The organism is Desulfovibrio desulfopostgatei, assembly GCF_053570645.1.
This window is the reverse complement of record NZ_JBRBQS010000002.1, coordinates 1,627,682-1,682,279: the sequence shown is the minus strand read 5'-3', so window position 1 is coordinate 1,682,279 and position 54,598 is coordinate 1,627,682. Positions and strand designations below refer to the sequence as shown.

57 protein-coding genes, 1 tRNA gene and 1 other RNA gene (2 of these 59 cut by a window edge) are annotated in these 54,598 nt (G+C 56.1%); 31 read left to right on the top strand and 28 right to left on the bottom strand.

The genetic code is table 11. The features are described from left to right. Window positions 1-865, top strand: partial view of an NADH-quinone oxidoreductase subunit N gene (locus tag ACUZ9Q_RS07425; protein WP_449247632.1) — the 3' portion only. 560 nt of this gene lie to the left of the window's left edge; 865 of the gene's 1,425 nt are visible here — the last part of the coding sequence; its start codon lies beyond the left edge, outside the window; its stop codon occupies window positions 863-865. A gap of 84 nt (window positions 866-949) precedes the next feature. On the opposite strand, the gene ACUZ9Q_RS07420 is transcribed toward ACUZ9Q_RS07425, so the two are convergent. Beyond that, on the bottom strand, window positions 950-1,777 hold the full coding sequence (locus ACUZ9Q_RS07420; protein WP_192111817.1) for a nitroreductase family protein: 828 nt from the start codon (window positions 1,775-1,777) through the stop codon (window positions 950-952). 20 nt (window positions 1,778-1,797) lie between these two features. Next, window positions 1,798-2,136, bottom strand: coding sequence for a nuclear transport factor 2 family protein (locus ACUZ9Q_RS07415; RefSeq protein ID WP_192111816.1), 339 nt, complete (start codon window positions 2,134-2,136; stop codon window positions 1,798-1,800). Between the two features lie 46 nt (window positions 2,137-2,182). Here ACUZ9Q_RS07415 and ACUZ9Q_RS07410 point away from each other — a divergent pair, with 46 nt between their 5' ends. Further along, window positions 2,183-3,157 (top strand): helix-turn-helix transcriptional regulator, encoded by a 975-nt coding sequence (locus tag ACUZ9Q_RS07410; RefSeq protein ID WP_215647600.1) that lies wholly within the window; start codon window positions 2,183-2,185, stop codon window positions 3,155-3,157. A 43-nt stretch (window positions 3,158-3,200) separates the two neighbouring features. Here ACUZ9Q_RS07410 and ACUZ9Q_RS07405 read toward each other — a convergent pair whose 3' ends face one another. From ACUZ9Q_RS07405 to ACUZ9Q_RS07380, 6 genes are all read right to left on the bottom strand, one after another. Beyond that, complete coding sequence (locus tag ACUZ9Q_RS07405; protein ID WP_215647601.1) at window positions 3,201-4,490, bottom strand: type II toxin-antitoxin system HipA family toxin; 1,290 nt, start codon at window positions 4,488-4,490, stop codon at window positions 3,201-3,203. Window positions 4,491-4,502: 12 nt separating this feature from the next. Further along, window positions 4,503-4,844: a helix-turn-helix domain-containing protein gene (locus tag ACUZ9Q_RS07400; RefSeq protein WP_215647602.1), complete on the bottom strand. Its 342-nt coding sequence runs from the start codon at window positions 4,842-4,844 to the stop codon at window positions 4,503-4,505. An 84-nt stretch (window positions 4,845-4,928) separates the two neighbouring features. After that, window positions 4,929-5,579: a type A chloramphenicol O-acetyltransferase gene (gene catA / locus ACUZ9Q_RS07395; RefSeq protein WP_215647603.1), complete on the bottom strand. Its 651-nt coding sequence runs from the start codon at window positions 5,577-5,579 to the stop codon at window positions 4,929-4,931. Between the two features lie 67 nt (window positions 5,580-5,646). Then, window positions 5,647-7,710 (bottom strand): DUF2207 domain-containing protein, encoded by a 2,064-nt coding sequence (locus ACUZ9Q_RS07390; RefSeq protein WP_449247631.1) that lies wholly within the window; start codon window positions 7,708-7,710, stop codon window positions 5,647-5,649. A 54-nt stretch (window positions 7,711-7,764) separates the two neighbouring features. Further along, window positions 7,765-8,061 carry a hypothetical protein gene (locus tag ACUZ9Q_RS07385; RefSeq protein WP_308584218.1) on the bottom strand — a complete coding sequence of 99 codons (297 nt, stop codon included), beginning with the start codon at window positions 8,059-8,061 and terminating at the stop codon, window positions 7,765-7,767. Beyond that, a complete protein-coding gene (locus ACUZ9Q_RS07380; protein WP_215647605.1) occupies window positions 8,045-8,608 on the bottom strand; it encodes a LemA family protein in 564 nt (187 codons plus the stop codon). The genes ACUZ9Q_RS07385 and ACUZ9Q_RS07380 overlap by 17 nt, the downstream gene beginning before the upstream one ends. Before the next feature lie 386 nt (window positions 8,609-8,994). Between ACUZ9Q_RS07380 and ACUZ9Q_RS07375 the strand changes: the two genes are divergently transcribed. Beyond that, window positions 8,995-9,945 (top strand): hypothetical protein, encoded by a 951-nt coding sequence (locus ACUZ9Q_RS07375; RefSeq protein ID WP_449247630.1) that lies wholly within the window; start codon window positions 8,995-8,997, stop codon window positions 9,943-9,945. A gap of 63 nt (window positions 9,946-10,008) precedes the next feature. Next, window positions 10,009-10,941: a hypothetical protein gene (locus tag ACUZ9Q_RS07370; protein ID WP_449247629.1), complete on the top strand. Its 933-nt coding sequence runs from the start codon at window positions 10,009-10,011 to the stop codon at window positions 10,939-10,941. 242 nt (window positions 10,942-11,183) lie between these two features. On the opposite strand, the gene ACUZ9Q_RS07365 is transcribed toward ACUZ9Q_RS07370, so the two are convergent. Then, window positions 11,184-11,351 (bottom strand): hypothetical protein, encoded by a 168-nt coding sequence (locus ACUZ9Q_RS07365; protein ID WP_192111807.1) that lies wholly within the window; start codon window positions 11,349-11,351, stop codon window positions 11,184-11,186. Window positions 11,352-11,470: 119 nt separating this feature from the next. Between ACUZ9Q_RS07365 and fabG the strand changes: the two genes are divergently transcribed. The 19 genes from fabG (at window position 11,471) to ACUZ9Q_RS07270 (ending at window position 28,072) form a co-directional block, all read left to right on the top strand. After that, window positions 11,471-12,199, top strand: a complete 729-nt coding sequence (gene fabG, locus ACUZ9Q_RS07360) for a 3-oxoacyl-ACP reductase FabG (protein ID WP_225529807.1) — start codon at window positions 11,471-11,473, stop codon at window positions 12,197-12,199. Window positions 12,200-12,205: 6 nt separating this feature from the next. Further along, window positions 12,206-13,420, top strand: a complete 1,215-nt coding sequence (locus ACUZ9Q_RS07355; protein ID WP_449247628.1) for a beta-ketoacyl-[acyl-carrier-protein] synthase family protein — start codon at window positions 12,206-12,208, stop codon at window positions 13,418-13,420. Beyond that, the gene (locus ACUZ9Q_RS07350) at window positions 13,420-14,877 is read left to right on the top strand and encodes a phytoene desaturase family protein (RefSeq protein ID WP_449247627.1); all 1,458 of its coding nucleotides are present in this window, start codon (window positions 13,420-13,422) and stop codon (window positions 14,875-14,877) included. The genes ACUZ9Q_RS07355 and ACUZ9Q_RS07350 overlap by 1 nt, the downstream gene beginning before the upstream one ends. Beyond that, a complete protein-coding gene (locus tag ACUZ9Q_RS07345; RefSeq protein WP_308584234.1) occupies window positions 14,859-16,100 on the top strand; it encodes a beta-ketoacyl-[acyl-carrier-protein] synthase family protein in 1,242 nt (413 codons plus the stop codon). Before ACUZ9Q_RS07350 ends, ACUZ9Q_RS07345 begins: the two co-directional genes overlap by 19 nt. Then, a complete protein-coding gene (locus ACUZ9Q_RS07340; protein ID WP_022658786.1) occupies window positions 16,097-16,366 on the top strand; it encodes an acyl carrier protein in 270 nt (89 codons plus the stop codon). The genes ACUZ9Q_RS07345 and ACUZ9Q_RS07340 overlap by 4 nt, the downstream gene beginning before the upstream one ends. Further along, entirely contained in the window at window positions 16,314-17,102 is a 789-nt protein-coding gene (locus ACUZ9Q_RS07335) for a lysophospholipid acyltransferase family protein (protein WP_449247626.1), read from the top strand. The genes ACUZ9Q_RS07340 and ACUZ9Q_RS07335 overlap by 53 nt, the downstream gene beginning before the upstream one ends. A 5-nt stretch (window positions 17,103-17,107) precedes the next feature. Further along, a complete protein-coding gene (locus ACUZ9Q_RS07330) occupies window positions 17,108-17,524 on the top strand; it encodes a hypothetical protein (RefSeq protein WP_192111801.1) in 417 nt (138 codons plus the stop codon). Then, entirely contained in the window at window positions 17,514-17,951 is a 438-nt protein-coding gene (locus tag ACUZ9Q_RS07325) for a 3-hydroxyacyl-ACP dehydratase (protein ID WP_449247625.1), read from the top strand. The genes ACUZ9Q_RS07330 and ACUZ9Q_RS07325 overlap by 11 nt, the downstream gene beginning before the upstream one ends. Continuing rightward, a complete protein-coding gene (locus tag ACUZ9Q_RS07320; protein ID WP_227118364.1) occupies window positions 17,951-18,679 on the top strand; it encodes an outer membrane lipoprotein carrier protein LolA in 729 nt (242 codons plus the stop codon). The genes ACUZ9Q_RS07325 and ACUZ9Q_RS07320 overlap by 1 nt, the downstream gene beginning before the upstream one ends. Window positions 18,680-18,794: 115 nt before the next feature. Next, on the top strand, window positions 18,795-21,038 hold the full coding sequence (locus ACUZ9Q_RS07315) for a hypothetical protein (protein WP_449247624.1): 2,244 nt from the start codon (window positions 18,795-18,797) through the stop codon (window positions 21,036-21,038). Continuing rightward, window positions 21,035-21,586, top strand: coding sequence for a hypothetical protein (locus tag ACUZ9Q_RS07310; RefSeq protein WP_449247623.1), 552 nt, complete (start codon window positions 21,035-21,037; stop codon window positions 21,584-21,586). The genes ACUZ9Q_RS07315 and ACUZ9Q_RS07310 overlap by 4 nt, the downstream gene beginning before the upstream one ends. Continuing rightward, window positions 21,583-21,948 (top strand): hypothetical protein, encoded by a 366-nt coding sequence (locus ACUZ9Q_RS07305; protein ID WP_449247622.1) that lies wholly within the window; start codon window positions 21,583-21,585, stop codon window positions 21,946-21,948. Before ACUZ9Q_RS07310 ends, ACUZ9Q_RS07305 begins: the two co-directional genes overlap by 4 nt. Then, a complete protein-coding gene (locus ACUZ9Q_RS07300; RefSeq protein WP_449247621.1) occupies window positions 21,945-22,427 on the top strand; it encodes an acyl-CoA thioesterase in 483 nt (160 codons plus the stop codon). The genes ACUZ9Q_RS07305 and ACUZ9Q_RS07300 overlap by 4 nt, the downstream gene beginning before the upstream one ends. Further along, the gene (locus tag ACUZ9Q_RS07295; RefSeq protein ID WP_449247620.1) at window positions 22,415-23,602 is read left to right on the top strand and encodes a DUF2062 domain-containing protein; all 1,188 of its coding nucleotides are present in this window, start codon (window positions 22,415-22,417) and stop codon (window positions 23,600-23,602) included. Before ACUZ9Q_RS07300 ends, ACUZ9Q_RS07295 begins: the two co-directional genes overlap by 13 nt. Beyond that, window positions 23,592-24,494, top strand: a complete 903-nt coding sequence (locus tag ACUZ9Q_RS07290; RefSeq protein WP_449247619.1) for an LpxL/LpxP family acyltransferase — start codon at window positions 23,592-23,594, stop codon at window positions 24,492-24,494. The genes ACUZ9Q_RS07295 and ACUZ9Q_RS07290 overlap by 11 nt, the downstream gene beginning before the upstream one ends. Next, the gene (locus tag ACUZ9Q_RS07285) at window positions 24,491-24,763 is read left to right on the top strand and encodes a phosphopantetheine-binding protein (RefSeq protein ID WP_371740758.1); all 273 of its coding nucleotides are present in this window, start codon (window positions 24,491-24,493) and stop codon (window positions 24,761-24,763) included. Before ACUZ9Q_RS07290 ends, ACUZ9Q_RS07285 begins: the two co-directional genes overlap by 4 nt. An 8-nt stretch (window positions 24,764-24,771) precedes the next feature. After that, a complete protein-coding gene (locus ACUZ9Q_RS07280) occupies window positions 24,772-25,989 on the top strand; it encodes a beta-ketoacyl-[acyl-carrier-protein] synthase family protein (RefSeq protein WP_449247618.1) in 1,218 nt (405 codons plus the stop codon). Next, window positions 25,986-26,861 carry a beta-ketoacyl synthase chain length factor gene (locus ACUZ9Q_RS07275; protein ID WP_449247617.1) on the top strand — a complete coding sequence of 292 codons (876 nt, stop codon included), beginning with the start codon at window positions 25,986-25,988 and terminating at the stop codon, window positions 26,859-26,861. Before ACUZ9Q_RS07280 ends, ACUZ9Q_RS07275 begins: the two co-directional genes overlap by 4 nt. Continuing rightward, window positions 26,861-28,072 carry an AMP-binding protein gene (locus ACUZ9Q_RS07270; RefSeq protein WP_449247616.1) on the top strand — a complete coding sequence of 404 codons (1,212 nt, stop codon included), beginning with the start codon at window positions 26,861-26,863 and terminating at the stop codon, window positions 28,070-28,072. Before ACUZ9Q_RS07275 ends, ACUZ9Q_RS07270 begins: the two co-directional genes overlap by 1 nt. Window positions 28,073-28,150: 78 nt before the next feature. Here the strand turns inward: ACUZ9Q_RS07270 and ACUZ9Q_RS07265 are convergent, their stop codons facing one another. The 8 genes from ACUZ9Q_RS07265 to rdgC all read right to left on the bottom strand — a co-directional run bounded on the left by ACUZ9Q_RS07265 (window position 28,151) and on the right by rdgC (window position 35,238). Beyond that, complete coding sequence (locus tag ACUZ9Q_RS07265) at window positions 28,151-29,137, bottom strand: hypothetical protein (protein ID WP_298997494.1); 987 nt, start codon at window positions 29,135-29,137, stop codon at window positions 28,151-28,153. 181 nt (window positions 29,138-29,318) lie between these two features. Beyond that, window positions 29,319-29,698: a transfer-messenger RNA gene (gene ssrA, locus ACUZ9Q_RS07260) on the bottom strand. A 47-nt stretch (window positions 29,699-29,745) separates the two neighbouring features. Then, window positions 29,746-30,282 (bottom strand): hypothetical protein, encoded by a 537-nt coding sequence (locus tag ACUZ9Q_RS07255; protein WP_449247615.1) that lies wholly within the window; start codon window positions 30,280-30,282, stop codon window positions 29,746-29,748. A gap of 227 nt (window positions 30,283-30,509) precedes the next feature. Beyond that, window positions 30,510-32,114: an AAA family ATPase gene (locus ACUZ9Q_RS07250; protein ID WP_449247614.1), complete on the bottom strand. Its 1,605-nt coding sequence runs from the start codon at window positions 32,112-32,114 to the stop codon at window positions 30,510-30,512. A 77-nt stretch (window positions 32,115-32,191) separates the two neighbouring features. Further along, window positions 32,192-33,028, bottom strand: a complete 837-nt coding sequence (locus ACUZ9Q_RS07245; protein WP_215647627.1) for an ABC transporter permease — start codon at window positions 33,026-33,028, stop codon at window positions 32,192-32,194. Continuing rightward, on the bottom strand, window positions 33,028-34,059 hold the full coding sequence (locus ACUZ9Q_RS07240) for an ABC transporter permease (RefSeq protein WP_449247613.1): 1,032 nt from the start codon (window positions 34,057-34,059) through the stop codon (window positions 33,028-33,030). The genes ACUZ9Q_RS07245 and ACUZ9Q_RS07240 overlap by 1 nt, the downstream gene beginning before the upstream one ends. A 9-nt stretch (window positions 34,060-34,068) precedes the next feature. Continuing rightward, window positions 34,069-34,596: a hypothetical protein gene (locus ACUZ9Q_RS07235; protein WP_209817391.1), complete on the bottom strand. Its 528-nt coding sequence runs from the start codon at window positions 34,594-34,596 to the stop codon at window positions 34,069-34,071. 18 nt (window positions 34,597-34,614) lie between these two features. Next, window positions 34,615-35,238 carry a recombination-associated protein RdgC gene (rdgC, locus tag ACUZ9Q_RS07230; RefSeq protein ID WP_215647629.1) on the bottom strand — a complete coding sequence of 208 codons (624 nt, stop codon included), beginning with the start codon at window positions 35,236-35,238 and terminating at the stop codon, window positions 34,615-34,617. 220 nt (window positions 35,239-35,458) lie between these two features. Here rdgC and ACUZ9Q_RS07225 point away from each other — a divergent pair, with 220 nt between their 5' ends. Beyond that, window positions 35,459-35,626: a hypothetical protein gene (locus ACUZ9Q_RS07225; protein WP_449247612.1), complete on the top strand. Its 168-nt coding sequence runs from the start codon at window positions 35,459-35,461 to the stop codon at window positions 35,624-35,626. A gap of 177 nt (window positions 35,627-35,803) precedes the next feature. Continuing rightward, complete coding sequence (locus ACUZ9Q_RS07220; protein WP_449247611.1) at window positions 35,804-36,871, top strand: pseudouridine synthase; 1,068 nt, start codon at window positions 35,804-35,806, stop codon at window positions 36,869-36,871. A gap of 221 nt (window positions 36,872-37,092) precedes the next feature. Here ACUZ9Q_RS07220 and pgm read toward each other — a convergent pair whose 3' ends face one another. The 4 genes from pgm to ACUZ9Q_RS07200 form a co-directional block, all read right to left on the bottom strand. Beyond that, on the bottom strand, window positions 37,093-38,742 hold the full coding sequence (gene pgm, locus ACUZ9Q_RS07215; RefSeq protein ID WP_449247610.1) for a phosphoglucomutase (alpha-D-glucose-1,6-bisphosphate-dependent): 1,650 nt from the start codon (window positions 38,740-38,742) through the stop codon (window positions 37,093-37,095). A 102-nt stretch (window positions 38,743-38,844) separates the two neighbouring features. Continuing rightward, entirely contained in the window at window positions 38,845-39,870 is a 1,026-nt protein-coding gene (locus ACUZ9Q_RS07210; protein WP_227118349.1) for a glycosyltransferase family protein, read from the bottom strand. A gap of 52 nt (window positions 39,871-39,922) precedes the next feature. Beyond that, a complete protein-coding gene (locus tag ACUZ9Q_RS07205) occupies window positions 39,923-41,350 on the bottom strand; it encodes a DegQ family serine endoprotease (protein ID WP_215647632.1) in 1,428 nt (475 codons plus the stop codon). A gap of 14 nt (window positions 41,351-41,364) precedes the next feature. Continuing rightward, complete coding sequence (locus ACUZ9Q_RS07200; protein ID WP_215647633.1) at window positions 41,365-42,834, bottom strand: 30S ribosomal protein S1; 1,470 nt, start codon at window positions 42,832-42,834, stop codon at window positions 41,365-41,367. 674 nt (window positions 42,835-43,508) lie between these two features. Between ACUZ9Q_RS07200 and ACUZ9Q_RS07195 the strand changes: the two genes are divergently transcribed. Together ACUZ9Q_RS07195 and ACUZ9Q_RS07190 are read left to right on the top strand one after the other, a co-directional pair. Further along, a complete protein-coding gene (locus ACUZ9Q_RS07195; protein WP_449247609.1) occupies window positions 43,509-44,795 on the top strand; it encodes a dicarboxylate/amino acid:cation symporter in 1,287 nt (428 codons plus the stop codon). 213 nt (window positions 44,796-45,008) lie between these two features. Next, window positions 45,009-45,836, top strand: a complete 828-nt coding sequence (locus ACUZ9Q_RS07190) for a class I SAM-dependent methyltransferase (protein WP_449247608.1) — start codon at window positions 45,009-45,011, stop codon at window positions 45,834-45,836. Between the two features lie 49 nt (window positions 45,837-45,885). Here the strand turns inward: ACUZ9Q_RS07190 and ACUZ9Q_RS07185 are convergent, their stop codons facing one another. The 5 genes from ACUZ9Q_RS07185 to ACUZ9Q_RS07165 all read right to left on the bottom strand — a co-directional run bounded on the left by ACUZ9Q_RS07185 (window position 45,886) and on the right by ACUZ9Q_RS07165 (window position 48,966). Next, complete coding sequence (locus tag ACUZ9Q_RS07185; RefSeq protein WP_323390453.1) at window positions 45,886-46,887, bottom strand: GNAT family N-acetyltransferase; 1,002 nt, start codon at window positions 46,885-46,887, stop codon at window positions 45,886-45,888. A 146-nt stretch (window positions 46,888-47,033) separates the two neighbouring features. Then, entirely contained in the window at window positions 47,034-47,234 is a 201-nt protein-coding gene (locus tag ACUZ9Q_RS07180; protein WP_215647636.1) for a hypothetical protein, read from the bottom strand. 139 nt (window positions 47,235-47,373) lie between these two features. Next, the gene (locus ACUZ9Q_RS07175; RefSeq protein WP_449247607.1) at window positions 47,374-47,775 is read right to left on the bottom strand and encodes a RidA family protein; all 402 of its coding nucleotides are present in this window, start codon (window positions 47,773-47,775) and stop codon (window positions 47,374-47,376) included. A 250-nt stretch (window positions 47,776-48,025) separates the two neighbouring features. Continuing rightward, window positions 48,026-48,102 (bottom strand) — tRNA-Met (locus tag ACUZ9Q_RS07170). Between the two features lie 66 nt (window positions 48,103-48,168). Next, window positions 48,169-48,966, bottom strand: a complete 798-nt coding sequence (locus tag ACUZ9Q_RS07165) for an undecaprenyl-diphosphate phosphatase (protein ID WP_192111774.1) — start codon at window positions 48,964-48,966, stop codon at window positions 48,169-48,171. A gap of 113 nt (window positions 48,967-49,079) precedes the next feature. On the opposite strand from ACUZ9Q_RS07165, the gene ACUZ9Q_RS07160 reads away from it, so the two are divergent. Next, a complete protein-coding gene (locus ACUZ9Q_RS07160; protein WP_192111773.1) occupies window positions 49,080-49,271 on the top strand; it encodes a hypothetical protein in 192 nt (63 codons plus the stop codon). Between the two features lie 100 nt (window positions 49,272-49,371). Here ACUZ9Q_RS07160 and metG read toward each other — a convergent pair whose 3' ends face one another. Both metG and ACUZ9Q_RS07150 read right to left on the bottom strand, forming a co-directional pair. Then, window positions 49,372-51,369, bottom strand: a complete 1,998-nt coding sequence (gene metG / locus ACUZ9Q_RS07155) for a methionine--tRNA ligase (protein ID WP_308584281.1) — start codon at window positions 51,367-51,369, stop codon at window positions 49,372-49,374. A gap of 23 nt (window positions 51,370-51,392) precedes the next feature. After that, window positions 51,393-52,463 carry a PSP1 domain-containing protein gene (locus ACUZ9Q_RS07150; protein ID WP_449247606.1) on the bottom strand — a complete coding sequence of 357 codons (1,071 nt, stop codon included), beginning with the start codon at window positions 52,461-52,463 and terminating at the stop codon, window positions 51,393-51,395. Between the two features lie 182 nt (window positions 52,464-52,645). Here ACUZ9Q_RS07150 and ACUZ9Q_RS07145 point away from each other — a divergent pair, with 182 nt between their 5' ends. The 3 genes in view from ACUZ9Q_RS07145 to ACUZ9Q_RS07135 are tightly spaced (at most 24 nt apart) and all read left to right on the top strand, a layout consistent with a single transcriptional unit that may run on beyond the window. Further along, a complete protein-coding gene (locus ACUZ9Q_RS07145; protein WP_192111770.1) occupies window positions 52,646-53,206 on the top strand; it encodes an HD domain-containing protein in 561 nt (186 codons plus the stop codon). Between the two features lie 24 nt (window positions 53,207-53,230). Next, window positions 53,231-54,535, top strand: coding sequence for an ATP-dependent 6-phosphofructokinase (locus tag ACUZ9Q_RS07140; protein ID WP_449247605.1), 1,305 nt, complete (start codon window positions 53,231-53,233; stop codon window positions 54,533-54,535). Window positions 54,536-54,543: 8 nt separating this feature from the next. Next, window positions 54,544-54,598, top strand: partial view of a UvrD-helicase domain-containing protein gene (locus tag ACUZ9Q_RS07135; RefSeq protein WP_449247604.1) — the start only. Its footprint extends 3,269 nt past the window's final position; the window shows 55 of its 3,324 coding nt (coding positions 1-55); its start codon is at window positions 54,544-54,546; the stop codon falls past the right edge of the window.

The following is a 54,598-nucleotide window of genomic DNA, read 5'->3' as shown; positions in this document are numbered from 1 at the left end:
ATTGCCAGCCATGAGGACAGCCGGATCACATGCCGCCCCTCTGGTTGGGCTGCTGATGCTCTTTTGCGGCATGTTCTTCAAGCTGGCGGTGTTTCCCTTCCACTTCTGGGCGCCGGACGTGTATCAGGGCGCATCCAACGACACCACGGCCTTTATCGCCTCCATACCCAAGATTGTGGCCGTGGCCGTGCTGGCGCGGTTCTGCTCCATGGCATATCCCGGCGAGGGGCACGTGGCGCTGCTGCTGACCGGGCTTTCCATAGCGTCCATGTGCTACGGCAACCTCACGGCGCTGGTGCAGACTGACGTCAAGCGCATGCTTGGCTTTTCGGGCATAGCGCATGCCGGGTACATCCTCATGGGTATGGCGACCCTGCAAGGCTGGGGCATTGCCACGGCGCTCTATTATGCCACCGGCTATCTGTTTATGATGCTGGCGGCATTTCTGGTGTTGTGCGTGGTTTCGCCCGATGGGCAGAACCTGAGCATCAAGGATCTGAACGGCCTTTCGCGGCGCTCGCCCATGCTGGCCTTTGTGCTTGGCGTGAGCATGTTCGCGCTGGCGGGCATTCCGCCCTTTGTGGGCTTTATGGGCAAGTTCATGCTGCTGACGGGCGCGTGGCGGGCTGGGCATACGGCCCTGGTTATCATTGCCGCCATCAACACAGCAATCGGCATCTACTATTATTTGCAGGTGGTGCGCGCCGTGTATACCGAGGCCGCGCTACATGATGCGGAACCCATTGTGCCTCACGCAGGCGCGCGTATGGCGGGCATATGCCTTGTGGGGCTGGTTCTGGCCCTTGGCATTGCGCCGGAAAGCATGCTCCATCTGGCCAGGGAAGCGGTGCAAGCCGCATGGTAGGCTGACAGACAAGCACGCAACAGTGCAGAAAAGCAAAGTCAGTGCTGACCACAACGGTCGCACTGACTTTTGTTTTTTGCTGCCCTACAAGGAAACGTGCCTGATTTTCGCGGCATTGTCGCGTTGCACCGTGCGGTGGTAGCGAACAGCCGGATACCCAAAAAGCATTGCATAAAAAGGTGTTTCAGGATCCAGACCGAGAATGGGACGCAATTCTGGAGCTGCATCAACTGCAAATTTCAAGAATCCGCACCATGTTGTACCCAATCCGCTGCATTGGGCGAGCAATTCAAAATATGCCAGAGCCAGAGAAATATCTTGCAGAGGTGTACTTGCGGTCTCTGCCGCAGAGACAACAAGCAAGTGCGGCGCACCCCTAAATATTTCATCTACTCCCTGTTGCCGATAGGCTGCCACAGCCGCTGATAAAAAATCTGGCATCAACTCATTGCATTCTATTTTGTTCTCAATTGATTCAATCACCCTGATGCGTAGTTTTTGCATTACGTTGTGATCATCCACCACAGCAAAACTCAAGGTGCGATCGTTACAGCCTGTTGGTGTATTTGCCAGCGTGGCGAGAAGATCATCAATCATTCCGGTTGGCACATTTTCCGTACTGTACTGGCGCACACTGCGCCGTCCCCGCAACAGCGTGTGCATCTGGCTGGCAGATGGTATTTTTTCTGCGCTCAGTTCTATGCTGTTCTCTGCCTTGAGGCCGAAAATACTTACTGCCCCTGTAGGGCATACGGCCAGGCAATGCTGACATTCAAGGCAGTTTGCTTCCAGTATGGGCGAAACCCACGGCAAACCGTCGGAGATGGAAATTATATGGCGAGGACAGTCGGTTATGCATGCATTGCACTGGACGCACTTTTGTGGATCAACTGTAAAATGTATCTGCTTCATGATTATGCCCTTTGCTGCAGCTATGCTGGCAGGATGTTGATACTTTGTATCAATCCGTGTTTGACAATGAATTCATAAGAAAATTTTTGCGGGCTCCCTGGAAAATTGCCTTTTGTCAACGTTATGACTTTTGTGCTCTCAGCAGTAGAAATTGCATCAATAACAGTTGTGCAAAGATCAAATTTTTCCTTTGAATCTGCAACAAAGGCCTTGATGGCATTTATTCCGCTGATTTCATTGTTTTCGCCCGGGTCAAAGAGCACAGCCTCGCTTGCAAGGCAACTGTCCAGTTTTTCAGTTTCGGCAGTGTTCATTGTTTCCATAAATATTTCCACAGCCTCTGGCATGTTGGTGCTCATGGCAACCTCCATTATTTTGTTGAAATTTATGTCTAGCAGAGTAAACATGACAACATTATGTCATGTTTTTGAGCGCCTGATGGAGGCCAGAGTGAAAATTGACCGCCTTTTGTCCATTGTGATGATTTTGCTGGAAAAGAAAAAAGTAAGCGCCTCAGAACTTGCCCAGACGTTTGAAGTATCTGTGCGAACCATCTATCGCGATGTTGATACAATAAATCAGGCGGGTTTGCCCGTGGTCACGTATCCTGGTGCAAAGGGGGGAATTGGCATTCTTGAAAGTTACAAGGCGGAAAAGCGTTTCTTCACGTCGCAGGATGTGACCATGATCCTGATGGGGCTGGGCAGTATTCGCACGTCTTATTCAAGTGCCGAGGTGGCAGGAGCAATTGCAAAAATTAAAGGGCTTGTTCCTGAGGCAGAGCGCAAGGCAATTGAATTGCAGGCAGGGCAGGTATCAATTGATTTGACTCCCTGGAGCAACAATCATGCTGGTATGGCAGCGCTCGTGAAAATTCAGCAGGCCTTGAAGGATAATAGGCTGTTGGAGTTTGATTATAATGACCGTAAAGGCCAGCGGAGCGCCCGCCGTGTAGAACCATACAAACTGATTCTTAAAAGAAGGAGCTGGTATCTTGGGGGATATTGCCTGCTGCGTGAGGGCATGCGCCTTTTTAAAGTTTCACGTATGGCTGAAACAAAACTGTGCAAGGAATCGTTCTCTCCGCGCACTGTTGCTACAGAAGATTTTATTGTTCGAAATTTTGACGATGCAGAATGCATGGATGGAATAATACGGATATCTGCAAGGGCCAGAGAGACAATTGTGGAACTGTTTGGAGATGCGGCGCTTGAGCAGGAGAATGAAAATACGTGGCTGGCCCGTATTCCATTAACTGACAATGATCAGGGGCACAGTTTTGTTGCCAGCCTTGGCTGCGATGCAGAAGTGCTCGCCCCTGAATGCATCAGGGAAAGCATGAAAGAATATTTCAGAAAAGCCATGAGCGTCTATTGTTAATGTAAGCCTTTACCCGCCCGCTCATTTTTATTCCAATGCTGTGTTATGGCGTTGCTGTATCCGGCAGCAGGGCGAGGGCGTAGCAGTTGCGCAGATCGGCAAGGTTACGCTGCGGCACCCCTGTGCTCAGGAGCAGACTTTCCCAGTTCTGGCGGATTGTCCCCCTGATTTCTTCAACAATCATCTGTGCTTCATCGGGGGCAAGGCCAAAGTGCCGTGCCGCGGCCAGCACGTTGCTCATGGCGGAGCTGCGGCCATCCGGCCCCACGCTCAGGTGCAAGGCCCGTGGGGCCTCGTCCATCACAGGCTGCGGCACCACGTCATACGCCGGAGAGAGCCGCCAGCCGGATCGGCCATTCTGATCAGCCAGATGCAGAAAACCATGATTGCGCAAATGGTCGTCGGAGTTGTTGCACAGGGCATTGAAGACCATGCGCTGGTACAGCTCGCGGATATCGCTGCGCGTGGCCTCAGCGCTGTAAAAATCCCGCCGCATGGCTGTGACGATGTCGGCGTAGGCGGCATGCGCTTCCGGCCCTGCGGCGCCAATGAGGGTCATGGCCGAAACAAAGGGCAAGCGGTGCAGGGCGCCGCTGCGAATCTGGCGGTCAAAACGCTCAACCAGAAGGATATCGCGGTTGCCCAGAACCGTAATCCGATCCGTTTCCGGCACATTGATGCCGCACTTTGCCGCGAGGAGCATATTGGCATGCTCTATGCGGCAAGTGGGCCAAGCTTCACGCTCCTTGCTGAATTTTGCAACCCAGAATTTGCCGTCCTGCTCAAACGAGGCCTTGGGCCTTGCGCCGCCAATGGAAGAACCGCGCACAAAAAAGCGTCTGTACTGCGGGTTGAGATCGTCCGCCTGCTCCACGTTGTCCGTAGCCAGCAGCATGCCCTGGAGGTCAAGTTCTGCGCCGGGGAGGCTCTGCGCCCAGGGCGGCACATCGGTAAATGGGGCGGCATCGGGCGCGCTGCTGAAACCGAGCGCGCCGATTCTGTCTGGCCCGGCATAGAGCATGTAGTCAAATTCGCCAAGGTGGGAGCCTGCGGCTTCGGCGGCTATATCAAGAACGTGACGGCCCCAGTCGTCAGGGCAGGCATCGCGCAGCCCGTTAAAGAGCGCGCCGCCCAGCGGGCCTTCGTAGGTGTGTTCCCGTTGCAGGGGCAGCGCAACAGGGTCAACGGCAACCGCGTCAGGCCGCTCCAGATAGCGGTTGGAATATTCAAAGAAGCACTGGCTGAACCGGCCATCCTGAACATAGCGCAGGCGTCCGGCAACAACAAAGCTGCCTTCAAGGTGCATATGCACATACGCCACGCGGGTTGTCATGAGCTGGCTCCCTTAAAAGTCGTAGGAAATTTTGTCCTTGCCGTCCGTTTTTCCTTCAAGCCGCCTGCGTTCGTGGGCAAGGCCGATCATGTCCGTTTCCATGGCGGCCACGTTGTCCAGGTCGTTTTCAAGCCCGAGGGTGAGCAGGGCAGTCACAAGGGTGCCAAGGCTTGTTCCCGGTGTGCCGCTCTCCAGCCTTTGCAGGGAGCCAACAGAAACCATCATGAGCTTGGCCATTTCGTGCAGGGTCAGACCCCGGCGCTTTCGCGCCAGTTTGATTCTGCGGCCCAGATCCTCAAGTTTTGCCAGAACCTTGGGCGGCAGGGCGGCTGTGGAAGCTGACGATTTACTCATAAACGATACTTTATTGGCATTTTTTGTTAATATATAGATAAATAAAAAATGGTCAAGGAGGAAATGCCAGGTCGATCAAACAGGTCACAGCCAATCGCTGAAGTTCTGGGCCAGACCTTGAACGGCATCTATGAATTTTCCCACATGATAGCCGTCGCACACTGCGTGATGCACTTGAATGGAAAGCGGCATGTGTGTCTTTCCGTTTTGTTCCAGATAGCGTCCAATAGTAAAAATGGGCGGAAGGTATGTTCCCTCGCCGTAAACATTCAGATTGAAGCCGGTGAAGCTCTGCCAGGGAAAGGATGAAATTGTGAACAAGTTTTCAGGCATGTTGTTTTGAGGAAAAAGCGTATCAGAGTTGCCGTATTTTTCCATGTCGTGAATGCAGTTGTCATAAAATTTGCTGAAATCACTATCAAATAGCGTGAATATACTGCTGAAAGTTTCAGTTTTTTTGTTTAAAATCGTGTAACTTGGGCTTGTTGATTCCCAGTAGCCAAGTTCGCCATGAGTATTTATAGCCATTCTGAATTCTTGAAATTTATTAACGGCGCATGAAAGCATGTATATTTGAGCAGGGTATGCCTTGACTCCACGAAGCTTCAATTCTTTTACAAGTGAATCAATTTCTATATTTACTGTGATGCTGTAAGTACAGCGAACAGTATGGACGTAATGCTGATAATAATATTTCCTTTTCCAGGTGTTCAAATCGATTATATTAAATAACATGAAAAATAGTCCTTTTGCTATTGCTTGCTCGTCACGAAAGTACGTAATCCCTGAGTCGTTTTGTAGTTCACAGTCCGCCGCCTCCACCCCCGCCAGATCCGCTGCCCGAGCCGCCACCGCCGGAGCTGAAACCGCTGGCGGATGAAGATTCGGCAGACGCGGAGGAGGCGCTTACGGCGCTGCCAAAACCATTGGAAAAGTCGCCCCAGCCGTCATGCCCGTGCACAAGGGCGACATCAACGCCGGAGTCTTCCAGCGCTGCCGCCTGGATCTGCTCGGCAAACCTGTTGCACCACGTTTTTTCCAGCCCCAGCACCAGTGCATAGGGCAGCAGACGGCGAAAAACCTCGGGCGTGTTTTCGGGTTTTTCATCCTGCGCGCCTACCTGCTCCATGCGTGGCAGTTCCGCCGTGCGCATATACATGGCAAGGCCTTCAATTTCGTCCAGTACAGCGCGGGCTGCGGGGCTTGGAGCCTTGATGACGGCTGTGAAGACAACGGATGTGATAATCATGAGCAAAAGAAGCAGCCACCCCAGATCGTAAAAATAAAACTGAAGACCAACCGCAGTTATCCCGGTCAGGGGCAAAGCCATAAGCCCCAGAGTTGCCAGCAGGGATTTTGCCTGCTGCCGCACCAGCAGCAGGGGGAGCGCCAGTGCGGCGCAAAAAGCCATGCAAACCGCGAGCAACAGAAGAATCAGCGGCAGTTGCGAGCTATCCGGGGTAAGCAACGAAGGGTCAACTTCCCAAAAGCTCGCCGCAAAAGCCAGCGGCAGCACCAAAAACCAGCCAAGCACTGCAACCCAGGTGTTCAGCTGCCATGCACCCTTAAAGTTTTGCTTAAGGTTTGCCCTGGCAGCGTTGAAAATACTGCGGACATCTTCATTTTTGGGGCGCAGCAAGAGTTTTTCACCCTTGCCAGTACTGTGCACAAGCTCGCGGTACACGGTCTGTTCTTCTGCGGTAAGCCCCTCTGTGCGTCCGTTTGATGCGGCGGGCAGCTCCAGCGCATAGGTTTTGGCGTCTGCCTTGCTGATGCGGCACAGCCCCTTGAACGCCAGAGCCAGAAACGTGGCGGCAAGCCCCCGGCCAGAGATGCGGGCCGACTTGTATAAGAACTCCACCGCCAGCGGCGAAAGTACTTGCGGCGTGGCCTCAGCAGCAGATTTTTTGCTCCACTGAGCGGCTTTGGGCGGGTAATAGCGGGGGAATATGGCACCCTTGGGCGGGTCAATGCCAAGGCGTTGCCAAAGCAGAAAATAATAAAGAAAAACAGCGCAAAAAGCCAGACACTGCGCGGGCAGCAAGGGATTATCATACAGGACTTCAAAGAGCAGGCCCCGCTCCCTGATGACACGCTCCTCTTCCTGCCGGGCCAGCTCCAGGGCTTCGTCCTCCCTTTGTTGCTGCAATGCAAGCGGAAGCACAGGGTCGGCAATGCCCTGCCTGTCAAAGGCCACAGCCACCGTAAGCTGCGTGTCAGGCTCAAGGGTGCTGGCAAGGGTAAAGGATGCTTCGTTGGTTTGCGGTCTGCCAATGGTGATGTGGTCGGAATTTCTGGAGCCAGCCAGCCCGGCCCACGCGGCGGTTTGCTGCACGGCTACGCCCTTGGGCAGTGTAACGCGGCATGAAGCGTCAAGGATAGGGAAGCCCCACACGCCAGTGGCGTTCCAGTTGAGTTCCCCATTGGATTCATAAAAACGCAGGTGCAGGGAAGTGTCGTATTCAAGCACAAAGCGGTGCTGCCCCGTGGAGAGCGGCTCCTTGCCGCGCATGAGCACCCGAATGTAGTCGTTCCTGACTTCGGTTTCGACCGGGTTGAGGGGCACGCCGTCAATGCTTGCGGATGTAACGGTGAAAGGAACCGTGCCGCTGTAGTTCGCCGGGCCGGAATAGAGCAGGGGGAGTTCGCGGTATATGCCTTTTTTAATCTGATTGCCTTCCGCCTGCACAACAATTGCTTCGCGCACATGCATACTGCCGTCCTGATGGATTGTGACGGTAGAGGCAAAGCTCTCTATGCGTTCCTGCGCGGCAGCAAGGCACATGGCATGGATGCAGAGCAGCAGGGCGCATACGGTCAGTGCAATGCGGCGTGTAAACCAACTGCTGGCATTGGGCGTGTGCATGGTTTCATCCTTGCGCAAGCTGCTTGTGGTGGGATGTCTGGGCTCAGGCGGTGGTTAAAAAAGTATGTCAGGCAGGCTCAGGGCAGCAAGCCCCACAGAGCCGAGCAGGCCCATGAACGCAAGGGCCATCCGCGCGAAATTGCCGCGTATATAGCACCGCCGCGCATACCACAGCCAGATGAGCCCTGCGGCAAGGTTGCAGCCAAGCAAGGTGTCTGACCGCCGCGCCATGATAAGCACGCCGGAGCCCCAAAGCTGCAAGGCAGCCATCAAGGCAGCAGCCATAAAGTGCAGGGCATGCCGCCACAATCGGCGGCCCAGCCCGTCTTGCCTGTTATTGTGCACCAACATCAGGAACTGCCCGTTCTGCTGGTGAATCAAGTTCAAAATACGCCACAGGGGCAAAGTGGAAAAATCCGGCAACCAGATTGCCGGGGAACTGGCGGACTCGGTCGTTCTGTTCCCTTGCTGCGCCATTGTAGTAGCGGCGGGCCATCTGGATTTCGTCCTCCAGCGTGGCGAGGCTTTGCTGCAACTGGCGATAGTTTTCGCTGGCCTTAAGTTCCGGGTAGGCCTCCGCAATGGCAAAAAGCTTGCCCAGCGCGCCGGAAAGCAGATTCTCCGCTTTGGCCTGGGCCGCAACATCGCCCTGCACGGAGAGGCTGCGGGCACGCGCCGCGCTCACCTCTTCAAACAGGCTCTTTTCGTGGCTGGCATACTGCCTGACGGCGCTGACCAGATTGGGCACCAGATCGTGCCGCCGCTTGAGCTGCACATCAATGCTGCTCCAGGCTTCGTCCACCATGTTTTTGCCGCGCACCAGGGCATTGTAAAGGGCTACAATGACCGCGAACACAACCACAGCGCCCCCTATGGCGATCAAGATGCCGGTGCTCATACGAACTCCTTGGATTTGCTGGGAACATACGCAGGCTTATGCATCAGCGTGATGCGAGCGGACTCGGTTAGCGTGGCAAAAATCCAGTTAATGTTGCCATAAAAACTGGCATATATGTGATATTGGGTCAATGCCTCAGTGCCGCCAGCCATAAGAGGCGGTCTTCTGGATAAGCCCCAGACCGGCCCTCTCGTGCTGCCTCCTTTTGTCGCCCTCAGGCCAAAACATCCAAAGACATTTATGCACAGGTGCGTTACGAAGGTAAGGAAGTGGAAAGGGAAAATCAGGCCGAAATCACCAATAAAATTCCGGGGGATTGCGACATGGGCTTTTTGAGGGTTTCCAAAGTGTGCGTGCATGATGGCTCTGCTTGTGTCGGCTGGGGAATGCCCCGGAGTGCGATTCCTTTTTTATGGTTACAGGCTGCCGCGAAGCCTGCTTTTGTATTGCTGTGCCTGCTGTTGTGCCCCGGACTTTCGGCTTTTGCGGCTCCCCGCACGGTGGGGGATTGGGTGGTCGAGGTGCCAGCAGGCTGGAAAACGCAGGAGGAGGGGAATCAGGTACTGCTCAGCTCTCCCAAAGAAGACTGCTATGTGACGATGCTTGAGAAGGATTGCTTCAACGGCGATCTGGATCTGCTTGCAAAAGCTTCCGCCAGCATAACTGGCGGCAACGACCTGCGCACTCTGGGTGAAGGTAAGGGGGTTGTTTTTGCCGACAAGATTGCGCGATACTGGGTTGGCCTTGCGGACGACAAGTATATGGAAGTCTCTGTTGGACATGCCTGCCGAGGTGTGGGGCCCATTGTAAAAAGCCTGAAAATTTTTCCTAAGGCCAAGAATGCAGCGCCCCTGAACAAACTGCTGGCAGTTGCGCAAGGCCCGGAAAATACCAGGTGGCTTGTGACCGGCGACCGTCCGGACGATGCCAGGCCTGTGGAACCCGCAGACCCTACTGGCGACAGGCCTGATTTTGCGGCCCTGGCAGACCTTGCTGCCCCCGCCCCAGCTCCGCAGGGAAAAACCATCCCTGAAGGCTGGCGCACAACGCACACCGGACAGTGGACAATCTATGACAAACCGGACGAAAAGGTGTGGTACGCTGTGGGATTGTATCCACTCAAAAAAGTGGAAAACGGGAAGTGGGGCACGGATCTTATTGATCTTGCCCGCAAGCTGAAGGGCATCAACATCACCACCGGCGAAGGCACCGTTGATTTTTATACTCGAGAAGGCGGCATCGGCACAGTGCTGACCAATGACGCCAACACGGTTGTTGAACTGTATTACCCCGAAGACGATGCCAACCTGGCGGAACTGCGCGAAGCGCTGCATTGATGCCGGGGTATTGCGCGCATCTGACCAACGGATTTCGTCAAACCGCACTACAAGGAGTCTCGCATGTACTTGCTGAAGCAATGGGTTGCTGGCGTGGCGGCCCTGCTGGTTTTTCTGCCGTCAACGGGGTTTGCGGCCGGGATAATGCTGAAAAACAGCATGAACTCTGACATCAAGGCCGTTTTTTGCGTGGGCAACAATGGGGATAAAAAGCCTGTTGTTGAGGGCTTGGCAAAAAAGTCATCCAAGACGGTAAGTCCGGCCAAGTTTCCTGAGCATGACTGCACGCGCATTGGCGTGACCATGCAAAACGGCATGGGCTGGCAGTATTATCACGAGCCTGAACCCGGTTCAGCCAGGGAAATCGAGTTTGCAATGGATGCCGCAGGCCGCAACGAAAAGCGCAAGTATCCCTCCATGCTCATAACCATGCCAGATGGTGAGGCTTATGTGGCCCCGGCGGGTGTGCCCATGTTCATGCTGGTGCAGTTGATGCGCAAGGGAATGGACGTGGCCCGCTGGAAGGAATTTGCCCTGCCCGGCTATGATGAGCTTAAAGAACCCGGCGCTTATGCCGTGTGCTTTGCCGACCAGTCGTGGAGCCTCGCGGGCAAGGGCCTGCAATTTGACGGCAAGGGCGGCGAGCTGGAAACGGTTGCCCTGTCTGCGCCATTTGCCAATACAACCATTGGGGCCATATTTGAAGAACTGAAAAAGAACGGTTGGCTGCCTCTGGTTCTGGATGCCGGAGGCCAGACAAGCGTATTTGGCGCGCAGGGTGCGGCCCTCGCCCCCAAGGGAAAAGCCGTGGACTGCCCCCAAACCGCTGACGGCATGTGGGAGGCCTTTGAAACCATGTTTGTGAGCAGTACGGAAAATGCGGATAAGCCCGTGTGTGTTGTGCTTGGCAGCGAAGGGTTGCGGTTTGCAATGAACCTTGATCTGGATGCCGCACTGGCGGAGATAAGCCTTACGCGGGTGCCAGCAGGGAAGTAGGCAGTATTGAAGTTTAAGGAGATGAGTGAAAGCGTGGCTTATATGTTTGATAAGGACGTATAAGCCACGTTGAATTTTTCAAGATGGCAGGGTGCCCCAAACTGCGCTCAACTCAGGGCCAGATTTGTTTTCTGTTGCCTCGCAGAATCTGGGCTTTATGCTTGCCAGCCATGCAGCACACCTTGTTTGTTGAATTATTTTCTTCAACAAGCAGTGCGGTGCTACAAAATCAACATAGCAAACTAGTCTGCTTTTTTCTGTTCACCCTTGTAGCCGTCATTATAGCCCTGCTGAACAGCATCAACCTTTCTTTCAATTTTTGCAGAGGCTTTGCCAGCAGTTCTGCCAACCCAACTGCATCCGCTGGAAAAGAAAAAAAGCGCAATCAAGGCTGTTGCAAGAATCCGCATGATAAATTCCATCCTAAATTGAGAGTTGTCCTAAAAGAGTCTCTTGTATATTGTGCGGCTGTCCAATCTGGTGCCTTTTTAATAAATAAAGGCATGCAAACATGCAAGCAGGGGAGCAAATGCAAACTTCGCCCATAGCTCTGGTAACGGGCGCAAGCAAGGGAATTGGCAAGGCCATTGCCCTTGGCTTGGCCGCCGATGGTTTTGATATCTGGCTGAACTACCGCAACGACCACGATGCCGCAGAAGCCGTGCGCGATGCCATTGAGGCTCTAGGCCGTCAATGTGTTTTGCTGCCCTTTGACGTGGCGGACAAAGATGCGGTGGAAGCCGCCCTTGATCCACTGCTGGCGGAGGAAACGCCCTTTGCCCTAATCAACAACGCAGGCTTTGCCCGCGATACCGTCTTTGGCCTTATGTCCGAAGAGCAGTGGGATTCCGTCATCGGTGTGCATCTAAATGGATTTTTCCATGTGTCGCGCAAGGTTGTACCGCGTATGCAGCGGGCGCGCACCGGGCGTGTTGTAAATATTGTTTCCACCTCGGGGCAGGCAGGTATGGCGGGGCAGGTGAACTACTCCGCAGCCAAGGCTGGTCTTATTGGTGCAACACGCGCCCTTGCACGCGAGCTTGGGCGGCGCAACGTGCTTGTTAATGCCGTGGCCCCTGGCTTTATCAGCACAGAGATGACGGCCGGGCTGCCAGTGGATGAATATATGAAAAGCGTGCCCCTTGGCAGACCGGGCTTGCCGGAAGAAGTGGCGGGCTGCGTGCGATTTTTGTGTTCCAACCTATCGTCCTACGTTACCGGGCAGGTACTGTCCGTTAACGGCGGACTGTACATGTGAGGCCCGATGCGGCGAGTTGTCATAACTGGCGTGGGGCTTGTATCCGTTCTGGGCGTTAGCCGCGAGCAGATCGCCAACGCGTTGTATAATGGGATTTCGGGCATAGTTGCCGACCCGCAGCGGCTGGAGCATGGCTTTCACAGCCCGCTTACAGGGCATATAGACGGTTTTGATTGCGCGCGCCATCTTAACAGAAAGCAGCGCAAAAGCATGCCGGATTTTGCCATTCAGGCGCATGCGGCAACGCTGGATGCCCTGGATCAGGGCGGGCTGGCACCCGAAGACCTGCGCTCAGACAGGTGCGGGCTTGTTTTTGGCAATGATTCCACAGTGCAGTCTGTAGTTGACCAGCAGGCGGCCTTGCTGGAAGCTGGCTGCACTTCCGGCATGGGCAGCGGCCATGTTTTTCGCTGCATGAATTCCACCATCACCATGAATCTCAACGTATTGCTTGGCAATACCGGCCCAAGCTGGACGGTAAGCGCCGCCTGCGCCAGCGGGGCATATGCCATCGGCCAGGCGGCAGACCAGATTCGCCTAGGGCGGCTTGACCGCGTGGTCTGCGGCGCTGCGCAAGAAGTGAACTGGCCGTCTGTATGCTCCTTTGACGGTCTGGGGGCCTTTTCTGCGCGCACGCCTGCGGAGGCGGCGTCCCGCCCCTTTGACAAGGGCAGGGACGGGCTGGTGCCAAGCGGCGGCGCTGCGGCCCTGCTACTGGAAGATTACGATACTGCCCGCAGCCGCAACGCCTGCATTCTGGCAGAAGTACTCGGCTTTGGTTGCAGCGCGGACGGCGAAACCCTTTCCGTTCCCAGCCGCACAGGGCTTGCGCGCGCCATGCGTATGGCTCTGGCGGAAGGCGGGCTGAGCGCTGCTGATGTGGATATTGTCAACGCGCATGCCACATCCACCCCTCAGGGGGATGCGGCGGAGGCAGCCAATCTGCGGGCCGTTTTCGGCGCTGACTGCCCCGATGTCATGGCGCTGAAAAGCCTCACCGGGCATGAATTGTGGATGTCTGGCGCATCGCAGGTGGCCTATGCCGTCATTATGGCGCAGGCGGGCTTTACGGCTGCTACCATAAATTATGAAGAGCCGGACGAAGATACCGCTGGTATTCCCGTACTTGTCCGCAGGCTGGAGCAACCCCCGCGAGTCGTGCTGAATAACGCTGCGGGCTTTGGCGGCAGCAACGCCAGTATCGCCTTGAGGCTCGGCTGATGCGCTGCGTGGTCGCAGGCAGCGGCATTACCGGCCTGACTGCCGCCTTGTTGCTGGCGCGGCAGGGCCACGATGTTGCCGTGCTGGAGGCTGGCCCGCGCGTTGCCCCGTTGCTGCGTGGTTTTTGGCGCGAAGGCCTGTATTTTGATACGGGCTTTCACTGCGGCGGCGGTCTGCATGCCGGGGGCGTTTTGCGCCGCTGGCTGCGGGCGTTGGGTGTAGAAAAGCATTTGCGGCAGATCACGACCACCCGCACGGAGGTCTTCCACTTTGCCGATGGGCAGGTGTTTCAGCTTCCGGCAGGGCAAGCGGCGGTAACAGAAGCTGTTGAGCGGCAATTTCCCGGCGCAGGGCCAGCCATGAAGGCTTTTCTGCACCATATGGATACGGAACTGGGCCACTCCCCCTACCTGAATCCCGCTGTGCGGGCAGAGCCGTCTTTTGCGCTCCACAGCGCGGGCAGCGTGGCCCAGTATGCTGCATCTGCGGGCTTTCCTCCGCACTTGCGGGCCATGCTCGGCACCCGGTGCCTTTTGTACGGCGTGCGGCCCGAAGAATCCTCACTTGAAGAATATTCCCTTGTGGCCGGGCCGTATTTTCAGTCCAGCGGCTCGTGGCAGGGTGGTGGGCTGGCTCTGGTTGAGGCGCTTCTGGCATGCCTCGGCGAGCTTGGGGTCACTGTGCGTTGCAACGCTGCCGTTGCGGGTATAGAGGCGGACAAGGCGCAAGGCGTGCGTGGCGTGGTATTAGGTGACGGTTCCCGCCTTGTCTGCGAGCGCTGCTTCTTTACCGGGCATCCCTCGCAGCTTGAGGGGCTGATCCCCAAGGGTCTCATGCGTCCGGCCTACCTGCACCGCATAAATGAGCTGCCGGAAACACGTTCCGCCATGTTGCTGTTTGCAGAAACACGCGACTGCCTGAATGAAAATGAAAGCATCTATCTGCTGCCGGAGCCTTCAGCGGAAGAACTGTTCCAGGGTGTGGAAAGCGCGCACCCCAGCATATACCTTTTTTGCGACAGACCGCAGCCAGATGGCAGAAAGGCTGTGATGGCCGTGGCGCTCATGGATGACAAGGATTTGCCCAACGGCGATCCGCATCCGCGCCCCCAAAGCTATGTGGCGTGGAAGCGTGAGTCTGCTGCCCGATTGCAGGCCTACATTGAAAAACGTCTGCCGGAGCTTGCAGGGCGCTGGCGCATCCTGGATGCGGCAAGCCCGCTGACAATGAGGCGCTGGGTTCACGGCGCTACTGGCAGCCTTTATGGTGTGAAGCACCACCTTGGCGCTATGCCCATGCTGCCTGTCACACGCCTGCCGGGGCTGTTCCTGGCCGGGCAGAACATCCTGCTGCCCGGTGTGCTGGGCGGCATGGTCAGCGCTGCCCTGGCCGTGGGATTTTCCTTCGGTCACGATAACGCTCTCAAGGAGTTCAGGGAATGCGCGGAAAGCGAGTAGTCGTTACGGGCATGGGCGCGGTTTCGCCATTTGGCGAAGGCGTGGCAGCCATGTACGAAGGTGTGCGCGATAACCGTTGCGCGCTGACCACCTTGCCGGAATACAAGCTTGAGGGTTTGTCGTGCCGTGTGGCCGGGCTGGTGCCGCCATTGCAGGAAAAGCGTATTCCACGGGAATTGCGGCGTTCCATGTCGCCCATGTCTATTTTTTCCTGCCTCGCTGCCTGGGAGGCTTTGACAAATGCCGGGCTGAGTACCCGGCCCGAGCAGCGCATGGGCGTAGCTGTTGGCTCAACGGTTGGCAGCCCCACCATGCTGCACGAGTTTTTTGAGATGTTTCTGCGCGAGCACAGCGTGGAGAGCATGCGCAGCACTGTATTTTTCAAGGTCATGAGCCACACGGTTGCCGCCAATGTGGCCCTGGCCTGCGGGTGCGCAGGCCGCACGCTTGCGCCTGCTGCCGCCTGCGCCTCTGGCCTCATGAGCCTGTGCCTCGGGTACGAGGCTATCGCGGCAGGGCGGGAAGAAATGATGCTCTGCGGCGGCGCGGATGAATTCCACCTATTGACCTCCGCCACCTTTGACCGCCTTGGCGCTGCATCCCACATAGAAGACCCGGATTGCGCCTCTCGCCCCTTTGATGCGGAGCGCACAGGCATTGTTTGCGGCGAGGGTGCGGGCATCCTGCTGCTGGAGAGTCTGGAAAGTGCTCAGGCCCGCAATGCGCCCATACTGGCGGAAATCCGCGGCGCGGCCATATCTTCATCGCCCGGCAGCATCGCCCAGCCCGACGCGGCTGCCATTGCCGGCTGCATGCGCAGAACGTTGGACGATGCAGGCGTACAACCGCAGGATGTTGCCTATGTTAACGCCCACGCCACCGCTACCGAATTCGGTGATATTGCAGAAGGGCAGGCCATTGAAGCCGTTTTTGGCTCATCAGTGCCAGTGAGCAGTTTCAAGGGGCACCTTGGGCACACAATGGCGGCCAGCGGCGCGCTGGAAAGCATTTTGTGTATAGAAATGTTGCAGTCCTCCACCTATTTTCCAACGCGCGGCTTGCGCAATCCCGATGCCCGATGCGGAAATCTGAATCATATGTGCGAGCATCTGCATAAACCAAGTGGTTTGGTATTGAAAAACAGTTTTGCGCTTGGCGGTTGCAATTGCACTATCATATTTGATAGGTTGAGTGAAAATTCAATCAATGTTGGGAAAGAATGAACGATAATAAAATTAGAGAGACGATTGACGCGGCCTTGAGTGAAGAATTTGAATTGTCCCCGGATCAGCTTGTTCCTACAGCGCATATCAAGGAAGACCTCGGGCTTGATAGCCTTGATATCGTAGATATGGTCATAGTGCTGGAAAAGGCCTTCAACTTCAAATTGCAAAACAAAGAGTCCCTGGTAAAAATTCAGACACTAGGGGACATTTATGCATTCATCGAGGCCTTGCGCGATGAAGGTACCGTCAAGGCGGAACAGTAATATTGTGTCAAACATTGCCATAAGTGCAATCTTTGTTTGCTGGACAATTATTATTTTGCCTTTAACTCTGTGCATTGCCGCGTTGCACACGGTTTTCCCCGGTGTCATGTGCGTGGTTAATCGGCGGTACATCTGGCTTTATGGCCGCTCTACGCTGTTTTTTTTGCGGCCCTGGCTGCCGGTGCGTATTCGCAACGCACATATGGCAGTGGAGTATCCTGGGTCGGTTGTTGTGTGCAACCATCAGTCTTTTTTGGATATATACCTGCTTGCGGCGCAGGATCAGGCCAATGTGTGCCTGATAACCAAAAGCTGGCCCTTCCGCTTGCTCTTTTTCTTTGCGCCCACCATGCGCAGCGCGGAATATATTGATGCTGAGAGTCTGTCCGCAGAACAGGTCGAGGCTTTGTGCCTTGAACGTCTGCGTGATGGGGTTACTCTGGTGATTTTCCCTGAGGGCAGCCGTACCCGCACTGGTGCTCTGGGCAAGTTTCGGGCTGGTGCTTTCCACGTTGCTGTAAAGGCCGGTCGCCCCGTGCTCCCCTTGCTGATTCACAACAGCTTCCAGGTGTTTCCTCCTGGCGCCAAGGGCTTTCATCCTGCTACTATCCATATGGAGTTTCTTGATCCGGTATGGTCACAGGCCTTTGCCGGAGAACTTTTACCGCATCGCGCCATGATGCGGCATGTCAGAAACCTTTATGTAAAACATCTAACGTGTGCGACAGGAGAGTAACTGTAATGAAAAAATATCTTTTGCTTACGGTGCTGGTGATGACTCTTGCGGCCATTGGCTGCCGTTTTGGCCAGCCTGTGGGCACTTTTGCCTATGACTTCCCCTCGGCCGAAGCCAGCAAGAATATTTCTGAAAAAAAGATGCACGATGCCATCGTCAAAGCCTGCGCTGATACCGGCTGGCGCGTTTCTGAACCTTCCTCCAACACGATTGAAGCTACAATCATGGTGCGCAACAAGCACACTGTGGTGGTCTCCATCCCCTATACGGCCACGCATTACAGCATCAACTACAAGGCCAGCACCAATATGGAATACAAGGCCAAGAGCGACGGTAGCGCTGTTATCCACCCCAATTACAACAAGTGGGTAGGCATTCTTGACCAGAACATCCGCCGGAATGTGGCGAGCAGTGAATACTGATTCGCAGCAGTCTCTTACGGCCATTGTGCCGCACCGTGCCCCCATGCTTCTTCTGAGCGGACTTGAAAGCTTTAGCTCGGAAGAAGCGCGGGCAACGGCGGCAGTGCGGGATGGTAATCCCTTTCTGCGGCCTGACGGCAAGCTTGAGCGCGTGGCCTATGCGGAGATTATGGCCCAGTGTTTTGCCGCCGGGGCCGGGGCCAGCCTGCTTGCGGCAGGTGGTGCCTGCGCGGGTTGGGGCTACCTTGCCGCCTTGCGCGATGTAACCGTGCATGCCGACGCACATGTGGGGCAGCGCCTGGACGTCGTGGTGCGTGTTTCAGCCAGACTTGGCGAAATTGCGGTGGTTGACGGCGAGGTGCATGCCGAGGGGCAACTGCTGGCCACCGGGCAGTTCAAGATATTTATGCCGGAGGAAACGGCCTGATGCGTTCATCTGCGGGCATGCTGCTTTTGGCTGGGTTTATTATGGCTTTTACCGCGCTGCCTACCTCTGCGGTTGCGCAGGGGCAGCCGTTTGCAAGCGCCGAGGCTCTGCTGGATGCTGCCGCAAAGCAAAGTGCTGGCATTGCCAGCCTGAGCGCTGATTTTGTGCAGGAAAAATCCATGACCGTTTTGGCCCGCCCCATGACCTCGCAAGGCTATTTTTGCCTGCGCCGGGGCGTCCAAGCGTCCAGTGTTCAGGAGCGCGCAACCAGCAAGGATGCCAATGGTTTTCAACCAGCCGACAGCCTGCTTTGGGCGTATACCCGTCCTCTTGCCTCTGGCTTTGTCTACAAAAATGGGAAGGGCGCATTGTGGGAAGGATCGCCGGAAGCAACGCGCCCTGCCAATGAACGGGAATCCAGTGTTATTACAGCCATTATCCGCAATATTCTGGACTGGATCAGCATAGACCCGGCGGCTCTGCGCGCCACCTACAGGCTTGAGCGCCCGCAGGCCGACAAACCCATGCTGCAACTGTATCCCCTCCGGCAGTCTTTTTTTGCAAAGCTTGAAGTAACCTTTGCCGAGGACCTCAAGAGTGTACGCCAGTTGACCTTTACGGAACGTAATGGCGACACGGTGCGCATTATCTTTAAGCAAACACGGGTCAACGAGGCCTTGCCAGCACCCTGCGCCGTGCTTGAGGCAGCGGGGAGCGATGGTCAGTAGGCCTATGGGCAAGCCTTTCATTGTCAGGCTCCATTGCTGGTTACGCTCACACAAGATTCTGGGATTCAGCCTGGTTCTCTTGTGCTGGGCGGTTTTTGCCTTGTTGGCCGCCCGGATGCAGCCAGATTCCAGCAGTATGGCCTTTTTCCCTGACGATGCGCCGCAAGTGCGCCGCATGGCCAAAGCTCTGGATGTTTCCCCGGCTTCTGGCCTGCTGTTTATTGATCTTTCCACAGAGCGTCATGGCGGAAAGTATGCGCTTGCAGGCGCTGCCGATGCCATCGTGGGCGATCTGCCGCCGGATATGGCCGAAAGGGTGGGGGCCGTGGGCACGCCCGATGCCCAGGCGCTCATGGCCCTGCTGCCGTATTTTATGGATGATGCCACGTTGGCCCAACTGCAACAGGCAACAGATGCCTCGCAGATTGATGCCGCCGTGCGCTCGGCTCACAACAATCTGAACAGCCTTCTTGCCGCTGGCCCGGCGCAGGACTGGCTGCGGGCCGACCCACTGAGCTTGCGCCGATTTGTGCTTTCACGCCTGCCAGCAGAGCATGCCGGGGCCATGCCTGACCCTGTGCTGGGTTATCCTGTGAGCGCGGACGGCAAACATCTGTTGCTGGTGCTGCGACCAGCCCATTCCCTGCACGATGTCAGCGCCGCCGCTCGGTTGATGGACACCATCCATGCCGCCATGCAGAAACACCTCGCGCCGGACATGCAGGGCCTTGTGGTGGGTGGGCACAGGCACAGCGCCGTCAACGCGCAGGTTATCCAGCGCGATGTGACCAATATCGTCTTTTTTTCCATGCTGGGGTTTGTGCTGGTGTACGCCTTGCTGGTGCGCTCGCGCGGTGCCCTGTGGCTTATGCTGGTGCCCGCGTTTGCCGCCAGCTTCGCCCTGGGCGGCATGACCCTGCTCACGCCAGCGCTCTCCGGGTTGGCCTTGGGTTTTGGAGCGTCCGTACTTGGCGTGGCGGAAGACTACGCCGTGCATATGCATTTTGCCCTGCGTAGCGGCGACTCAACAGAGAGTGTGCTGGAGCATATTACGCCGCCTCTGTTTCAGGGATATCTGGTCAATGCTTCCGGCTTTGCCGTATTGCTGCTTTCGGGCATTCCGGCGGTGCGCCAGCTGGCCCTTTTTGCCCTGCTTACCTTGAGCGCGGGCTTTGCGCTGGCGGTTGTTGTGCTCCCCATATGCCCCTGGTTCAATACGCCGCCCCTGCCTGTGCGTAAGGAAAATACAGCGCCGCGTCAGCCTGTGCCTCTGCGTGTCTTTGCGAGTGTTTTTGGATTGTTGCTGCTGTGCTACGCCTTGTTTTCCATTGTGCGCGTGGATGTTTCGCCCCGCACAATGGGGGCGGATATGGCGCAATTGCAGCAGGACGGCGAGAAGCTCAAGGACATCTGGGGATCGCGCGACAGTAACATCCTCGTGGTTGAAGGCCCGACAACAGACGCGGCCCTTGCCAATGGCCGCGCCGTAGCGCAGGCCCTGCGCGTTCAGGAGCCGGAAAACAAGATCGGCACCCTTACCGATGTGTGGCCTTCGCCAGAGCAGGCGCAGGCCAACGTGCAGCGTTGGGAGGCCTTTGCAAAGGCGGAAGGGCCGCGTGTTCAGGCTCTTTTGGCCTCTGCCGCGCAGCGTTACGGATTCACTGCTGAAGCCTTTGCCCCCTTTGCGCAGTTGCTTGAACGCCCGGTGGCGCAATTTGATCCGTCAGTGCTGCGCGCCGCAGGTCTGGGTGAAATGGTAGATGTCTTTTTGCATGCGCCGCAAGCTGATGACCACACGGCTAGGCTTTTGCTCTTTACCGGCAAAAAGGCGGATGTGAGCCGTCTTGAGCCTGCCCTCGCCGCGCAGACAATGGCGCTGGCCCCCGGCGAGCTTGAAACAACGCTGTTGCAGCAGCTTGGTATGGAAAAGCGGCTTGTGCCTCTGGCCTGGATGGCCTGTCTGGCGCTTCTGTTTTTATACTTTCGCGATGCGCGGCGAACCTTGCTTGCATCTTTGCCTCCGTTGTGTTCCGTTGCATGTATACTTGCGTGGATGTCCATTACCAGCCACCCGCTAACATTGGCGGGCATGGCGGCAATGCCGCTGGTGCTGGGCCTTGCGGCAGACCATGGCATTGTGGTCACGCATGATCTTGTCAGCGGGGTGAAAATGGGCGTGGAGCGGGCGGTTGTTGTGTCTTCGCTCACCACATTCACGGGCATGGGGCTGTTGGCCCTTGCGCAACACCCAGCCCTTAAAGCTATGGGTGAAGTTATTTTCTGGGGTTTGATTGTGGAGGTTCCTGTGGCCTTGTGGCTTTTGCCCAGACTCTGCCGGACGCAAGGAAAACAGGCATGAAGGCCCTGCGCTACATAGGCTTGCTGCTGATTGTGGGTTTGCTTGCAGCTTGCGGCGCGCAAAAGCGTACGGTGCAGTTGCCGCCGATTCAGGCAAGCCAGCAGAGCGGTTCGCTGGTGGCGCAGTTTGGCGCGCGGCTGACCCTTGCCGGGCAAAGCGCGCCTGTGCAGGGCGAAGTGCAAATGACTGAATCCGGCGGGAGTCTGGCGCTTATTCTGCCACATGGCAGAACTCTGGGCGTCTGCACGTACAGCCCGGATGTTGCGCCAGACAGTGAGCCAAAGGGTGCAACAGGTGCGCAGTCTGTAAAAATGCAATGCACCCCGGCGGAAGGTATGGGCAGGGAGGCCGCCATCCTGCTTGTTCGCGCTGGTGTGGCCGTATACAGAATATTGCCTGCTCTCGGTCAGGATACGGCGCTGACGAACCTTGAAGGCAAAGGCTGGAAGGCTCGGTTCAATCCATCAGCGGATGGATTGAATGGCGTGTACAATGAGCAGGACGGAATGACCATGGATATGTACTTTGTGGAGATTTCGCATTTATGAGCGTGATGCGTCGTGCCGTCTTGCATGCGGCCAGCCAGTTGGAACATCTGCCCGAGCAGGGCGCGTGGCGGCAGAGCTTTTGTTTTGCGGCGGACAGTGCGGTGTTTGCCGGGCATTTTCCGGGGCATCCTGTGTTGCCCGCTGTGGTTCAGGTGCTCATGGCTCAGGTTGCACTTGAAGCAATAGGGCAATCCGCTGATCTGGCCTGCGTGCCGCAGGCCAAATTCCTTGCGCCGCTTGGGCCGGATGTGGATATTTTGCTGACCCTGAGCAAGGGACGGCGTGAGGGACGCTGGGAATGCACCCTGCACAGCGGCGAAACGCTGGCAGCCCGCATACAGGTGGAGGTGGCAGCCCCATGAGCCTGCACCGCGCTTCACGCCCTCGCCGCCGTAGCGCGCCGGAGGTGCCTTCTCTCTGCGTCAGCGTCCAGCGCACGGTGCGCTTTGAAGAGGTGGATGCCGTGCGCTTCATGTGGCATGGCCGCTATGCCAGCTGGCTTGAGGATGGCCGGGAGGCCATGGGCCGCGCCTATGGTCTGAGTTATCTGGATTTTCGAGATAATGGAGTTGTGGTGCCGCTCAAGCTTTTTCATCTGGATTTCCACCATCCGCTGCTCTACGGCCAGACATACACCATCCATGCGGAACTGTTCTGGAATGAGGCCGCAGTGCTGGATTTTGAATACCGCATTGAAGACGCGGCAGGGCTTGTGACCACCACCGCCAGCACAACCCAGCTCATGCTCGATCTGGACGGCAACCTGCTCATGGAGCCGCCAGCCTTTTACCGCGAATTCTGCGCACAGTGGCGTCAGGGCAAGGTCGCATGGCGCCAGTAATTGCCGTGGTCATTCCGGTGTACAACCACCGTGAAGGCCTGCGCGATGTGGTGCAGCGGGCCCTGAACCAGTGCCGCACGGTCATTGTGGTGGACGACGGCTCCACAGACGGCAGTGCTGACAGTCTGGAGGGCCTGCCCATTACCTTGGCGCGCCTGCCGCGCAACGGCGGCAAGGGCGCGGCCCTGTTGTCTGGCGCGGCAGAGGCCGCCCGGCTTGGCGCAACGCACATGATAACGCTGGATGCCGACGGGCAGCACTACCCGGAGGATATCCCCCTTTTTTTGCAGGCCATTGCGCAGCACCCCGGCGCAATTATTGTGGGCTGCCGCGATTTCAACGTGCCGCACGTGCCGGGCTCGTCCCGTTTTGGCAGGGCGTTTTCCGCCTTCTGGATGCGGGTGCAGACAGGGGAGCGGGTGCGCGACATGCAAAGCGGCTTCCGCGCCTATCCCTTGCGCGTGCTGGATTGCCTGAAATTCACGGAGCCGGGCTACGCCTTTGAGATTGAAGTGCTGGTGCGCGCCGCATGGGCCGGATTTGACGTGCGCGAAATTGACATTCGGGTGTATTATCCGCCGAGGGAAGAGCGCATTTCTCACTTCAAGGCGCTCAAGGACAATGTGCGCATTTCTCTGCTGAATACGCGGCTGACCATTCGCGCTCTTGTGCCTGTGCCCTTTCGCCAGCACAGCGTAGACGGACAGGGCAGCATATCCTTGCTGCGCCCTATGGATTCCCTGCGCCGCCTGCTTGCGGACAGGGCCACGCCGTGGCAATTGGGGCGCTCCGCTGCTGTTGCCATAGCTGTTTCCACACTGCCCTTGCCGGGCTTGCAGAGTATTCTGCTCCTGCTGTGCATTGGCTGGCTGCGGCTCAACAGGCTCTGCGCGCTGGCAATGATCCCGCTCACGTGGCCCCCATTTGTGCCGGGCCTTGGGGTTTTGCTTGGTTACAGGCTGCGCAAAGGTAGCTGGCTGACGGAATTTTCTGTGCAGACCCTCGGCTATGAAGCTCCCCAGCGCATACTCGACTGGTTTGCGGGCGCGCTTGTTCTTGCCCCTTTGCTTGGTCTGCTGGCAGGGGCCATAGTGGGTGCGCTGGCCTACCTTGCGGCGCGCGGCATGGTGTCCATTCCGCAAGGGGGCGGCAAAGGGAGCGGCCTTGCAGACTAAACGCCCCATAACAGCCGTACTTGGCTCCCGGCTTCAGTACGGTTTTTTTGAGGTTCTGGTGCGCTGCCGGATGCTCTTTGCAGCGCGAGTGGTGCTGGCCTTTGTTGTGTTGTATTATGCCATGCTGCCTCATGTGCGTCAGCGTTGTGCGGCCTATATTGGCCGCCGTTTCCCCCGCGCTGGGGCCTTGGGCAGGTTTGTGCATGCCTACCGCCTGTATCTGAATTTCGGGCAGGTATTGCTGGACAGGATGATTGCCGGAGTGACCGGGCGATTTCCTTTCTGCGAAACGGACCAGCAGGTGCGGCAGCGATTTGCCGAGGCAGGGGCCAACCCGCATGGCTGCATTGTGCTGACAGCCCACATTGGCGCTTGGCAGGTGGGCATTGCGGGGCTTGAGCAGTTTGACCGCCCGGTGAACGTGGTGCAGTTGCACAATCCCGAGGATCAGGGCAAACACTACTTCCAGCACGGCAGGGGCAGGCCGTTCAAGATCATTGATTCGGCGGACCCTGTGGGTTCCATGGTCGAGGCCGCCGCAGCGCTACGGCGCGGCGAAGTTGTCTGCCTGATGGGCGACCGGATGCACGGTACGCGTCAGGCGGGGCAGGGCGTTGATGTAGCCTTCATGGGGGGGAGCATCCGCATTCCTGCCAGCGCCTATGCGCTTGCCTCCATCACGGGGGCGGAACTGCTCATGCTCTTCACCGTGCGCGAAAAAGGCATCACCAGAGTTTTTATGGCTGAGCGGCTGGCGGTTCCCGCTGGTTTGCCGCGCCGCGATGTTTCTGTTTTTCAGCCGTATGCGCAACAGTTTGCCGCAGCTCTGGAGACTGTTGTGGAACGGCACCCGTACCAGTTCTTTAATTTTTACGATATGTGGTCGCAATGATGACAAAAAACGAAATGGAATCCGCCCTGAAAGCGGCGATTATTGATGGTCTGCGCCTCGAAGACGTTACCGTGGAAGACATTGATTCCTCGGCCCCGCTATTTGGAGATTCCGGCCTGATGCTGGATTCGCTGGACGCGGTGGAGCTTGTGGTCGTGGTTGAAAAGCATTTTGGCGTAGCCATTGCTGATGCCGAGGAAGCCCGCAAGGCCTTTACCTCAGTGAGCGGCCTTGCAGACTTTATCTGCGCCCGCAAAGCGCAGGCGTGAGAAAAACAATGCAGCACGGTTCAGGCGTTGTTGTAACAGGCATGGCCTGCCTGTGCGCGGCTGGCGATAGCCCGGCTGCGGTTCTGGATGGCCTGCAAAGCGGGCGGGGCGGGCTTGTTGCGGCTAGCGTGCTGGACAGCCGGGCCTTGCCATATCCGTTTTTCGGGCTTGCTGAAAAGCACTTTCCCGGCGGGCGCAAGCATTCCGCGCAGGATACCCTCACGCTCACAAGGGCCGTGTGCCATAGCGCGCTGGCCGAAGCCGCGCTGCCCCAACATCTGTTGCTTGAGGCGGGCATTGTGCTTGGCACAACCGCCGGGAGCGCATCGCATTTTCTGGAGTCTTACGCCGCCAGCCGTGGAACCACGCCAGAGCAGGTTGCGGAATCAGCATCATCTGTATGCTCCTGCGCACAGGGGGCTGACCGCGACGACTACTTCAGCGCCAATCTTGCGCTGGAGATGGACGTGGAGGCCCACGGCCCGCGCCTTACCGTTACCGATGCCTGCACATCCGGCGCGGATGCCATTGGTCTGGCAATGGATCTCATCACCACAGGCCAGTGCCAGTGCGTGCTTTGCGGCGGCGCCGATGCCCTGAGCCTTGTACCGCATACGGGTTTTGCGCGGTTGATGATATATTCCGACCAGCCGTGCCGCCCCTTTGACCGCGACCGCAAAGGCCTGAACCTTGGCGAAGGCGCAGCCGCGCTTGTTTTGGAAAGCATCGAGCATGCCCGCGAACGCAATGCCGCCGTGCTCGGACATGTGCTGGGCTACGGCAACGCCTCTGACGCGCACCATTTTACCGCGCCGCATCCGGAAGGGCGGGGGCTTGCATTCGCCATCGGCTCGGCTCTGGAGCAGGCAGGCCTCACAGCGGCGGATATGGCCTTTGTGAACGCGCATGGCACGTCTACCCGGGAGAACGACAAGGTTGAAGGACGGCTTTTGCGCACCCTGCTTCCGGGGGTGCCCGTATGGGCCAGCAAGGGGGGCACGTGGCACACCCTCGGGGCCGCTGGCGCGCTGGAAGCAGTGCTGACGCTCGCGGCCCTGCGCAACGGCACGGTTCCGGCCTCGCCGGGGTTCTTCACCATTGACCCTGAAATAGGTTTTGCGCCCACGCAGAGCGCCCTTGCGGTATCTTCTCCATTTGCGCTTTCAACCTCGCTGGGTTTTGGCGGCGGCAATGCCGCTCTGGTTCTGGGGAGGGTAAAGCCATGAGCAGTGCTGCGCTTTCTGTGGCGGGAACCGGGCTAGTGCACAGCATTGGCGGCAAGGAAGCCCTTGCAGCCATACAGCAAGGGCAAGCGCCTGCCATATCTGCCCCCGATATTTCTTCACTCGCGGCATTGCTGCCGGGCGTGTCGCTGCGCCGCATTCCCCGCTATGCACGTATGGCGCTTCTGGCCTGCGTGCAGGCTCTGGATGCGGCGGGCTGGCGGCAAAAAGAAGTGCTGCACCGTACAGCTCTTGTTTTTGGCACTGCCTACAGCAGCTCACAGATGAGCATGGATTTCATGGATTCCATTCTGGATAACGGGCCACATCTTTCCTCGCCAACGGCCTTTTCGCATGCCGTCAATAATATGGGCGCAGGCCTGCTCAGCCTGCTGCTTGGCATTGAGGGGCCGTGTTTTACCATTTCGCAGTTTGAGCTTTCTTTCGCCGGTGCCGTGAGCACGGCGGCAGCCCTGCTGGGTGCGGGCCGGGCCGAGAGGGTGCTGCTGTGCGCGGTGGACGAAACTGACAGCCGTTTTTCCCGCTGCTGCCCGGAATATTTAAGCAGCAGGCACCCCCAGACGGAAGGGGCCGTTGCCCTGTGTCTGGGCAGGCAAGCTGCGGGTGCGCCCTCGCTGCAAGTGCGGTGGGGGCAAGAGCCGGAGGCGGACGGCCCTGTCTTTGCCTCGGGTGCCGCATCCGGGCCGGGCTGGACTAATCATGAATATCTGTACGGTCATGGGCCGCTGGCCCACGCACTGGACGTGATGCTGGCCTTGAACATGCCGCAGACGGCTAGGGCCGAAGCTGTTAACTGCGTCTGCGCTGCTGCTGCAAGCGGCAGACAGGCATTAATCGAAGTGCGGGGTGCGTAATGGAGGCCTGGCCGCTTGAGCGGATTGCAATTCTTGATTTCAGGGCTGTTACGGCGATTGTGCAATCCGTGGCGCAGGCAGAGTTGAGCCAGCGCAATCCGCTGAGCTTTGAGGCGCGCGCGCCGCATGAGTTTGCATCCATGCGCTGGGAATCGCTTGGGCTTGGTGCCACTGCGCTGGAAAATATGGCGCAGCGGTGCAATGCCATGTTTCACACCACTGCGGCCGCGCCCGAGGGTGGCGGGCTGTGCGGCGATTTTTCGCAACAGGTTTTGCAGCAGTGGGAAAACAGCGACCGCTCGCTCACGTTTTTTACTTCCGGCTCAACAGGCAAGCCCAAGCCCTGCACGCATAAGGAAAGCCATATCCGGCAGGAAGTGACCAGTCTGGCACCCATTGTGGCGGACAGAACCTCGGCGCTGATTACCGTCCCCATGCATCATATGTACGGCTTTACGTTTGGCTTGCTGCTGCCCCTGAGCCTCGGGGTGCCTATCCGCAGCGTGCCGCCCCTGCCAACAATGGTTGAGGCGCAGATGCGCCCCGGCGACCTTGTTATCAGCATTCCGCTGTTGCTGTCGCGCATTGTGGATATGCGGGGATGGCAGGCCTCCGGCTCAGAGGCGGGGCAGGGGATTACCCTGCTGACCGGTACATCGCCCACGCCGCCCGAGGTGATGTATGCGCTGGAGCGGCAGGGTTTTCGCGTAATGGAATTTTTTGGCTCGTCAGAGATGGGTGTGGTTTGCGGCCGCTTTGAGCCGGAAGCCGATTATGAACTGCTGCCTCATGTGGCGCGGGGAGAAGGGGAGCACGGCAACGCGCTGGTGCGCTGCCTGCCGGATGGCGTGGTGCAGCACTACCCTCTGATGGATAACGTAACCTGGACAGGCCAACGGCACCTGCGGCCGGGCGCGCGCATCGACAAAGCCGTGCAGGTGGGCGGCATCAATGTGTTTCCCCAGTATGTGGCCTCGGTCATCGAGCGCCACGAAGGGGTAAAACAGTGCCTAGTGCGGCTGATGCGGCAGGATGAAGGCTACAGACTTAAAGCCTTTGTGGTGCCGCATCAGGGCTATGACGGGCCAGCCCTGCACAAGGAGCTGATTCTGCATGCCCGCCGAGAACTGAGCGACGTACAACGCCCCGGTGCCTATACCTTTGGCCCGGATATCCCCCGTGGGCCGCTGGGCAAGCCGATGGATTGGTGACAGAACAACGTTGTTGGAAAGTTACCATCTGAAATATAATTATAAATATTTAAATAATGTTTTTTTCATAATTCCATTTTAGAATGGAAGTTCATCCAGAGTGTCAGATGATTGCTTTTCATTTGGCAACGGTAGGTTGGTTACAATAAAAAGATTAAGCAAATCTTCCCTGTCCATAAATATGATTTGACTTCTTTTTGAAATATCAAGTTTTTCGCCCAACCAGTTTTTTGCCTGTTTAGTTATTTCACTTCCAGATATTATGTATGCATGGTCAACCAACACACGCCTGCTTGTATCATGGTCAAATATTTCATGACCAAGCATCATGAGGGCTTGATTGTGTATTTCTGCAATATTCGTATTTTTTGAACGGCTATCACCAGAGGCATCAATTTTTGTCTTTTTGACTTGGATGCCAAAATATAAGGTATGCCGTGTGGGTAATGTGTATTTCATCCATAGATCTTTACCGTATTCAAGTGATTTATCTTTATGTCCAGATACTGTGACTCTGTGAAATCCCAGTTGGCGAAAAAGTGGCAATAGAATTGTTTCAATAAGACCATCTTCCGATATACTGTCAAAATATTTTACAAGTTTTTCTCTGCGAAGAATTTCATGTTGGGAAAAAGGTCTATTAGGGTTTGGTTGGCTATTAATTATTGTGCTGGTTTCTATATGGCGTAAATAACATCTGTTATCTTCTGCGTAAAAAGCTTCATATCCTTCTCTCGCCAGGGTTATATTTAATTTTTCTAATGCGAGAACGCGTTCACTACTTTCATTAATTGCATCTTCTTTATCCATTAATACGTCAATTATACGAGAAAAAATTTCAGGAGGTGTAAACTCATTAGAGTGGGATTCAGATAAAATTTCTTCAAGAACTCCTGCAACCCATTTGTCGCGCGTTGACCCGTCATGGCGATAATCGGTATCACAGTGTCGAAAAAAACGTGTTAACTGAGAACTGCTACGGTAGATGAAAAATGTTTCATCATGTGGAAAGTTTCCACAAATCATTTCGGAAAGAGAATCAATGGTGCGCGGCTTAAAATTCATAGGCTTTATTACCTCTATGCGATAATGATAATTTGTACATTATAATAGTTTTTGCTTCAATGCTGTGTGGTTGCCTTTCAATGAAATGAGTGGAAATTGAACGGAAAAAAGAATTAGCCAAACAAAAAAGTGGCTTATACGTCTTAGCCAGATCGTATAAGCCACTTTAATTTGTGGGGGTTGGTGGAGGCGGGGGGAGTTGAACCCCCGTCCGAGAACTGTCCACACGAAGCATCTACAGGTTTATGTCAGGTATTAATTTCACCGTGGTGGTAGCCCCTGACCGGGCGCCTCACGGCAATCTCGCCGGTAAACTCCTCGCGGAAAACCCCGGTAAGAGCCAGTTTCCGCCAGCCTGATAAGTGTCGCCATTCAGGGTTATCAGACATGGCCCAGAATGACGTGACCGCCTAGGCGATCGTTGCCTCGCTGTTTTTAGGCAGCGTAAGCGTAGTCGTAATCGTTGTTGGCAATTACTTTTGTTGCCGCTTTTTACGAGGCCAGCGGCGCCTCGACCTGCCGCTAAGGCTTCCACGTCCCCGTCGAAACCAGTGCGCCCCCATTTGGTCAAGCATTACAATAAGTCGCTTGCTCGACTTTGGCAAGCTCTAACGGATGTAGAAATGCGAGAGCGGCCCCTTGAGGCACATATGGTAGTGCCCAAGCAGGGGATTGGCCTCTTCAACCTGATCGATAATATCATTATGGATCTGGGTTGCCAGTTCTACACCGTGCGAGAGCATGGCCACCTGGGCCATCTGCTTAAAGCTCTTTTGCAAATCCGGCTTGCGCGTGATGATGTCGCACAGCAGGTTGGCGTCGTTGTCGTTGCCTTCAACCACCAGCGTACCCTCGGGCGAAACATACACATGCAGGCGGTCTTCGGGCCGGAGGTGGCGTTCTTCAAGCTGCGTGTTCAGCATGTCCATAAAGGCTTCCTGAAGCGAATCAAGCCTAGCTTCAAGCGCCGTAACAAGCCCTTCGCCATCCTTTGCCAGACACCGCAAAGTTCTGGCCGATGCTTCGTCCAGGCCCGAAAGCGGTTGCCCCGCTATCTGCCCGTGCCGTGCATGCGAGGCGGCTTCGGGAGCGCCAGTTTGCATATGGAGCATGGCGCTTATGCAATTGTTGTTTTCGTTAGTCACATGCTCCCCCTGTGGCTATGGTCAAATTTGCCTTTTCGTTATCTGGGGATGGTATTAGCAAGATAAGTGCCAGTCTAATTGCAGGCCTGAAAAGGGGCAAAAAGTTTAGAAAAAGTCAAAAAATTGTCAGAAAGATGCGTAGATACTGGCCGCAGCACGATAATGTCGCGGCAAGGATGAAAGAAAAATGCCGCATGGCAAAACCATACGGCAAAATTTGCAGAGTGCTATTTTTCCAGGCTGCGGGCCAACGCCTCGCCCTGTTCGCCGCCGCCTGCCATGCGCGCAAGCTCGGCGTGGCGGTCTTCCTTGTTAAGGGGGGAGCAGAGGGTAAAGGTTTCCCCATCGCGCACCATCTTAACAATCTGAAAATGCCTGCGGGCGCGGGCCGCCAGTTGCGGCCAGTGGGTGATGAGCAGCATCTGGCGCGTTTCGGCCAGTGCGTAGAGCTTTTCGGCCAGCTTGTTCAGGGTCATGCCACCAACGCCTGCATCGACCTCGTCAAATATGAATGTAGCGCCTTCGTCATCCTGCTGCACGCTGGCTAGCGCCAGCAAAAAGCGCGAAAGTTCGCCGCCCGATGCTATTTTATCCAGCGGTTGCGGGGGCTGGCCGGGGTTAGGAGCCCAAAGGATGCGCCCGCGCTCGTCAGTAACGCCGGGCCAGATTTCCTGCACGGCAAAATCTGGCAATACCCGCACCTGATCTGAAAAGCCCAACTGGCGAAGTTCGTTTTCAAGCTTGGTGGCAATGGCGGCAGCCGCCTCGCGGCGGGCCGGGATGATGCGGGCGGTCACGGCGGCAAGCTCTGCGGCAAGAGCTGCCGCTTCCTTGTCCAGCCGGGTGATATCCAGCGCGCAGACATCAAGGAAGGAAAGGTTCTCGGAAATTTCTTCGCGCAGGGAAAGAATCTCCGGCAGGGTTCTGTGCAGCTTGCGCTTTAGTTGCGCAAGGGCAAACAGGCGCTCTTCCAGATGATCCATGTCGGGCATTTCATCCAGCCCCGGCAGGGAAGGCGGTCGGCGAAGCCTGCCGCCAAGGTGGGCCAACTGCTGGCGCAGGGCTGCCACGGCGTCGGCGTCGGCCTGGAGGGAATCGTCCTCCCGGCACATGCGCTGCAAAAGCTTTTCAAGCTGTCCCAACTGGTCGATCACACCTTCCTGCTCATCGCCTTGCAGCAAAATGAGCGCCTGCTCGTAATTCTCCTGCTGGTGCTCCATGGAGCGGGCCAGCGCGCGAATTTCTTCCAGCTTTTCTTCTTCGCCTTCTTCGGGAGAAACCTTGTCGATCTCCTGCTGCTGCATTTCAAGCAGTTCGCGCCGTTCGCCCAGCCCGGCCTGACGCTCAAGCAGGGCAGAGCGCTGGACCGCATTGGCCTGAAGGCGCGCAAGCAGGTCGTCCCGCTGGTGCAGAAGCTCGGGGCAGTTCAGGCCGCTTTCCAGCAGTTTGGCCTGAAATGAAGATTGAAGCAATTTTTGCTGGGCGTGCTGGCTGGTGTGGGCCACAAGGCGGTTGCGCAGGTCGCGCAGGCTGTCTTGCGAGCGCAGCTCATCGTTGATGTACAGGCGGCTGCGGCCTGTCTCCGCCACAATTTCGCGCCGCAGAACCATGTCCGCATCTTTTGTGCTGAACAGGGCCTCTACCTGTGCGCGCTCAGCACCCGCGCGAACCATATCCGCCGAAAGCTTGTCGCCAAGCAGAAAGCCCAGCGCTTTAAGGATAAAGCTCTTCCCCGCCCCGGTTTCACCCGTCAGCACGTTCATGCCGGGCGAAAATTCCAGTTCCATGTCCTCAATGAGGGCCAGATTGCGAATGCGCAGGTATTCAAGCATGGCTTTAATGTATCTTTATGGCGGTTTATTTACTTAATGTAAAACTTTAACTATCTTGGATGCCCTTACATTTCAAGCTATTGGCGAAGGCGCGGATCAAAGATGTCCCGCAGGCTTTCACCCAGAAGATTATAGCCCAATACCGTTACCAGGATGGCCAGACCGGGATACACCGACAGCCAGGGCGCGGTTTCAATCACGGCTTTGCCGTCCATGAGCATGTTGCCCCAACTGGCTGCGGGGGGCTGCACGCCAAGCCCCAGAAAGCTGAGACTTGATTCTACCAGTATGGCCCCGGCAACGCCCAGTGTAGCGGTTATCAGCACGGGCGCAAGGGCATTGGGCAGTATATGTCGAAACAATATGCCCGCAGTGGATGTGCCTGCCAGCCGCGCGGCGTCAACAAATTCGCGTTCGCGCAGGGTAAGCGCCTCTGCGCGTACAAGGCGGGTAACGCCCATCCACGAGGTAAGCCCAATAACCACCATGATATTGGTAAGATTGGGTTCAAGAAAGGCGATAACCGCCAGAATAAGAAAAAATGACGGAAAGCAGAGCATTATATCAACCACGCGCATGATGCACTCGTCCACCCATCGGCGGAAATAGCCGCTCACGAGGCCAAGAACCGTGCCGATGCTGACCGATATGCCCACAGCCACAAAGCCCACCCACAGCGAAACCCTGCCGCCGTAAAGCAGGCGGGAAAAAACATCGCGCCCAAGGCGGTCTGTGCCGAACAGAAAGCGGGAGGAGGGCGGCTCCAGAATATTGTCCAGATGCAGGGCGTTGGGGTCAAAGGGCGCAATCCACGGGGCAAGGAGTGCGGCCAGCGACATGGCAAGCACAATAACAAGCCCCAATGCAAGCATGAGGTTGCGGCCAAGCAGCTTTTTGACGGCGCGGGGCAGCATCAGGCGTTGTCCTTTGCGTTGCGGATGCGCGGATCCGCGATCCCGTAGCAGAAATCCGCCAGCAGGTTGCCCGCGAGCGTGAGCACCGCCCCAAGCACCAGATTCCCCATGATCATGGTGTAATCGCGCGCCATAACAGCGCCGTAAAACAACTGGCCCAGCCCAGGCAGGGCAAATATGGACTCAATAATGACGCTGCCGCCAATAAGCCCCGGCACAGAAAGGCCCAGCAGGGTTATGACGGGCAAGAGCGCGTTGCGCAGGGCATGCCGCCAGATAACCGCGCCAGCGCCCAGCCCCTTGGCCCGCGCTGTGAGAATGTAATCCTGCCGCAGCACTTCAAGCATGCAGGCGCGCATGTAGCGCGACATGCCAGCCAGCCCGCCCACGGTATACACCAGTGTGGGCAGGGCCAGATGCCGCGCCAGATCGCAAAACTTGCCCCAGGCGTTCAACTGCTCGTAATTCATGGATGTAAGGCCGGAAATGGGCAGCCATTGCAGCTCGATGCCAAAAAACATCATGAGCAGCAGGGCCAGCCAGAAGGACGGCATGGCAAAACCCAGAAAAACCAGCACGGTAACGGATTTGTCCAGTAGAGAATTCTGCCGGCAGGCGGAAACAATGCCCACCGGAATGGCAATGAGCAGGGTGAGCACCAGCGAAATAACGTTCATGCCCACGGTGAGGGGCAGGCGCTCAAGAATCTTGGTCAGCACCGGGCGGGAATCGGCAGACATGGAGTTGCCGAAATCCAGATGCACGATGCGGGTCAGCCAGTCCCAGTACTGCACGAAAAGGGGGCGATCAAGCCCGTAAAGCACCTCAAGCCGCTGACGCGCCGCAGCGCCAGCCAGCGGATTGAGCGTGGTTTCCATATCTGTGGGCGAGCCGGGGGCCAGATGGATGACCCAGAAGCTGATAATGGTGATGCCCCACAGCACAAGCAGCATCCACAACGTTTTGCGTAAAACGTGCAGTAGCGGGCCGGAAAAGCGGCCTTTTGCGGCAGATGCGGGCAGGGTGCTCATGAAAAAAGCTTACTCCGTGCGGGTCATCCACTGGCGCATGTCGTCCACTTCCTTCTGCCAGCCAGAGGAGAGGCGCAGCTTCAGAAAGCGGGCGTACAGGGCATCCAGCAGGCCGGTGCACACTTCCATAAGATAGAACTTTTCCAGCAAGAGGGCGTCCGGGTCGTCATCGCTGTCGCCCTTGTCGAGCTTGGGGGTTTTGAGGCTGTTGAGGCAGAAATCCTCAGCTTTTAGGCTGACCTGAAAGGCAAGCTCTTCTTTTTCAAGGCGCAGCAGGGCGCGGCTGACCTGTTTGCCGTTGCCGAGGCCAAAACGGGCTTCGCGGAGAGGGGAGAGCGAGCCGGAAACAGAGGCTGTTTCGCGGGCATCACCTTCGCCACCTTCCACCACGATACGCTGTTCCATGGAAACGGCAAAGGGCGCGCCGTCCTTGTCAGTGAACGCGCCGGGGGCGGTGTCGCTCTGGTACCAGAGCCAGGTCAGAAATTCCTTGCCGAGAATGCTGTCAGTGGATTCGCCAAGATAGGGCATGTTCATGGGGTCTCCGTGCCGTCATCAGGAAAGGGGAGCGAACTGCGTGGGTTCCAGCTTGTCCAGGCGGATCAGGCTTTCTTCGTCCAGCATGGAGACCGCCAGATTGTAGGGCGTCAGTTGCTCCAGGTGCAGCTCAAAAGTTTTGAGAAACTCTTCCAGGAAGAGGTCGATCATCTTGTTCTGGGTGGACGCAAACCAGACTTCGTTCTTGTCTGTGGCCCAGAGCACGTTGAATTCGCCGGGAACAGGCAAAAAACGGGAGCGCAGGCGCAGCAGCACCTGCTCCTTGAGTTCTTTTTTGCGCTCGCGGGCAATGTAGTTCTTGCCCTGTTCGCCCATGCGCTTTTTTTCTTCCTTAAGGGCAAGAGCAACGTGTTTTTTGACCACGCCAGCGGGTATGCGCCGCATATCCAGCCGCAGGGAAAACACGATGTAAGCGCCTTTCTGGGGCGGGGCCGTCACCCAGTCAGTATCGAGCATGTCCTCAAAACAGGTCCATCCCTGGCCCTGCATTTCAGGAATATCGTCAATGTCGCGCATGGCGAACTGTTTCAGTTTGTCCAGTATCTGCGGCCAGAGCGTGGCCGGAACAGGATCAAGAATACGGAACCGAGTAAAGCTGCAAGAGCTGTTGGCAAAGCCCATGTAAACTCCTTGCTTGAAAACCAGTGTTGGCAGTGTTGTACGTCAGAGCCGCTTCGGGAGCAAGTGCAGGCTGGCCCCTGGTTTTACGCCTGTTAAGGAGATTGCGCAGCGAGTTGTAGCCGTGAATCTGGAAGGTGGACATTCGGCCTTATTGGGCTGGTCGATCTGGACAGGATTCATGAGCGGCAATCGGGGACATTATATATAAGGAAAGGATCAAATGATTGCGGAAAAACTGAATACACGGGCTGAGCTGATCCGAATTCATGGAACGGCGGGAAAATTCATGGCGGCTTGTTCATTTTACATTGCTCAGACCTCTGCGCGTGGATGGTTTGGCAGTGGTGCCGCCAATGGCATTCTAAGCAGACTTTCGGGCTGGTTTTGAACCCCGGTCCACCCAGCATACAGTATTTATAAATGTCCCATAATGATAATTATGTAAACTTTTGAAGATTGGAAACCGCCGTAATGGCAGGTCAGCCATGCATGCGCTTCTTGCTTGCCCTTGACGGCATGCTCCACTTCACGCACCATGAGCGCATCTTGCCAAGGAGAAATCACCGTGCCGCCCAAACATTCCGGCAATGCCGGATCACCCGCCAGAAACCGCAGCAAAAACAGTTCGTCCACCAGCTCCCATAAAAAGGAACAGCCTGCGGACGCGCGCAAGAATCATGCCCCCCGTTCTGATAGCTGGTCTGCCAATGGACCAAATGGCCGTTCTGATTCGCGGACAGATTCACGGTCAGGTACTCAGCCGAACGCCCGTGAGGCCCGAGATGGTTTTTCGCAACGCAAACCCGCGCAGCCCCAGGCCGTTAAATCTGACGCCGATCATCCTGCTCGGCCTGCCGCGCCCACAAAGTCTCAGCCCGATGCTGACAATGCAGCTGACGGCATACGCCTTAACAAGGCCATAGCCGCAACTGGTCTATGCTCGCGCCGCAAGGCAGACGAGCTTATTCTTGCCGGGCGCGTCAGTGTTGACGGCAAGCCGGAGCCCAACCCAGGGCGTCAGGTATTGCCCTTTGAAAGCATTGCCGTGGATGGCCGCATTTTGTCGGCCCCGCAGTCCTATACCTACCTCATGCTCAACAAGCCCGTGCATGTGGTTTGCACAGTGAGCGACCCGGAAGGCAGGCCCACCGTACTGGATTGCCTTGCGCCTGAATACAAGGCGCTCAGACTGTATCCTGTTGGCAGACTTGACTATTTTTCTGAGGGATTGCTGCTGCTGACCAATGATGGCCAACTGGCCCAGCGCCTCACCCACCCCCGGCATCACCAGCCCAAGACCTATGAGGTGCTTGTGCGCGGCACTGTGCCTGAAGGGGCGCTCAAAATCATGCGGCGCGGCATGCACCTTGCCGAAGGTGAAGATATTATGCCTGTGGAAGTGATCGCTCAGCAGGTTGGCGCCAATACCCAGTTGCAGATGGTGCTGCGTCAGGGCCTGAACCGCCAGATTCGCCGTATGTGTCGTGATCTTGGGCTGACCATTCTGCGCCTGTGTCGTGTTGCTCAAGGCTCATTGCGCCTTGGGGATCTGGCCAGCGGCAAGGCCCGGCCCCTTACGGATGCCGAGGTTGCCCGTCTGCGTGAAAGCGCTGGACTGCCCGCCGCGCGGTAGACCTTTGCTGGTCTGGCAATCTTCCTGTTGGTAGCCAGTAAGCCCCTTGGGCAAGATCGTACATTTAGCCAGAATTATTTACAAAAAGTGCAGTCGCAGTGACCGGATACCCGGCATTGCGACTGCACTTTGCTGATTAAAGGGCTATATACCTTTATATTGAACCGCAAAAAATTGCCGCGCTACGCGCGCTTGGCAGAGAAAGATTATCTGTACTCCAATCAGGCATCGCCTTTCAGCAAATGCTCAAGAAAATCGATGGCGTCCTTTTGCAAGGCTTGCAGGTGATCTTCGCCCTTGAAGCTCTCCGTATACACTTTGCAGATGGCTTCCGTACCGGAGGGACGTACGGCAAACCAGCCGTCATCGCTGACCACCTTTACACCGCCGATGGAGGCATCATTGCCGGGCGCGCGAGTGAGCACACTGGTAACAGGCGAGCCAGCCAGAGTTTTAAGGCTCACGCTTTCAGGCGTCAGCGCCGCAAGTTTTGCCCGTACATTGTCATCCGCCGGGGCATCAAGCCGTTGATAGGCGGGCGCGCCAAGACGCTCGGTCAATTTTGCGTAAAGTTCATCGGGGGAGGACTGCTCCACCGCCATCATTTCAGCCGCCAGCAGGCACATGAGGGGGCCGTCCTTGTCTGTGCTCCAGGGCGTGCCGTCAAAGCACAGGAAGGAAGCGCCCGCGCTTTCCTCGCAGCCAAAGCCGCAGCGCCCATTGAGCAGATAGGGCACGAACCATTTAAAGCCCACAGGCACCTCAACAACCGGGCGGCCAAGATCCTTCCCTACCCTGTCGAGCATGGCGCTTGTCACAAGGGTTTTGCCTATGCCGCGCTGCGCGGGCCACCCCCTGCGGGTACGGAACAGATACCAGGCGGCAACGCTCAGATAATGATTGGGGTTCATCAGTTCATTGCGCGTCACAATGCCGTGTCGGTCGGAATCCGGGTCGCAGGCGAAACTCAGGTCAAAATGGTCGCGCAGATCCAGCAGGCGGCTCATGGCATAGGGCGAGGAGCAATCCATGCGGATTTTGCCGTCCTTGTCGCAGGGAACAAAGCGGAATGTTGGATCCACTGCCCTGTTCACCACTTCAAGGTCAATTCTGTAGGCTTCAGCAATGGGTTCCCACATGGGCAAGCTTGCGCCGCCAAGGGGGTCAACGCCGATGCGCAGGCCAGAGGAGGCAATGGCCTTCATGTCCAGCACTCCAGCCAGGTCCTGCACATAACTGCCGATGAAATCGTATTCTTCCACCAGCGACGAGGCACGTGCCGCCCGCAGGTGTGTGAGCTTTACGCCCTTGTTGCCGTTTTCAAGGTAGGCATTGGCGCATTTTTCAATCTGGCTGGTGACTTCGGCTTCTGCCGGGCCGCCGTGGGGCGGATTGTACTTGAAGCCGCCGTCACGCGGGGGATTGTGCGAAGGCGTGATGACAATGCCATCGGCCAGACCGTTAACACGGCCCGCATTCCATTTGAGCACGGCATGCGAGATCGCCGGTGTGGCTGTGTAGGCCCCGCCAGCCGAAATGCGCACATTCACGTTGTTGGCTACCAGCACTTCCAGCGCGGAGCGAAAGGCGGCTTCTGACAGCGCATGGGTATCGCCGCCAAGAAACAACGGCCCGTCAATGCCCTTGGCGGCGCGGTAGTCGCACACCGCCTGAGTGATGGCATAGATGTGCTCCTCGTTAAAGCTGCACAGCACTGATGTGCCCCGATGCCCCGAGGTGCCAAAGGCAACACGCTGGGCTGCAAGCGCCGGATTGGGAAATTCGGTGTAATACGCGCTCATGAGCGCGGGGATGTTCTCCAGCTTTTCCAGCCCAGGCAGATGCCCGGCATCGCTATGCACAACTGGCATTGATATTCCTCCAAAAAGTGGTGCTCTGCCAACTATATGCCCTATCGCACATGCCTGCAATGCAGGATGCATCCCTTGATGCATTACCAGGTATTTATGGCGCTATGGCTGACGAAGGCACATTTTTTCAAAAAAATCGCGGTGTTCTTCAAGCTGTGGGTCAAAAAGCTCGCTGGAAAGCATGCCATATGCACCGCGTACAAGAGCAGTGCGCTTTTCAAGCGACTGCTCAAGCCGCTCCCGGTGCGCCTGAGTGGCGCACATTTCTGCGAGCATCTGCGTCAGGCTGACCGCGCGCGCCGTGTCTGTATGGCGCCGGGCCACTGCTCTGCCCCCGGCTTGGGCAATTTTCGCGAGTTTTTCGGGGTTTGCGAGGGTTTCTGCGGCAATGGCCGCGGCTGCCTGCGCATCGTTGCGCTGGTATGTGGGCAGAATTTCCTCGCCGGGAACAAAGAGTTCGTTCAGGCCGTTGCCGCAGGTTTCCATTAGTAGGGCCGCGCCGCAGGCGATAGCCTCAAAGCAGCGAAAATTCACTTCCGAAGCCGCCGTCTGGTTAAGAACAATGCGGCTGCGCGTAAAGATGGGCTTGTAATCGCCAGAAATTGCCACCAGCGGCTGTCTGGCGCGAAAGGCCTTGAGAAATGGCGCGCGGTCCGGGTTATTTTTGTGCCCGAGGGTTCCCACAAAGGCTACGGGGATGTCGCGGGCAGCAAAATCCCCCACTGGCTCAAGAATCTGGGGATAAAACAGTGGAAACCAGCGCGCCGGTATGCCCTCGTGCGAAAATACTTCCACATAATCTTTCTGCGCCACAAGGGTTGCGTCAAAACCGTTGGAATACGGGATGTGCCAGGGGTTGCAGTAGGTATCAATGGAATAACGCACCGAAGGCCAGGGGGCATTTTCCGGATCAAGCAGTTCTGGCATGTTGCCGTCATCGCAATAGAAAAGTGCGTCAGGCGCAAAACCGAGTGTATCAAGGCGGTTCAGGAGTTGTCGCACAGAATACGGGTGCGGTGAGGGAATGTCGGCGTCTGCTGCCGGATGCGCCGTGATGACGTGGTGCCCAAGGCGTTTGAGGGCGGAGGCCAGATACGGCCCGCCAATGTTGAGTATGCGTAAGCTCATGGATAAAAAAAGGGCTGCCCCGGTTAAGAGGCAGCCCGTGTAGTTGTGCCTGCTACTTGCTCAGGCTTACAGTTCGGAAGTACACATCGCCTCGCCGTGAAATCTGCAACATGACGGCACCGCGGGCGACGCCTTCATCGTTGACGATTTTCGACAGATCCGCAGCACTGCGAACGGGTTTGAGGTTGGCCTTGAGAATCACGTCGCCGGGGCGCAGATCGGCTTCGGCAGCGGGCTTTTCAGGATTGACGTCAATAATGACCAGCCCTTCGTTCTTCTCAATCTTGAGGTCGCGTCGTTCTTCATCCGTAAGCGGACGGACGGAAATACCAAGCAAACCTTCATCCTTCTGCTTTTGATCCTTGCCGTTCTGGTCGCCTGTCTGCGAGGTTTTGCGTTCGCCAAGCGTCACGGAAAGTTCAGTGGTTTTGCCATCGCGCCACACCGTTATTGCAGCCTTGCTGCCGGGGGTTTTGTCGGCAATCACGCGCAGCAGGGCCGCGGCGTCATCAATTGCCTTGCCGTCAACGGAAACAATGATGTCGCCGTCTTTCATGCCAGCCTTGGCAGCAGGTTCGCCTTCCATAACGCTGCCCACAAGCGCGCCCTTGGCGTCCTTGAGGCCCAGCGCCTTGGCGGTATTTTCTTCAACATCCTGAATACCAACGCCAATCCAGCCACGGCTGATCTTTTTGCCGGACTTGATCTGGTCGATGATCTTGGCGGCCATGTTGCTCGGAATGGCAAAGCCAATGCCCTGCCCGCTCGCAATAATGGCCGTGTTGATGCCAATCACCTGCCCGGCCATGTTCAGCAGCGGGCCGCCGCTGTTGCCGGGGTTGATGGAGGCATCCGTCTGCAGAAAGTTGTCAAAGGGGCCAGCGTGTATGTTGCGGTTCTTGGCCGAAAGAATACCCGCCGTCACCGAGTGGTCGAGCCCAAAGGGGTTGCCGATGGCCAGCAGCCACTCGCCTATCCGCAGTTCATCCGAATTGCCGAACGCAAGGTAGGGCAAGGTCTTTTTGGTTTCAATTTTCAGCAGTGCGAGGTCGGTTTCTTCATCTGCGCCAACCAGCTTGGCCGTGATGGCTTCGCTTTTGCCATTGCTCTGATCAAGGGTCACACGGATAACATCCGCATCGGCAACCACATGATTGTTGGTAACAATATAGCCGTCAGCGGAGACAATAAAGCCGGATCCCAGTGACTTCTGTTTCATCTGGGGGCGCTTGCCACCGCGCTTGCCGCCGAACTGGTCAAAGAATTTGTCAAATCCTGGCGGCATATTGCGGAACATTTCCCCCATGAGATCGTCCTGGCTGTTACCGCTGGCCTTCCGTTCCGTACCGATGTTTACGACTGCCGGGCCGCTTTTGGCCGCCAGTTCGCTGAAGTCGGGCAGATTGGCTGCCTGGGCAAGCTGCGATGCCGCAAGAAAGGTCACGGCAAGCATGGCTGCAAGACATTTTTTTATCATCATGGAAAAGCTCCTGGTTACTTATTTTTCAGAGCCTTTTGCAAAGCCTGTGCCATGATGTTCATTCCAGACCCGCTGTTGGAGCTTCCGGCGGATGTATGCTGCTTCCATGCCTTGTCTTCGGCGGGTTGGGCAGCTTGTTCACCTTCAGGGGCAAGGCTGATGCGTCTGGCGCTGGTGTCCAAATTTTGTACAGTAAGGGTGACGGTGTCGCCCTTGTCCAATTTGCTGTACTGGTTGCCCTGCTTGGAATTCTTGATGACGCCAGCGGGCAGCAAACCGGTGATGCCAGGGGCCAGCGTAATAAAGAGACCGTAGGGAGTGCGGCTTTCAACCGTGCCGCTTACCGTTGAACCAACGGCAAACTGCTGGGCTGCTTCCTTCCACGGGTCGCCTTCCGCATCGCGCAAACTCAGGGAAATACGGTGATTTTCAAGGTTGATTTCCTTGATTTTAACCGAAACGACTTCGCCCGCCGCAAGCACGTCTTCGGCCTTGGCCACGCGCTTTGTCCACGACAGTTCAGAAATATGCACAAGGCCTTCAATACCGGGCAGAAGCTCCACAAAAGCGCCAAAGGGCGCGAGGCGCACAACCTTGCCGGAAACAACCGTACCAGACTCAAGTCTGGTGGTCACATCCTGCCAGGGATCGCCCTCGGCCTGCTTGCGCGAAAGCGAAATGCGCACGTGGCCCTTGCTGTCCTTGCTGATGGAGATAACCTTGGCGCGCACGGTGTCGCCAAGCGACACGGCTTCGTCAGGAGCGCCCACGCGCGACCAGGAAAGTTCGGAAAGATGGATCATGCCTTCAACAGAAGGAGCAAGTTCCATGAATGCGCCAAAAGCGGCGAAACGCGTGACCTTGCCTTCAACCATGTCGCCGGGCTTGAGGCTTTCAAGCAGGGCATCAAGCTGTTCGGCGCGTTCGCGCTCAACAATGGCGCGGTGCGAAACCACAACATTTCTGCCGCGGTTTTCAACGCGGATAACCAGAAACGGCATGCTGCGGCCCACAACTTCGGCGGCGTCTTCAGACGTGGCAACGCCAAGCTGGCTGCCAGGGCAGAAGGCCTGTTTGCCAAGCACGTCAACCGTATAGCCGCCCTTGCACACTGCGGTTATGCGGCCGTCAACCGGCACTGCCGCATCGCGGGCTTCTTCAAGCGCGGCAACGCCGCTGCCGCTCATGGAGCGGGAAAGGCGAATCTCTTGCGAGGAAACACCAGTAACCCACGCTTCGAGGCTGTCGCCGGGCTTAACGCTTTCATTGCCCTCGGCATCAAGAATGTCTTTGCGGTCAATGATGCCGTCAACCTTTATGCCCACGTCCACAAAAACGCTGTCGCCAGTAATGGCAATTACAGTTCCGGTCACTTTCTGGCCGGGCTGCAGGCGGTTTGAAGCGGTGTCGTGGGCCGCCAGCATGGCGGCAAAATCCTCAGCGCCTTCCTCCGACATGGAGGTTGCGAACTTATCCTCGGTCATAGTTTTCCTGCTCCTTACAAGCTGGGCTTATTGCTCAAGTCCGCCATATTACGCCATCCGCACAAGGAAAACAATTGTCTTTTTAGTCCTGATTTTTTCGGGCCTTTTGGTAGGTGCTGAATCAAATTTATACAGGTGGATATTTTTTGTGCAGCCATTGCCACCATGCCATGAGTATGCACAGAGGTAAGACAAGGGTAAAACAATAGATGATAATTGAGGTGGCGCTATAGATACTTATTTATGTTACTAATTATAATTATACTGTTCAATCAAACAGTTGTTTTTCATGCAACTAGTTAAAAAAATAATTTGATTGCAATTATGATCAATGCAGTGATACCTCATTCAATGACTATTGTACGTTGTACATAAAAAAATTGTTGGAACATACAAACAGTTTTTTAAAAATAAAATTTGGATTCAATATTATGGTGTCAATTACTATATTATATAATCATAGTAATATTTTTGTTTGTTTTCATTATATATTTTTTTTAGAGAAAAATACTACTATGTACGATTTTTATAACAAAAAAGTAAGCGTTATTTTGTCAAAAATAATCATACCACCTTGACGTAAAATTTAAATTGCAATTTTAAAAAAGAATTTTTTGGTGTATCTAGAGCTGAGAAACAAGACTTACATCAGGCCATAAGCCAGGATTCCAGCCATGAAGTACTTGAAAATTTTGTATGTGCAGGTTCTCATTGCCATATTCATTGGCATTCTTTTGGGTCACTTTTATCCTGAACTGGCCGTCAAGATGCAACCCTTGGGCAAGGGCTTCATCAACCTCATTAAAATGATCATCGCGCCCTTGATTTTTTCAACCGTTGTTACCGGCATAGCTGGCATGAAAGATATCAAGGCGGTGGGCAAAACTGGCGGTATAGCGCTGGTGTACTTTACCGTCATTACGCTTACGGCACTTGCTATCGGCCTTGTGGTGGTCAACCTGGCCCAGCCCGGCGTGGGCATGAATGTTGACGTTAGCACCTTCAACGCTGCGGACAAAAACATTGCCGCCCAGTATGCTGGCAAGGCCAAAGACAACAATATCGTCAACTTCTTCCTCAACATCATTCCCAATACCTTTGTTTCTGCCTTTACCAGCGGCGAGATCCTCCAGGTGCTGCTGGTGGCCATGCTGTTTGCCTTTGCCCTGAATTACAGCGGCGAAAAGGGCAAGCTCTGCTTTGACCTCATCAAGAGCCTTTCCGAAGTGCTGTTCAAGGTTATCGGCATCATCATGCACGTGGCCCCCATCGGCGCATTTGGCGCAATGGCTTTTACCATCGGCAAGGAGGGTATTGGCTCTGTTCTTGTACTTGGCGAGCTCATTGTGTGCTTTTATGTTACAAGCATCCTTTTTGTCGTGTTCATTCTGGGGACCATCTCCTTCAGCTGCGGGTTCAGCATCTTCAAGTTTGTGCGCTATATTCGTGAAGAACTGTTTATCGTGCTTGGCACGTCTTCTTCCGAATCCGTACTGCCAAACATGCTGCGCAAAATGGAAAAAGTTGGCTGCAACAAAAGTGTTGTGGATCTTGTGATTCCCGCTGGCTATTCCTTTAACCTTGATGGAACAGCCATTTATCTCACAATGGCGGCAATATTTCTTGCCCAGGCCACCAATACACCCATGCCGCTGGGCGATCAGCTTGTGCTCCTGGGTATTCTGCTTATTTCGTCCAAGGGGGCGGCTGCAGTTACTGGCGGCGGTTTTATTGTGCTGGCCGGAACGCTGAGTTCTGTGGGCAGCATACCGCCAGAGAGCATTGCCGTTATCTTCGGTATTGACCGCTTCATGTCAGAAGCCCGCGCGCTCACCAACCTTGTGGGCAATGGTGTTGCAACCATCTTTGTTTCAAGGGTTACTGGCAACCTGGATGTGGAAAAGCTGCATAAAGAGCTTGACCGCAAAAAAGTGGTAGGCCAGCCCGTCCCCATTGTTTAGCCTCCATAAACTGCCCCTGCCCGGCTGAAATCCGTGTCCGGGCAGGGGGTTTTCCCCTGCTCCATCTATCTCGTCAAAGGACATCCACTGAATGCCTGTCAGCCCGCAGAAATAGCGGGCTGTTTTTTCTTTATTCCCACTCCGTCTCCTTGTAACCTTGCAAAACATTGCTGGATTACGGCGCAGCATTGCGCGCAAACAAAGGTTTTGAACATGGACATAAAACAATTTGAAGCATTCTGGGCAGACAGGCAGCCGGATCGCACAGATCTGGCGGAGTTCTGGAGCCGCCGCGCCCAGTCGTTCAATACCCATTCGGCCGAGGAAGATTCCAGCGCGTACCGTCGCGATCTTGTTGCAAAGGTTGCAGCGCGCGCCAAGGTTGGCAAGGCTGATGCCGTGCTGGACATAGGCTGCGGGCCAGGCAGGCATGCCCTAATTTTTGCGGGACTGGCTGGCAAGGTTGAAGGTTTTGATATCGCGCCCGGTATGATCGAATACGCAAATAAAAATGCGCAACAAGCTGGTATGGAAAACGCCCGTTTTCACGTGCTTGACTGGGATACTGCGGATCTGAAGCAGCTTGGCTGGCAAAAACGGTTTCAGCTTGTTTTCGCCTCGCGCACTCCTGCCGTGTATGACCGTGTTACTCTTGAAAAAATGACAGAGGCCTCGCGGGGCTACTGCTGCCTTATCACGCAGGTTACTGGCGATAATTCTGTGCGCAAGGAACTTGCGCCAGTTGTTGGTGCAACGAATGACGACGACTATACCCGGCGGGGGCTTTACTGCGCCTTCAATATCCTGTGGTTGCAGGGTTATTATCCAGAAGTGGAATACTTTGAGCGCACGTGGGATTCTGAATGCCCGCTGGAAGAAGCCATTGTGATGTACACGCGGCATTTTAACAGTAGAGGCCAGCTCTCAGAGGTGCAAGAGATCGCCCTGGCAGACAAACTGTGCGCCATGAGCAAGAACGGCATGGTGCACGAAACTGGCAGCTCGCGGGTGGCCATGCTTTTCTGGAACGCTAACCTGTGATGGCATGCGGGCTGCGGGGTCTGTTGCCCCCCTGCCCTTTTGGCGGTGTTCAGGCCTTTTCTATGAGCCATGTCCTGATGGGAAAGGCCGTTTCCGTCCAGTGCGTCTTATATTGCATTTTGGGGCCATCGAGAGGCCCCATGTCATAGCGTTGCACACCTTCCTCGCAGAGCCAGCGGATTTTTTCAATCTGCATGAGGTTGCCCAGTGAAAGCTCATGGCAATCCTGCGCATAGCTGAACTGCTGTCCGCGATAGATATCCCCTGCCAGGCCTCCAAAAATAAAGCCCACGTCCGTATCTTCACGGCGGGCAAAAATGACGCGCGCACCCTTTTCCGGCGCGAGCCGCTGGAGCAGAAATGCGTAAAAATCGCATATGCCCGGCTCCGCCATGCCGCAGTGGTCAATCCCCTTCCAGCTTGTGCGTTCAACGGCGATCATGCGGGCATACGCCGCCTTTGCTTCGTCTTCCGTTGAAGGCAGCACCCGTTCATAAGAGATGCCCAGCTCGTGCGCCTTCTTGGCCGAACGTTTCAGGTTGCGGCGCAGATTGGCCGAGCGGCGCGAAAGATAGCCGTCCAGCCCGCCAGCAAGTGAAGCCGATCCCTGAATGCCCGCTTTTACGAGGTGCGCCTGGAGCGGCATGCCTGTTTTGTTGAGCATGTTCTGCACATAATCCAGGCCAGGGCCAAGGCCGCCCACAAGAACCTTGGGAAATCTGGGGGCATAGGTTCTGGTAAAAAAGTGCATGGCGTCGGCAAATAGCTGCGGGGCATGGCTGCCCAGCAGCGGGCAGCCAAAGAACCACGAGGGTTCAAGGGGCGTGATGTAGATTTCTTCTGGCGAAACAAGGCCTTCCGCAAGGGCAATAACACTGCTGTCGGCTTCTGCAAACAACAAACGCCGCTTGGGACCAAAGGCGTCATGAAAGGCAAGTTGCCATGCTGGCGTACAACTGAAAGGGTCGGCCTGAGCGCTGTGCAGAGCTGCGCTGTGCCACGTTGCGTACTGCTCAGGCTTGGCGTTGTGGGGCAAATGTATAAACTGCATGACGGCACCGGAGTAAAAGGCAAGGCGTTTATGCCCCGTACGCTTTTGCGCACCACAAGGCATAAACGCCGTATATATTGGTTATAACGCGAGCCTGTTTTGCTGGATGGCAAAAATATTGCCTGCCTGTGCATAACCAGATCAGGCTATTTATCTATTGCAGCATTGTCCTGTTTCTTTTTTTCAGCCACGTACTCTTCTTCATGTATAAGCGTACTTCCGCATCGTGGGCATGACAATAACTTGAAAACCCGCCGAAAGTTAAAGAAGGCTTTGTCCAGCATGCCAGTCGGGCAGTAAAAAACATCACCACAGCGCTTGCAGCGGTAGACAGTTTTTTCTTTCATAATGCCCCCAAGGTAGCCAATGAAGAACTTTCAATAAATTACCATGTATGGTGCAGGTTATCAATTCCCTCGCCAGAGCAATATGCCAGCTATCCATGGTTAGGGCGCCCTTCTGCTCATGAAGAGCACCCTGCTGCACTTAGCCCTGAGGTTGCTTTGCAGCCCAGATATCAATTTCTATGCTGATTTCCGGCAGGCCTAATGCCGATACATACGCAATAGTCATCGATGGGTAAGTGCTGCCAAAAAGCTTATCCCACTCGTTATCGAAATAATCCCAGTCGATTTCTTTCACGGACCAGATATTAACCTTGGTAATATCTGGTCCGGACAGTCCTTCCGTATCGAGCAATACTTTAATATTTGTAAAGAGTTGCTGCACTTCATCGTTAAAGGCCGTTGGAAAAGAACCGTCACCCCTGATGCCGATTTGCCCTGAAAACACATAGGTGTCCATGCTAGCGGGTATGATGGTTGTATGTGAATAGTTTCCAACAGGCTGATACATGCTCTTTGGTGTTTTTCTTATAATGGCCTTCATGGTGTTCTCTTTGTTTTAAATGGTGCTGTTTTTCATTTTTATAGGCGGAAAGACGGCAAATTGTTGATCTGACGGAGTGTGGTGCAGGACTTTTAGAATAACACCATTACAAAAATTTTGAAAGCATCATGTCGCGGTAGTGAAAAAAAGTATGGGGAGTTGCCTTAGGCGCACACTGCTGCTCAACAGCAGTGTGCGCCTAAAAACAAAAAAAACCGGAAGTCTCGTAAGACTTCCGGGTATGAAATTCTGGTAGCAAGGGAGGGATTTGAACCCCCGACACTGCGGGTATGAACCGCATGCTCTGACCAACTGAGCTACCTTGCCGTGTCAGCGCCTCGTTAGCGCGACGATCTAATTATAAAACTTGCCGCCCCTTGGCAAGCATTTTTTTTAGTTCACCATGAAATAATAAATAAATGGGGCAATCAGCAGGCGGTACACGGCAAAAGGCACCAGGGTCACGCGGCCCATGAGGGCGATGAATACCTTGACCGCCAGCAAGGCCGAGAGGAACGAGCCGATCATGCCCACGGCAAAAAAGGGAATATCCGCAGCGCTGAACAGGTGCCAGCTTTTCAGCATATCGTAGCCGGTAGCTGCAACCATGATGGGCACGGCGGCGATGAACGAATACTCCGCCGCCAGCGAGCGCTTGCCGCCAAGCAGCATGCCGCCCATAATTGTTGAAGCCGAGCGCGAAAAACCGGGCCACAGCGCAAGGCACTGAAAGCAGCCGATGCCAAGGGCCAGCTTGGGCGTCATGTCGTCCAGCGTAATATACGAAGGTTTGAACTTGCGTTTTTCAACAACTATCATCATCACCGCGCCCACAACCAGAGCAATGAGCACAGTTTCCGGACGGAACAGATAGGTCTTGATCGCCGAGTGCAGCAAAAGCCCGAGCACGCTGGCAGGCAGCGATGTAAGAATAAGCAGCATGATGCCGCGCATGCCCGCAAAGCGCACATAGGGTTGAGGGCGCACAAGGCCCCAGAAGCGCTTCCAGTACAGCACCACCACAGCCATGATGGCGCCAAGCTGAATAACCACCTCAAAGGTGGCGGCCTTTTCGCCCATAAAGTTGAGCAGATCGCCAACCAGAATAAGGTGGCCGGATGAGGAAACAGGCAGGAATTCCGTCAGCCCCTCGACAATGCTCAAAATTACCGCAGTAAACAGATTATCCATAAAAACCCTCTGGCGCGAAGTCCTGTCGCCTAGTGTGGGATGTGTCGACCTGCGGGCAGAGCATTGCCAAAAGGCGGCACAACGGCTATGGGTGAATAAAAAAGGATATCTCCATGACAACCATCATGCCGCAAGGTGAACTTGTGCGTAAGGCTGCGGCCTATCTGGCGGAACAGCGCGCCCTGCATACCGGCAAGAGCCTGTCTGCCCTTCTGGACGAAGCGGGTATGCGTTTCAACCTTACGCCGCTTGATGCCGCCGCCCTTGAGCGCCTGTTCCGCGAAGAAGAGGCCAAGGCCCACTAGAGCATTTCCGCCCATCGTTCTGTATTGCCGTTTGCTGATGGTGGTTGCAGACGTCGCGCCCATTTGAACCACGGGTGCGACGCCGCTCACCGCATCAGAATTATGCTATTTCGCTGCCGTCAGGCACGTCGCGGTCCACAGCAAGCAGCCCGAGCGCGCTGTCGGTTCCTGCCGTAAGCACCATGCCGTGCGAAACCAGCCCGCGAATCTTGCGCGGGGCAAGGTTCAGCACTGCGCACACGCGTTTGCCCACCAGATCTTCCGGCGCATAGTGCTCTGCCAGGCCAGAGAGAATCTGACGCAGCTCACCTTCGCCAAAGTCAATTTCAAGTCGCAGAATACGGTCGGCATTGGGGTGCTTTTCCGCCACTTTGACTGTGCCCACGCGCAGATCCAGAGCCTTGAACTGGTCGAATTCCACATTGGGTTTGACTGCAGGCGTATCCGCCCCGCCCTGCTCTGCTGCAGCCTGATTGGGCGCGGCTTTTTCCTGCGGTTTTTCCGCCTGCTTGTCCTTCTTTTGGGCCTTGGGTTCCTTGCTGTCCGCGCCTTCTTTTTTCACTTCAATACGCGGGAACAGGTTGGAGCCTTCCGCTACCTGAATGCCGGGTTCAAGGCCTTCAAAATGGGCAATTTCGTCTTCCACATTGGCAACCGGGGGCTGGCCTTCCTGCACGGGCTGCCCAAGCTGGGCAAGCATTTTGCCAGAGGCCACAGGCATGACGGGCCAGAGGCAGAGCGCGGTTTTGCGCATGGCCGCCAGCATGACATACATGACGGTTGCGAGGCGCTCCATGTTGCCCTGCTTGTAGAGCGTCCAGGGGGCCTGGGTGTCCACGTATTTGTTCAGGGCGCGCACGAGTTCCCACAGGGATTCAAGCCCCTGGGCAAACTGCACGTTGCCAAAAAGCTGCACAAAGTTGCGCATGGAGTTGGCGCACAGGTCGGCAATGGCCTTGTCGTCTTCCTGAAGCGCCTTGGGCATGGGCACATGGCTGCCGAAATATTTGGCCGTCATGGAAAGCACGCGGCTGAACAGGTTGCCGAGGTCGTTGGCAAGGTCGGCATTGATGCGGCCCACAAGGGCATCTTCGCTAAAGCTGGCGTCAGAACCAAAGTGCATTTCGCGCAGCAGAAAATAGCGGAAGGCATCCGGCCCGAAACGCTGGGCCATGTCGCTCGGCTCCACAACATTGCCAAGCGATTTTGACATCTTGGTGTCGCGCACAAGCCAGTAGCCGTGCACATTCAGATGCTCATACAGCGGCAGGCCCGCAGATTTGAGCATGGTGGGCCAGAATACGGCGTGGGGCTTGAGAATATCCTTGGCAACCAGATGTTCGCCGGGCCAGAACTTTTTAAAGTCTTCGCCTTCGGGCCAGTTCAGCGCGCTAATGTAGTTGAGTAGCGCATCAAACCACACGTAGCAGACGTAATCCTTGTCAAAGGGCAGCTCAATGCCCCAGGTCAGGCGCGATTTGGGGCGCGAGATGCACAGGTCTTCCAGCGCGCCGGATTCGAGCATGGCCAGCACTTCGCTGCGGTAGCGCTCGGGCCGGATAAACGAAGGATTGGCCTCGATGTGCTCCTTGAGCCAGGGCAGATACTTGGACATGCGGAAGAAGTAGTTCTTCTCGCTGATAAATTCCGGCTTGGTCAGATGCTGGGGGCAGAGGCCGTTTTCCAGCTCTTTTTCGGTATAGAACCGTTCACAGCCATAGCAGTAATGCCCGCCGAACTCGCCAAAATAGATGTCGCCCGCGTCATAGACCTTTTGCAAAAAGGCCTGCACGGCGCTGATATGTTCGGGATCGGTGGTGCGCACAAAGCGGTCGTTGGCAACGTCAAGCTTGGGCCACAAGGCGCGGAAGCGGGCGCTGATGTCGTCCACAAACTCCTTTGGAGTCTGACCTTGTTTTTCCGCCGCCTGAACAATCTTGTCGCCGTGTTCGTCCGTGCCGGTGAGGAACATGGTGTCCTCGCCAATCAGCTTGTGGTAGCGGGCCATGGCGTCGGCAACCACAGTGGTATAGGCATGCCCCAGATGGGGCTTGGCATTGACGTAGTAGATGGGCGTTGTGATGAAAAAGCTGTTCACTCAAGGCTCCGTAAGCTTAATTGCTAGTCGTGGTCGGGCCGCTGCGACTTGTTGCGGCGGCGTTTGCGGCGATTCTTGCCCGGTTCGGCCTGAGCCTCTCCACCGGGGGCGCGCTCGCCGGATTCGGCGGGGGTGGATTCCTCGGGCTGGGTATCGCGCTCGTCCTGACGGAATTCATCCATAAAATCAAGAGAGTCAAGAGTATCCGGCGTGGCGGAAACCACAAGCAGGCTGTTGTCGTTCATGGGGCCTTTGGGCGGCTGCTTTGGCTGCGCACCCTGGGGGGCCTCCGGCCTGTGGGGCGAAAGCGCCTGCCAGTCGTCCAGGCTCAGTTCGACTTCCTCGTTGTTTTCCGTCAGCACAGAAAGGGAATTGCGGAACATGTTGGCCCGCAGAACCTTCATGGGGCCTTTGTCCGTCTGGTATTTCTTGCCGAGGCGCGGGCACATGCGGTGAAAATGGTCGTAGTTGTCCTGTTCGTAAGAAAGGCAGCAGAGCAAACGGCCGCAAATGCCCGAAATTTTGGCAGGATTCAGAAAGAGGTTCTGCTCTTTTGCCATGCGGATGGTCACGGGCGCAAATTTGCGCAGATACCTGCGGCAGCAGCAGACCATGCCGCAGTTGCCCACAGCGCCCACCATCTGCGTTTCGTGGCGCACGCCTATCTGGCGCAGCTCGATGCGCGCGCGGTATTCACGCACAAGGTCTTTGACCAGATCGCGAAAATCAATGCGGGAAGGCGCAGTGAAGTAAAAGATGAGCTTGCTGCGGTCAAAAAAGACCTCCACATCCACAAGCTTCATATCAAGGTTGCGGTCGCGGATGCACTGGCGGCAGAACTGTTGCGCTTCACGCGCCATCTGCTCGTTGGCTTCGCCACGGTGGATGTCTTCTGAACCGGCATGGCGCAAAATGGAGGGCAGTTCCTGCTCCATCTGTCCGGGCAAATGCTCTGCGGGGCCGGATACTATTTCGGCGAGGGTCTGGCCCTGCTCTGCCTCAATAAGCACATGATCCCCCCGTTTGAAGCCGGAGGGGCCGGTATAGTAGCTTGTTTGTCCAAGCGTTCTGAAACGGAGACCGTATATAGGCATAAATTGTCGCTTCGGCAAAGGTAGTGGAATATGTATTCCGAAAAGGTTCTTTTCCGTCATTAATGCCGTGCTGTCAACTGGGCTGCGGGTCGAGCCACGGCTGCGCATCGGCCATTCACCTCGCGCGGCTTGCAAAGCCGGGTTGCCTGATTTACATTTTTAAACATAAGGGAGTACTTGCCATGATAGAACGTCAATCGGCCCTCGCTCTGCTGGCCGAGCAAAAAACACCGCCTTCACTGTTGCAGCATGCCCTGGCCTCCGAGGCCATAATGCGCGTTCTTGCCCAACATTTTGGCGAAAATGAAGACCTCTGGGGCCTCACTGGCCTTTTGCACGACCTCGACTACCCCGCCACGGCGGAAAACGCCAGCCGGCACGGGCTGGACACCGCAGAGATGCTGGCTGGCCAGTTGCCGGACGAAGCCCTCACTGCCATTCGCGCCCATAATGCGGAAATGAACGGCGCGGCTGGCCCTGCCTCGCGCTTTGATTACGCCCTGCGCTGCGGCGAAACCGTCACCGGGCTTATCTCTGCCGCTGCGCTCATGCGCCCCACAGGCATGGAAGGCATGGAAGTTAAAAGCATAAAGAAAAAGATGAAGGATAAAGCCTTTGCGGCCAGCGTGTGCCGCGACAACATCCGCCAGTGCGCCGAGGCCGGGCTTGAGCTTGATGCTTTTCTGGCTCTGTCCATCGAAGCCATGCGCGCCCATGCGGCGGAACTTGGTTTAAGCAAATAGCTCCAAAACAGCCGAGGCTGCACCATGCAAGAATGTTCGCTGCAAACGGAAATCCGCACGCTTGGCCCCTGCAAGCTTGATTCTGTGCTGCCCTACCGCACCTGGGCAGACAACAAGACCGTGCAGATTGTTGTGGATGAAGAACTGTCGGAAGAAGTGAACGCGCCCTTCAGTGTCTGCCTTGAGGCCGCTGGCCCGCGCAAAAAACTCTACTTCGACACCACCCGCGCCAAGTGCGCCATCGTGACCTGCGGCGGGCTTTGCCCCGGCATCAACGATGTCATCCGCGCCATTGTGATGGAGGCCTTCCACGCCTACAACGTGCCCTCCATTCTGGGCATCGCCTACGGGCTTGAGGGTTTTATTCCCAAGTACGGTCATGCCCCCTTTGAGCTTACGCCTTCAAGCGTGGCGGACATTCACCGTTTTGGCGGCACCATGCTTGGTTCCTCACGCGGGCCGCAGTCTGCCGAGGAAATTGTGGATACCCTTGAACGCAGCAACGTCAACGCTCTCTTTGTCATTGGCGGCGACGGCACCATGAAGGCCGCCCTTGCCATCAGCAGCGAGGTGCAGGTGCGCGGGCTCAAGATATCCGTCATCGGCATTCCCAAAACCATTGATAACGACATCAACTTCATTCCCCAGTCGTTCGGCTTTGAAACTGCCGCCTTCAAGGCCACAGAGGCCATTGAATGCGCCCATACCGAGGCCTGCGGCGTGCCCAACGGCATTGGGCTGGTCAAGCTGATGGGGCGCGAATCCGGCTTTATCGCCGCGCGCGCTGCTCTGGCCCTCAAAGAAGTGAACTTTGTGCTGATTCCGGAAGCTCCCTTTGCCCTTGAGGGCGAGGGCGGGCTTCTGCCTGCGCTGGAAGAACGCCTGCGCTCGCGCGGGCATGCCGTTATTGTGGCAGCCGAGGGCGCTGGTCAGCACCTTATGGAAAACCACGCCGCCAAGGATGTGTCGGGCAACCCCGTGCTTGGCGATGTGGCCGACCTTCTGCGCAAGAATATCAGTTCCTATCTGGGCGCGCGCGGCATTGAGCATTCGCTGAAATATATTGACCCGAGCTATATCATCCGCTCCATCCCGGCCAACGCCAATGACAAGGTTTATTGCGGATTTTTGGGCCAGTACGCCGTGCATGCCGCCATGGCCGGGCGCACAGACATGGTGGTGGGCAAAATTCAGGACCGTTACGTCCATCTGCCGCTGGAGCTTGTGACCCGCAAGCGCCGCAAGCTCAACATCTATTCAGACCTGTGGCGGGCTGTGCTTGAATCCACCGGTCAGGGCATGCTGCACGGCATGCTGCCCCCGGCGTAACCGGCAGCATGAAGCATCTCAGACAGGTCAAGGCCTCTGCCGGTTCCGGCAAGACCTATGAAT

Bases quoted from the DNA above. Each gene is read 5' to 3' on its own strand.
- ACUZ9Q_RS07335 (WP_449247626.1), top strand. From the start codon at position 16,314: ATGCATTCATCGAGGCCTTGCGCGATGAAGGTACCGTCAAGGCGGAAC.
- ACUZ9Q_RS07330 (WP_192111801.1), top strand. From the start codon at position 17,108: ATGAAAAAATATCTTTTGCTTACGGTGCTGGTGATGACTCTTGCGGCC.
- ACUZ9Q_RS07415 (WP_192111816.1), bottom strand. From the start codon at position 2,136: ATGAGCACCAACATGCCAGAGGCTGTGGAAATATTTATGGAAACAATG.
- ACUZ9Q_RS07165 (WP_192111774.1), bottom strand. From the start codon at position 48,966: ATGGATAATCTGTTTACTGCGGTAATTTTGAGCATTGTCGAGGGGCTG.
- ACUZ9Q_RS07365 (WP_192111807.1), bottom strand. From the start codon at position 11,351: ATGCGGATTCTTGCAACAGCCTTGATTGCGCTTTTTTTCTTTTCCAGC.
- ACUZ9Q_RS07350 (WP_449247627.1), top strand. From the start codon at position 13,420: ATGCGCTGCGTGGTCGCAGGCAGCGGCATTACCGGCCTGACTGCCGCC.
- ACUZ9Q_RS07375 (WP_449247630.1), top strand. From the start codon at position 8,995: ATGCCCCGGAGTGCGATTCCTTTTTTATGGTTACAGGCTGCCGCGAAG.
- ACUZ9Q_RS07140 (WP_449247605.1), top strand. From the start codon at position 53,231: ATGCAAGAATGTTCGCTGCAAACGGAAATCCGCACGCTTGGCCCCTGC.
- pgm (WP_449247610.1), bottom strand. From the start codon at position 38,742: ATGCCAGTTGTGCATAGCGATGCCGGGCATCTGCCTGGGCTGGAAAAG.
- ACUZ9Q_RS07390 (WP_449247631.1), bottom strand. From the start codon at position 7,710: ATGCACACGCCCAATGCCAGCAGTTGGTTTACACGCCGCATTGCACTG.
- ACUZ9Q_RS07340 (WP_022658786.1), top strand. From the start codon at position 16,097: ATGAACGATAATAAAATTAGAGAGACGATTGACGCGGCCTTGAGTGAA.
- fabG (WP_225529807.1), top strand. From the start codon at position 11,471: ATGCAAACTTCGCCCATAGCTCTGGTAACGGGCGCAAGCAAGGGAATT.
- ACUZ9Q_RS07345 (WP_308584234.1), top strand. From the start codon at position 14,859: ATGCGCGGAAAGCGAGTAGTCGTTACGGGCATGGGCGCGGTTTCGCCA.
- ACUZ9Q_RS07270 (WP_449247616.1), top strand. From the start codon at position 26,861: ATGGAGGCCTGGCCGCTTGAGCGGATTGCAATTCTTGATTTCAGGGCT.
- ACUZ9Q_RS07180 (WP_215647636.1), bottom strand. From the start codon at position 47,234: ATGAAAGAAAAAACTGTCTACCGCTGCAAGCGCTGTGGTGATGTTTTT.
- ACUZ9Q_RS07175 (WP_449247607.1), bottom strand. From the start codon at position 47,775: ATGAAGGCCATTATAAGAAAAACACCAAAGAGCATGTATCAGCCTGTT.
- ACUZ9Q_RS07265 (WP_298997494.1), bottom strand. From the start codon at position 29,137: ATGAATTTTAAGCCGCGCACCATTGATTCTCTTTCCGAAATGATTTGT.
- ACUZ9Q_RS07410 (WP_215647600.1), top strand. From the start codon at position 2,183: ATGACAACATTATGTCATGTTTTTGAGCGCCTGATGGAGGCCAGAGTG.
- ACUZ9Q_RS07380 (WP_215647605.1), bottom strand. From the start codon at position 8,608: ATGAGCACCGGCATCTTGATCGCCATAGGGGGCGCTGTGGTTGTGTTC.
- ACUZ9Q_RS07305 (WP_449247622.1), top strand. From the start codon at position 21,583: ATGAGCGTGATGCGTCGTGCCGTCTTGCATGCGGCCAGCCAGTTGGAA.
- ACUZ9Q_RS07310 (WP_449247623.1), top strand. From the start codon at position 21,035: ATGAAGGCCCTGCGCTACATAGGCTTGCTGCTGATTGTGGGTTTGCTT.
- ACUZ9Q_RS07285 (WP_371740758.1), top strand. From the start codon at position 24,491: ATGATGACAAAAAACGAAATGGAATCCGCCCTGAAAGCGGCGATTATT.
- catA (WP_215647603.1), bottom strand. From the start codon at position 5,579: ATGTTATTTAATATAATCGATTTGAACACCTGGAAAAGGAAATATTAT.
- ACUZ9Q_RS07370 (WP_449247629.1), top strand. From the start codon at position 10,009: ATGTACTTGCTGAAGCAATGGGTTGCTGGCGTGGCGGCCCTGCTGGTT.
- ACUZ9Q_RS07240 (WP_449247613.1), bottom strand. From the start codon at position 34,059: ATGAGCACCCTGCCCGCATCTGCCGCAAAAGGCCGCTTTTCCGGCCCG.
- rdgC (WP_215647629.1), bottom strand. From the start codon at position 35,238: ATGGGCTTTGCCAACAGCTCTTGCAGCTTTACTCGGTTCCGTATTCTT.
- ACUZ9Q_RS07160 (WP_192111773.1), top strand. From the start codon at position 49,080: ATGACAACCATCATGCCGCAAGGTGAACTTGTGCGTAAGGCTGCGGCC.
- ACUZ9Q_RS07320 (WP_227118364.1), top strand. From the start codon at position 17,951: ATGCGTTCATCTGCGGGCATGCTGCTTTTGGCTGGGTTTATTATGGCT.
- ACUZ9Q_RS07400 (WP_215647602.1), bottom strand. From the start codon at position 4,844: ATGAGTAAATCGTCAGCTTCCACAGCCGCCCTGCCGCCCAAGGTTCTG.
- ACUZ9Q_RS07235 (WP_209817391.1), bottom strand. From the start codon at position 34,596: ATGAACATGCCCTATCTTGGCGAATCCACTGACAGCATTCTCGGCAAG.
- ACUZ9Q_RS07195 (WP_449247609.1), top strand. From the start codon at position 43,509: ATGAAGTACTTGAAAATTTTGTATGTGCAGGTTCTCATTGCCATATTC.
- ACUZ9Q_RS07210 (WP_227118349.1), bottom strand. From the start codon at position 39,870: ATGAGCTTACGCATACTCAACATTGGCGGGCCGTATCTGGCCTCCGCC.
- ACUZ9Q_RS07245 (WP_215647627.1), bottom strand. From the start codon at position 33,028: ATGCTGCCCCGCGCCGTCAAAAAGCTGCTTGGCCGCAACCTCATGCTT.
- ACUZ9Q_RS07150 (WP_449247606.1), bottom strand. From the start codon at position 52,463: ATGCCTATATACGGTCTCCGTTTCAGAACGCTTGGACAAACAAGCTAC.
- ACUZ9Q_RS07420 (WP_192111817.1), bottom strand. From the start codon at position 1,777: ATGAAGCAGATACATTTTACAGTTGATCCACAAAAGTGCGTCCAGTGC.
- ACUZ9Q_RS07145 (WP_192111770.1), top strand. From the start codon at position 52,646: ATGATAGAACGTCAATCGGCCCTCGCTCTGCTGGCCGAGCAAAAAACA.
- ACUZ9Q_RS07185 (WP_323390453.1), bottom strand. From the start codon at position 46,887: ATGCAGTTTATACATTTGCCCCACAACGCCAAGCCTGAGCAGTACGCA.
- ACUZ9Q_RS07300 (WP_449247621.1), top strand. From the start codon at position 21,945: ATGAGCCTGCACCGCGCTTCACGCCCTCGCCGCCGTAGCGCGCCGGAG.
- ACUZ9Q_RS07405 (WP_215647601.1), bottom strand. From the start codon at position 4,490: ATGACAACCCGCGTGGCGTATGTGCATATGCACCTTGAAGGCAGCTTT.
- ACUZ9Q_RS07205 (WP_215647632.1), bottom strand. From the start codon at position 41,350: ATGATGATAAAAAAATGTCTTGCAGCCATGCTTGCCGTGACCTTTCTT.
- ACUZ9Q_RS07295 (WP_449247620.1), top strand. From the start codon at position 22,415: ATGGCGCCAGTAATTGCCGTGGTCATTCCGGTGTACAACCACCGTGAA.
- ACUZ9Q_RS07275 (WP_449247617.1), top strand. From the start codon at position 25,986: ATGAGCAGTGCTGCGCTTTCTGTGGCGGGAACCGGGCTAGTGCACAGC.
- ACUZ9Q_RS07250 (WP_449247614.1), bottom strand. From the start codon at position 32,114: ATGCTTGAATACCTGCGCATTCGCAATCTGGCCCTCATTGAGGACATG.
- ACUZ9Q_RS07190 (WP_449247608.1), top strand. From the start codon at position 45,009: ATGGACATAAAACAATTTGAAGCATTCTGGGCAGACAGGCAGCCGGAT.
- ACUZ9Q_RS07315 (WP_449247624.1), top strand. From the start codon at position 18,795: ATGCAGCCAGATTCCAGCAGTATGGCCTTTTTCCCTGACGATGCGCCG.
- ACUZ9Q_RS07280 (WP_449247618.1), top strand. From the start codon at position 24,772: ATGCAGCACGGTTCAGGCGTTGTTGTAACAGGCATGGCCTGCCTGTGC.
- ACUZ9Q_RS07225 (WP_449247612.1), top strand. From the start codon at position 35,459: ATGATTGCGGAAAAACTGAATACACGGGCTGAGCTGATCCGAATTCAT.
- ACUZ9Q_RS07355 (WP_449247628.1), top strand. From the start codon at position 12,206: ATGCGGCGAGTTGTCATAACTGGCGTGGGGCTTGTATCCGTTCTGGGC.
- ACUZ9Q_RS07385 (WP_308584218.1), bottom strand. From the start codon at position 8,061: ATGTTGGTGCACAATAACAGGCAAGACGGGCTGGGCCGCCGATTGTGG.
- ACUZ9Q_RS07200 (WP_215647633.1), bottom strand. From the start codon at position 42,834: ATGACCGAGGATAAGTTCGCAACCTCCATGTCGGAGGAAGGCGCTGAG.